At 62.8% G+C, this 57,671-nt stretch carries 41 protein-coding genes (1 of these 41 only partly in view); 21 read left to right on the top strand and 20 right to left on the bottom strand.

From position 1 onward, the window contains the following. From ACLIRY_RS12585 to ACLIRY_RS12570, 4 genes are all read left to right on the top strand, one after another. Positions 1 to 620, top strand: partial view of a YncE family protein gene (locus tag ACLIRY_RS12585; protein WP_413205775.1) — the 3' portion only. 373 nt of this gene lie to the left of the window's left edge; 620 of the gene's 993 nt are visible here — the last part of the coding sequence; its start codon lies off the left edge, out of view; the stop codon is at positions 618 to 620. Between the two features lie 4 nt (positions 621 to 624). Continuing rightward, entirely contained in the window at positions 625 to 1,098 is a 474-nt protein-coding gene (locus ACLIRY_RS12580; RefSeq protein WP_413205738.1) for a c-type cytochrome, read from the top strand. A 199-nt stretch (positions 1,099 to 1,297) separates the two neighbouring features. Continuing rightward, positions 1,298 to 5,221: a CHAT domain-containing protein gene (locus tag ACLIRY_RS12575; protein ID WP_413205737.1), complete on the top strand. Its 3,924-nt coding sequence runs from the start codon at positions 1,298 to 1,300 to the stop codon at positions 5,219 to 5,221. Then, entirely contained in the window at positions 5,218 to 5,589 is a 372-nt protein-coding gene (locus ACLIRY_RS12570) for a hypothetical protein (RefSeq protein ID WP_413205736.1), read from the top strand. Before ACLIRY_RS12575 ends, ACLIRY_RS12570 begins: the two co-directional genes overlap by 4 nt. Before the next feature lie 226 nt (positions 5,590 to 5,815). Here the strand turns inward: ACLIRY_RS12570 and ACLIRY_RS12565 are convergent, their stop codons facing one another. Genes ACLIRY_RS12565 through ACLIRY_RS12550 form a run of 4 tightly spaced genes read right to left on the bottom strand, consistent with a single transcriptional unit; the run spans position 5,816 to position 10,060 of the window. After that, positions 5,816 to 7,294, bottom strand: coding sequence for an isochorismate synthase (locus tag ACLIRY_RS12565; RefSeq protein WP_413205735.1), 1,479 nt, complete (start codon positions 7,292 to 7,294; stop codon positions 5,816 to 5,818). Continuing rightward, positions 7,291 to 7,596, bottom strand: a complete 306-nt coding sequence (locus tag ACLIRY_RS12560; RefSeq protein ID WP_413205734.1) for an isochorismate lyase — start codon at positions 7,594 to 7,596, stop codon at positions 7,291 to 7,293. Before ACLIRY_RS12560 ends, ACLIRY_RS12565 begins: the two co-directional genes overlap by 4 nt. After that, on the bottom strand, positions 7,593 to 8,429 hold the full coding sequence (locus tag ACLIRY_RS12555) for a thioesterase II family protein (RefSeq protein WP_413205733.1): 837 nt from the start codon (positions 8,427 to 8,429) through the stop codon (positions 7,593 to 7,595). The genes ACLIRY_RS12560 and ACLIRY_RS12555 overlap by 4 nt, the downstream gene beginning before the upstream one ends. Further along, a complete protein-coding gene (locus ACLIRY_RS12550) occupies positions 8,426 to 10,060 on the bottom strand; it encodes a (2,3-dihydroxybenzoyl)adenylate synthase (protein ID WP_413205732.1) in 1,635 nt (544 codons plus the stop codon). Before ACLIRY_RS12550 ends, ACLIRY_RS12555 begins: the two co-directional genes overlap by 4 nt. Before the next feature lie 365 nt (positions 10,061 to 10,425). Here ACLIRY_RS12550 and ACLIRY_RS12545 point away from each other — a divergent pair, with 365 nt between their 5' ends. The 11 genes from ACLIRY_RS12545 (at position 10,426) to ACLIRY_RS12495 (ending at position 31,966) form a co-directional block, all read left to right on the top strand. Beyond that, positions 10,426 to 11,316 (top strand): helix-turn-helix transcriptional regulator, encoded by an 891-nt coding sequence (locus tag ACLIRY_RS12545; protein ID WP_413205731.1) that lies wholly within the window; start codon positions 10,426 to 10,428, stop codon positions 11,314 to 11,316. Between the two features lie 185 nt (positions 11,317 to 11,501). Further along, entirely contained in the window at positions 11,502 to 15,869 is a 4,368-nt protein-coding gene (locus ACLIRY_RS12540) for an amino acid adenylation domain-containing protein (RefSeq protein WP_413205730.1), read from the top strand. Continuing rightward, positions 15,866 to 21,355: an amino acid adenylation domain-containing protein gene (locus ACLIRY_RS12535; RefSeq protein ID WP_413205729.1), complete on the top strand. Its 5,490-nt coding sequence runs from the start codon at positions 15,866 to 15,868 to the stop codon at positions 21,353 to 21,355. The genes ACLIRY_RS12540 and ACLIRY_RS12535 overlap by 4 nt, the downstream gene beginning before the upstream one ends. Next, positions 21,352 to 22,401, top strand: coding sequence for a Gfo/Idh/MocA family oxidoreductase (locus ACLIRY_RS12530; protein WP_413205728.1), 1,050 nt, complete (start codon positions 21,352 to 21,354; stop codon positions 22,399 to 22,401). The genes ACLIRY_RS12535 and ACLIRY_RS12530 overlap by 4 nt, the downstream gene beginning before the upstream one ends. Further along, complete coding sequence (locus ACLIRY_RS12525) at positions 22,398 to 24,131, top strand: ABC transporter ATP-binding protein (protein ID WP_413205727.1); 1,734 nt, start codon at positions 22,398 to 22,400, stop codon at positions 24,129 to 24,131. Before ACLIRY_RS12530 ends, ACLIRY_RS12525 begins: the two co-directional genes overlap by 4 nt. Next, on the top strand, positions 24,128 to 25,909 hold the full coding sequence (locus ACLIRY_RS12520) for an ABC transporter ATP-binding protein (RefSeq protein WP_413205726.1): 1,782 nt from the start codon (positions 24,128 to 24,130) through the stop codon (positions 25,907 to 25,909). The genes ACLIRY_RS12525 and ACLIRY_RS12520 overlap by 4 nt, the downstream gene beginning before the upstream one ends. A 36-nt stretch (positions 25,910 to 25,945) precedes the next feature. Beyond that, a complete protein-coding gene (locus tag ACLIRY_RS12515; protein ID WP_413205725.1) occupies positions 25,946 to 28,171 on the top strand; it encodes a TonB-dependent siderophore receptor in 2,226 nt (741 codons plus the stop codon). After that, positions 28,171 to 28,470, top strand: coding sequence for a hypothetical protein (locus ACLIRY_RS12510; RefSeq protein WP_413205724.1), 300 nt, complete (start codon positions 28,171 to 28,173; stop codon positions 28,468 to 28,470). The genes ACLIRY_RS12515 and ACLIRY_RS12510 overlap by 1 nt, the downstream gene beginning before the upstream one ends. Then, on the top strand, positions 28,471 to 30,018 hold the full coding sequence (locus ACLIRY_RS12505; protein ID WP_413205723.1) for a PepSY-associated TM helix domain-containing protein: 1,548 nt from the start codon (positions 28,471 to 28,473) through the stop codon (positions 30,016 to 30,018). It abuts the gene before it with no gap. Continuing rightward, positions 30,011 to 31,255: a RhtX/FptX family siderophore transporter gene (locus tag ACLIRY_RS12500; protein ID WP_413205722.1), complete on the top strand. Its 1,245-nt coding sequence runs from the start codon at positions 30,011 to 30,013 to the stop codon at positions 31,253 to 31,255. Before ACLIRY_RS12505 ends, ACLIRY_RS12500 begins: the two co-directional genes overlap by 8 nt. Before the next feature lie 165 nt (positions 31,256 to 31,420). Further along, positions 31,421 to 31,966 carry a transposase gene (locus ACLIRY_RS12495; RefSeq protein WP_413205721.1) on the top strand — a complete coding sequence of 182 codons (546 nt, stop codon included), beginning with the start codon at positions 31,421 to 31,423 and terminating at the stop codon, positions 31,964 to 31,966. Between the two features lie 314 nt (positions 31,967 to 32,280). Here ACLIRY_RS12495 and ACLIRY_RS12490 read toward each other — a convergent pair whose 3' ends face one another. The 3 genes from ACLIRY_RS12490 to ACLIRY_RS12480 form a co-directional block, all read right to left on the bottom strand. After that, positions 32,281 to 33,024: a hypothetical protein gene (locus ACLIRY_RS12490; RefSeq protein WP_413205720.1), complete on the bottom strand. Its 744-nt coding sequence runs from the start codon at positions 33,022 to 33,024 to the stop codon at positions 32,281 to 32,283. A gap of 605 nt (positions 33,025 to 33,629) precedes the next feature. After that, on the bottom strand, positions 33,630 to 34,262 hold the full coding sequence (locus ACLIRY_RS12485) for a glutathione S-transferase family protein (RefSeq protein ID WP_413205719.1): 633 nt from the start codon (positions 34,260 to 34,262) through the stop codon (positions 33,630 to 33,632). A 239-nt stretch (positions 34,263 to 34,501) separates the two neighbouring features. Next, positions 34,502 to 34,780 (bottom strand): DUF1127 domain-containing protein, encoded by a 279-nt coding sequence (locus ACLIRY_RS12480; RefSeq protein ID WP_413205718.1) that lies wholly within the window; start codon positions 34,778 to 34,780, stop codon positions 34,502 to 34,504. Positions 34,781 to 34,979: 199 nt separating this feature from the next. On the opposite strand from ACLIRY_RS12480, the gene gcvA (ACLIRY_RS12475) reads away from it, so the two are divergent. From gcvA (ACLIRY_RS12475) to ACLIRY_RS12450, 6 genes are all read left to right on the top strand, one after another. Next, on the top strand, positions 34,980 to 35,933 hold the full coding sequence (gcvA, locus tag ACLIRY_RS12475; RefSeq protein ID WP_413205717.1) for a transcriptional regulator GcvA: 954 nt from the start codon (positions 34,980 to 34,982) through the stop codon (positions 35,931 to 35,933). Then, a complete protein-coding gene (gcvA, locus tag ACLIRY_RS12470; protein WP_413205716.1) occupies positions 35,930 to 36,859 on the top strand; it encodes a transcriptional regulator GcvA in 930 nt (309 codons plus the stop codon). Before gcvA (ACLIRY_RS12475) ends, gcvA (ACLIRY_RS12470) begins: the two co-directional genes overlap by 4 nt. Positions 36,860 to 37,063: 204 nt before the next feature. Next, complete coding sequence (locus ACLIRY_RS12465) at positions 37,064 to 39,187, top strand: sulfotransferase (protein ID WP_413205715.1); 2,124 nt, start codon at positions 37,064 to 37,066, stop codon at positions 39,185 to 39,187. 217 nt (positions 39,188 to 39,404) lie between these two features. Continuing rightward, complete coding sequence (locus ACLIRY_RS12460) at positions 39,405 to 40,454, top strand: porin (RefSeq protein WP_413205714.1); 1,050 nt, start codon at positions 39,405 to 39,407, stop codon at positions 40,452 to 40,454. 145 nt (positions 40,455 to 40,599) lie between these two features. Beyond that, entirely contained in the window at positions 40,600 to 41,241 is a 642-nt protein-coding gene (locus ACLIRY_RS12455; protein WP_413205713.1) for a histidine phosphatase family protein, read from the top strand. 144 nt (positions 41,242 to 41,385) lie between these two features. Then, a complete protein-coding gene (locus ACLIRY_RS12450; RefSeq protein WP_413205712.1) occupies positions 41,386 to 45,075 on the top strand; it encodes an AsmA family protein in 3,690 nt (1,229 codons plus the stop codon). A gap of 314 nt (positions 45,076 to 45,389) precedes the next feature. Here ACLIRY_RS12450 and ACLIRY_RS12445 read toward each other — a convergent pair whose 3' ends face one another. The 13 genes from ACLIRY_RS12445 to rpsP form a co-directional block, all read right to left on the bottom strand. Then, complete coding sequence (locus tag ACLIRY_RS12445) at positions 45,390 to 45,638, bottom strand: ribbon-helix-helix domain-containing protein (protein WP_413205711.1); 249 nt, start codon at positions 45,636 to 45,638, stop codon at positions 45,390 to 45,392. A 431-nt stretch (positions 45,639 to 46,069) separates the two neighbouring features. Further along, positions 46,070 to 46,735 (bottom strand): alpha/beta family hydrolase, encoded by a 666-nt coding sequence (locus ACLIRY_RS12440; RefSeq protein WP_413205710.1) that lies wholly within the window; start codon positions 46,733 to 46,735, stop codon positions 46,070 to 46,072. Between the two features lie 427 nt (positions 46,736 to 47,162). Then, positions 47,163 to 48,200: an aspartate-semialdehyde dehydrogenase gene (locus ACLIRY_RS12435; RefSeq protein WP_413205709.1), complete on the bottom strand. Its 1,038-nt coding sequence runs from the start codon at positions 48,198 to 48,200 to the stop codon at positions 47,163 to 47,165. 97 nt (positions 48,201 to 48,297) lie between these two features. Beyond that, on the bottom strand, positions 48,298 to 48,945 hold the full coding sequence (locus ACLIRY_RS12430; protein ID WP_413205708.1) for a cell wall hydrolase: 648 nt from the start codon (positions 48,943 to 48,945) through the stop codon (positions 48,298 to 48,300). Positions 48,946 to 50,015: 1,070 nt separating this feature from the next. After that, positions 50,016 to 51,125, bottom strand: a complete 1,110-nt coding sequence (gene leuB / locus ACLIRY_RS12425) for a 3-isopropylmalate dehydrogenase (protein ID WP_413205707.1) — start codon at positions 51,123 to 51,125, stop codon at positions 50,016 to 50,018. A 162-nt stretch (positions 51,126 to 51,287) separates the two neighbouring features. Next, the gene (gene leuD, locus ACLIRY_RS12420) at positions 51,288 to 51,911 is read right to left on the bottom strand and encodes a 3-isopropylmalate dehydratase small subunit (protein WP_413205706.1); all 624 of its coding nucleotides are present in this window, start codon (positions 51,909 to 51,911) and stop codon (positions 51,288 to 51,290) included. Positions 51,912 to 51,917: 6 nt separating this feature from the next. Further along, the gene (locus ACLIRY_RS12415) at positions 51,918 to 52,484 is read right to left on the bottom strand and encodes a DUF4276 family protein (protein WP_413205705.1); all 567 of its coding nucleotides are present in this window, start codon (positions 52,482 to 52,484) and stop codon (positions 51,918 to 51,920) included. After that, positions 52,481 to 53,665, bottom strand: a complete 1,185-nt coding sequence (locus tag ACLIRY_RS12410; RefSeq protein WP_413205704.1) for an AAA family ATPase — start codon at positions 53,663 to 53,665, stop codon at positions 52,481 to 52,483. The genes ACLIRY_RS12415 and ACLIRY_RS12410 overlap by 4 nt, the downstream gene beginning before the upstream one ends. A gap of 50 nt (positions 53,666 to 53,715) precedes the next feature. After that, positions 53,716 to 55,122: a 3-isopropylmalate dehydratase large subunit gene (leuC, locus tag ACLIRY_RS12405; protein ID WP_413205703.1), complete on the bottom strand. Its 1,407-nt coding sequence runs from the start codon at positions 55,120 to 55,122 to the stop codon at positions 53,716 to 53,718. A 274-nt stretch (positions 55,123 to 55,396) separates the two neighbouring features. Further along, the gene (rplS, locus tag ACLIRY_RS12400; protein WP_413205702.1) at positions 55,397 to 55,876 is read right to left on the bottom strand and encodes a 50S ribosomal protein L19; all 480 of its coding nucleotides are present in this window, start codon (positions 55,874 to 55,876) and stop codon (positions 55,397 to 55,399) included. Then, positions 55,873 to 56,592, bottom strand: a complete 720-nt coding sequence (gene trmD / locus ACLIRY_RS12395) for a tRNA (guanosine(37)-N1)-methyltransferase TrmD (protein WP_413205701.1) — start codon at positions 56,590 to 56,592, stop codon at positions 55,873 to 55,875. Before trmD ends, rplS begins: the two co-directional genes overlap by 4 nt. Next, positions 56,589 to 57,164 (bottom strand): ribosome maturation factor RimM, encoded by a 576-nt coding sequence (gene rimM, locus ACLIRY_RS12390; RefSeq protein ID WP_413205700.1) that lies wholly within the window; start codon positions 57,162 to 57,164, stop codon positions 56,589 to 56,591. Before rimM ends, trmD begins: the two co-directional genes overlap by 4 nt. Before the next feature lie 71 nt (positions 57,165 to 57,235). Continuing rightward, the gene (gene rpsP / locus ACLIRY_RS12385) at positions 57,236 to 57,634 is read right to left on the bottom strand and encodes a 30S ribosomal protein S16 (protein ID WP_413205699.1); all 399 of its coding nucleotides are present in this window, start codon (positions 57,632 to 57,634) and stop codon (positions 57,236 to 57,238) included. Between the last annotated feature and the right edge of the window lie 37 nt (positions 57,635 to 57,671).

The following is a 57,671-nucleotide window of genomic DNA, read 5'->3' as shown; positions in this document are numbered from 1 at the left end:
CCAGCGGTCGGGTGGAGCACATTCCCGTGGGGCAGTCACCCTCGGCCATCGTCCTGGACCGGGCGTGGGCGCGGGGGCCTGGACCCGGATTCGGACCCGGTTTGGCCTATGTTGTGAACCGGGAAAGCAATGATCTGTCCGTGGTCGATCTGGGGCGCTTGGTGGTTGTGGCGCGGATTCCGGTTGGCCGAGCCCCCTTCGCCGCGGCTCTGTCGCCCGATGGGGCGTGGCTCTATGTCGCCAATGTCCAAGGCGGTGATCTGTCGGTGGTCGATACGATGGCGCGGAAGGAGGTGGGCCGGGTCGACCTTGGGGGGATGCCCTATGGCGTGGCCGTCGATCCCACGGGCGACCGGGTTTTCGTCACCGACCAGCAGATCGGGCGTCTGTCGATCATTGACCGGCAAACCCTGACCGTGAGCGGAACCCTTGCCGTTGGAGAGTATCCGGAGGGGGTTGTTTTCCTTCCGGGGACTCTTCCGGGACCGGGCTTGGCCGTGGTGGCCAATTGGTTCTCGGACAGCCTGTCGATCCTCGATTTTGAAACCGGAGCCGCGCGGCTCGTCCCCGTTGGTGCCGGACCGCGCATGATGACCGCTGTTTTTCCTATTTCGGAGTAGACCGATGAGAATCCGCTTGCTGTTTTTGTTCAATCTTTTGGCCAGCTTGCTCCTTGGTGCTGGTTTCGCTGCGGCAGACACTGTGGTTGAAACCCGGCAAAAGCTGATGGTGGAGTTGATCAAGGCAACAAAGATTCCCCGCGCCATGGTTCAACAGGGTGCTCCCTTCGACGGGGCTGCGGTGCGCGCTGCGGTCGACCGGGTGCTGGCCGTGACACCGCAGTTGCCAAGCCTGTTCCCGGATGGATCGACCACCGGATCCGCGACACGCCCGGCCCTGTTCGAGAACCGGGCCGATTTTGAAGCCCGCTTGGGTGCCCTTGAAACGGCGGCCCGGGCCATGGCCGAGGCTGCCGGGCAGGGCGCGGAGGCCCTCCCATCGGCCTATGGGGCCTATGCGGCTGTTTGTGACAGTTGCCACGAAGTCTATCGGATGCCGGAGGAAAAGGACGCCCATCGAGGCCCTCCGAAAGAGTGAGGAGGTCCCGGATAAGGGGGACCGGTTATGTTGTGCGGTACCGGGACCGAACGTCGTCCATAGCGGGCAAACAACACCATAAGGGCGATTGTTTATCGGTCTTCCTCCTTTCGGCTGTTCCCGATCGGAAAACCCCTTTAGGATAGCTCCATAATGATAGCCCGGGCAGGCCTGGGGTATCTCTGTTGGGGGACTGGGCATGGCGGATTTGCGTATCGGGCTAAGCGGCGGCGACCTCGTCTGTACGGACGCCGCGCCGGGAGGGGGGACGGTTCGCAAGCCCCTCGGTCCGGAGGGTGTCGCCCGCCTTGACGCCTGGGCCCGGGCCTATGAGGCGGCGGTGCGGACGCGCCAGCCCGATACCCTGTCGTCCCTTGGCCGGGAGATCGCCGATTTTCTGAACGGGGGCGACCTCTGGCTGGACCGCTGCATCCAGCGCAGCGTCGGGCCCATCGCTCTGGAGATCCGCGCCTCGGGTCGACCGGACGGGGGCGCACGGGCCCTGCTGGATGTGCCCTGGGAGGTGCTGGCCCCCGATGGACTGTTGCTGGCGGAGGACGCGCGGCGTCCCTTCCTCGTTGCCCGCCGTCTCGGCGGGACGACCGAGGCCGAGGCGCCGGTTCACGGCGATATCGCCGCCCTGTTCATGGCCGCCGAGGTGGAGGGACAACATGTCCTCGACCACGAACGGGAGGAAATCGCCTTCCTCGACGCCACCCATGGCCTGGGCGCCCATCTTGCGGTCGAGGAGAGCGGCAGTCTCGACGGCTTGCGGCTGCGCTTGAAGCAATCCTCCCGCTGGGACGTGCTGCACCTGACCGGGCATGGCGACCTGGACAAGCGGGGACCCTTCCTGGCCCTGGAGACCCCCGAGGGCGGGCTCGACCGGGTGGACGCCGATCGGCTGTGCGAGGCGCTGGGGGATCAGGGGCACCTGCCGGGGCTGGTTTTCCTGTCGGCCTGCCGGACGGCGGAACAGGCCGATGGCGACGCGGGCTCCCTCGTCCAGGCGATGGTCCAGTCCGGGGTGCCCAATGTCCTGGGCTGGGACGGGTCGGTCCAGGACGATACGGCGATCCGCTTTGCCGCAGAGTTCTATGGGGAACTGGCGGGGGGGCGGAGCGTGGTCCATGCCGCGGCGACGGCCCGGCGGGCTGTCCTGGCCGACCACCGGGCCAACCCCGAGCGGGGGGGCCACTGGCATCTGGCGCGGGTCTGGCTGGGGCCGGGCGGCGGCGGGGCCCTCTGTGATCCTTCCTGTCCGACCCGCCCCTTCCGGCCCCGGCGGGATCGGGTCTATCTGGACAAACTGGGCGAGCGGGTCCCCGTGGCCCCGCCCGAGCGGTTCGTAGGCCGCCGGCGGTCGATCCAGGCGGCGCTGCGGGCCTGGGCCGGGGGAGCGGCTGGGGTGCTTCTCCAGGGTATGGGAAACCTGGGCAAGTCCAGTTTGGCCGAACGCATCGCCAACCGGCTGGACGGCCACGACGTCGTGGTGGTGTTCGACCGCTACGATGCCCATTCGGTGTTCCTGGGGCTGGTCGACGCCCTGCCCGAGGGGGTGCAACAGGCCGCCCTGGAGGCGCACGAGAAGGCGATCCTCGACGATCCCTCCGCCCTGAAGCGGGTGCTTCAGGAGATGGTGAAGGGGGCCTTCTCGGGCCACGGCGGGACCCGGCCCCTTCTGCTGATCGTCGACGATCTGGAGCGGTGTCTGGCCGAGCCCCGGCGGGGGGAGGCGGCGACACCCTTTAAAACACCGGAGGACGCGGCGGTGATGGCGTCCATTGTCGGCGCCTTCCGGGATGCCGGGGGCGCCACGAAATCGCGCCTGCTGATCACCAGCCGCTATGTTTTCGCCCTGAGCGATGCGCGGGGCCATGACCTCGCCGCCTGTCTGGCGGTGGTGGCGCTGCCGCCCATGGACGAGGCCCAACGGACCAAGCAGATGCGCACGGCGGCCCGCCTGAGCGGACGGGAACGGGCCCCCGGCGATGACCCGGAGCTGGACCGGCTGGAAGGGCGGATCCGGGCGGCCGCCGGGGGCAATCCGGGCCTGCAGGAAATCCTGACCCGCCCCCTTCTGGAGATCGCCGACCGGGCGACGGCCCTGGCCGCGGCCGAGGGAGCGGTGCGGGCGGTGGAAGGCTACCTGGAGAGCGGGGAGGTGCCGGAGGAGGAAAGCGCCGCTCAGGAGTTTTTCCGGCGGGTGTCCCTGCGCGCCTTCCGGGAGAGGGTGACCCCGACGGAGGCCCGCCTGTTCCAGGCGGCGACGCTGTTTTCCCTGCCGGTGCCGGAGGCGGTCCTGGAGGCCGCGGGCCGGGCGGCCAGCGTCGGCGAGGCGGGGCGCGCGCTCTCCCGGCTCCTGGGCCTGGGGCTGCTGGATCGCCATGGGGGTGTACAGGGGGGCATGGACACGGGCGTCAATCCCCTGGCGCGGCCCCTGGCCGAGGCGCTGTCGCCGGAGGACCGGGTGCATCTGGCGAAGGCGGTGGTGGGGCCGCTCTATTCGGCTTGGTCCGATGGGGAGGGCGATCTCCCCGCCCATCCCCGCGCCGTCGAACTGGCCCGCCTGGCGCTGCTCGCCGGTGGCCCGCCGGAGATCGTCAACGCGGCGGCGGGCGCGGGCAGTGCCTATCTGTACCACCGGGCCCACATGGCCGAGGCGGCCTGGGGCCTGGTCCAGGAGGCGTTGGCGCTGCTGGAGCGCCTGGACAGCCCTCCCGCCCTGTCCCTGTTGCGGACCGGCGCGGCCTGTGCCGGGCGGCTTGGCGATGGGGCCGGGCAGGACGCGCTCCTGGCCCGGGCGGCCTCCCTGGCGGGCGGGGATCCACGCACCGACGCGGCGGTGCTGTTCGATCGGGCGTCCCGGTTGCTCCAGGGGGGCGACCCGGCGGCGGCGGAAGCGCTCCTGCGGGCGGCACTGGAGCGGTTCGACGTGCTGGGAGACGAGTTGTCGCGCGCTGTGACGATGGGGACGATCGCGGACATCCTGACGAGGCGGGGAGAGACGGAGGAGGCGCTTCGCCTTTGGAGGATAGAGATTCTTCCCATCTTTGACCGTCTGGGAGACCTGCGGTCGCGCGCTGTGACGATGGGTCGGATCGCGGACATCCTGACGAGGCGGGGAGAGACGGAGGAGGCGCTTCGGATCCGTCGGGAGGAGGAACTTCCCGTCTACGAGCGTCTGGGAGACCTGCGGGAGCGCGCTGTGACGATGGGGAAGATCGCGGACATCCTGACGATGCGGGGAGAGACGGAGGAGGCGCTTCGGATCCGTCGGGAGGAGGAACTTCCCGTCTACGAGCGTCTGGGAGATGTGCGGTCGCGCGCTGTGACGATGGGGGATATCGCGGACATCCTGACGAGGCGGGGAGAGACGGAGGAGGCGCTTCGGATCCGTCGGGAGGAGCAACTTCCCGTCTACGAGCGTCTGGGAGACCTGCGGTCGCGCGCTGTGACGATGGGGAAGATCGCGGACATCCTGACGACGCGGGGAGAGACGGAGGAGGCCCTTCGGATCTATCGGGAGGAGCAACTTCCCGTCTACGAGCGTCTGGGAGAGGTGCGGTCGCGCGCTGTGACGATGGGGTATATCGCGGACATCCTGACGATGCGGGGAGAGACGGAGGAGGCCCTTCGCCTTTGGAGGACGGAAATTCTTCCCGTCTTTGACCGTCTGGGAGACCTGCGGTCGCGCGTTGCGACGCTGGGGAAGATCGCGGAGATCCTGACGACGCGGGGAGAGACGGAGGAGGCCCTTCGGATCCATCTGGAAGATCGTCTGCCCGTTGCCCAGCATCTGAACGATGCCGACAGCCTGGCCCATATCCGGTATTCCTGCGTGATGATCCGCCTCAAGGGGGACGGGCTGACGGAAGAGACCGCCCAGACAATCCTGGAGGAACTGGGGGAGAGCTTCACCCTGTTCCTGAAACTCGGGCGCGTGGATGCCATTGGCGCCGTCGGGGCGGTATTCGGCCAGGTTTTGGCCGCAGTGGGCGCGACCGAGGAGGCGGCGGGTGTGTTCGACGGGGCGGAGGCGGCTTTCGCCAAGATCGGGGATACCCAAGGCGTCGCCGATGTTCGCGCCCTGCGGGAGGAACTGGGAAGGGGGGCGTCATGACCGCCAGGCTGCATATTTCCGGCCCCCAGGCCGAACGCCTCGCCGCCGATGTCGTGGCGGTCCTGGAAGAGGTGTTGGGTACCCCGCCGGAGCGCTTGCCCCGTCCCGCAAGCGCGGGGATCCGGCGCGGAGACCCCATCGCCATCGCCGCCCTGGTGCTCGCCATCCCGGGGGCCGTCGTCGCCACCCTGGACCTCGCCGCCCGCGCCAAACTGGCCGAGCGGCTCGGTCGACTGCTGACCCGCCTGAGGGAAACCGCCGGGCCCGAGGATCACCTGACCCTCGTCTCCGGAGGGGAGCCGCCCCTGGACCTTTTCACCGCCGATCTGGACCGCATCCTCGATCGGTTGGAGGACAGGCCGCCATGAGCCCGTTTTCCCGGTTCACGGGATATTCTATACACCGTTTCCTCGAACATCGGGAAACAGTGCTTCGCCGTTTCTGGGCTCTGCCCAGACCCGCAAAGGGTCACGGACCCTTTGATCCCAAATGGGGGTCCGGGGCCTTAGGCCCCGGTCTCGCCAAAGAGGGGGGGAGCGGGGCAAAGCCCCGCGTTTTCCGGTTTTTCCAGGAGACAGAGTATACGTATATAATCTAAACGGGCGCCGTCGCGCCGAGGGTGCGCAATGCCATGTCCATGGTTCGGACCTTCATGCGGGTCTCACGGTATTCGTGAGCGGGGTGTGACTCCCCAACCAATCCGCAACCGGCAAACAAGCGCCCTTCTCCTTTACCGACCAAGGCGGACCGCAGGGCGACAAGGAAGTCGCCGTCGCCCGCGCCGTCGAGCCACCCCACGGGTGCCGCATACCAGCCGCGGTCCAGGTTCTCGTGTTGGCGAATGTACTCCATGGCCTCGACGCGTGGATGCCCGCCCACTGCGGGTGTGGGATGCAAGGCTTGAAGAAGGTCCATAAGACCGACGCCATCGAGCGGCCGCCCCCGCACCGTCGTATTCAAATGCTGTACCCGGGGAAGGCGCTTCAAAACCGGTTCCCCCGGGATCTCCAGATCCCTGCACAGGGGGCGCAATGCCGTTCGGACAGCGTCCACGACCAGGGAATGTTCATGCCTGTCCTTGGAGCTGTCGAGCAAGGCCTGACCCAGTTGGGTGTCTTCCGCAGGACTTGTCCCACGGGCGATGGTGCCCGCCAGCGCATGGGTTCTTAAATGGCCGTTCCCGAGACTGGCCAGGCGCTCTGGCGTGGACCCGAGGAAGCAGAAATGTCCGCGACGACAGGCAAACAGATGGGTATCGCCCTGGTGTTGACGCAAATGCCCGATGACGTGCCAGGGGGCGACCTCCCCCGTGGCCTGGACTTGGGCGCGGGCCAGGACCACCTTCTCGAAGTGTCCAGCGCGGATATGCCGGACCGCGTCTTCGACCTTTTCCTCCCAACCCAGGCGGTCCGCGTCTTCCCTGTCTTGGAGGAGGGGCACAGTCTCGCCGGGCGCCCTCTGTTCGGATATGGGAGGCGGTGTCGGGCCTTGGGGCAGGGTCTGGGGCAGGGCCTGGGGCAGGGATCGGGGCAGCCGATGCAGGCGGAGGAGGGTTGCCGTGTAGTGCGCGGCCAGGGCGATCGGGTCATCCGCGTCGGAGACCAGATGTTGACAGAGGATCTGGTGATCCTCCCCTTGGCGGAGGACCGTCACATTGGCCACCATCATGCTGGCATCGTCAAAGGTTTGCCAATGCCCGTCACGGGGGCCACTCGGATCAAAGCGGAACCCCCCGCAGAGGAAAGGGGAGCGGGGGCCCTCGACCACGGCGTCCTCACACAGCGCCCGCCATCTGTCCCCGATCTGGGTAAATCGCTGCTCTCCCCAGGCCTTGAGGTCCAGGGTGCATCCCCAGGCGAGGAAGGTGAGGTCGGGATCCCGGCCCTCCCAATAAAAGAAGGGCGTTTCGCCGTCGTCCCACCCCTCCAGAAGGCGCAAGGGATCCAGGGGATCAATGGCGAAGGAGGCGCTGGCCAGGATGACCCGGTCCTGTTTCCGGGCCCGTTCGATGGCGCGTTCAAATGTTTTTCGCAAAGACAGAAACGGCAGGTGAAAGGGAGAGATCTGATTCATGAGGCGGCCCTTTCCCGTTTCCAATATGCAACCTGTTCGGCGATGTACCATTGGATCAGGCGTGAAAAGAGATCTTCGATGAAGTGAGGGGAGAGGCCGTTTTCCTGGGCCCATCGCGCCCGTTCCGGCAACATCGCGGCGACCCGGTCCGGGGCGGGAATGCTGGCCTGATCCGGTTTGAAGCGCGAGGCCGCTTTGACATAGGCCATGCGTCGGCCCAGGGCGGCGATGATGTCGTGATCGATCTGGTCGATGCCTTCACGGATGTCGAGCAGGTCGAGACAGTCTTCGGGTTTTTTCATCCTGTGAAATCCTGGAATGGGAACAGGGGTGGCGAGACGACCGCAGGGGCCGACCCGAGCGAAGGCGTCTGGGTGGGAGACCCCGGTCCGGCGTCTGTCTGACAGGACGTGAGCAGGGATTCGATAAGCCGGGCGCGCTGCTCAACCAGATAGAAATGGCCTCCGGGGAATCGTTGAATGGAAAGGGGCATGTGGCTGGCGCGTCTCCACCCCTGTGCCTCGGGTTCAGAGACTTCGGTGTCTGTTTCGCCCAGGAGCAGACCGATGGGGCAGCGCAAGGGGATGGTTTCCCGTGGTCGATAGGTCTCGATCACCTGATAATCGGCGCGTGCAATGGGCAGGAACATGGCCCTCATCTCGCTGTCGTCCAACAGCCCATTGCCCGGGCCACCCTGTCGGCGGATGTCCCGCAGCAGCGCGTCATCGTCTCCAAGGTGCAGGGTTCCGCCCCGTTGCAGGTGTGGCGCGGGATGGGCGGAAACGAAGAGCTGCGCAAGGGGAATGCCGCTTCGCTCCAACCGCAGGGCCGTTTCATAGGCCAGCGCCGCGCCGAGACTGTGACCGAACAGGGCAAGGGGCGCGTCGGACAGGTCCCGCACAGCGCGGCTGGCGCCCTCCGCAAGGGACGCCATGTCGGTGAGGCACCCTTCGTTGAAGCGATCCTCGCGACCCGGGTAGCGGACCGCCAACAGGTCGACCTCTGCGGGGAGGGCGTCGAGCCAGGAGCGGAAGAAGCTGGCGCTCCCACCGGCATGGGCGAAGCACACCAAGCGCAAACGGGGCTTGGGGGTCAGGCGATAGGCCCTGGTCCACTGGTCGGCACGGGGTGTCACGCGTGGACCTCCAGGCTTTGCCGGAGGTGCTGGCGAAGGTCCTTTTTGCTGATTTTTCCAATGCCGGTTTGGGGAAAGGCGTCCACCAGTTCGATGCGGTCGGGAACCTTGAATTGAGCCAACCCGTGGTCCAGCAAATAGCGCTTGAGTTTCAGCGCCGAGGGGGCCGGTTGCCGGGGGACGACGAAGGCGCAGACACGCTCGCCGAGCCTGTCGTCGGGCATGGCCACCACGGCGGCGTCATGGACCAGGGGGTGGGCGATCAAAAGGTTTTCGACCTCCTCCGCAGCGACTTTTTCTCCCCCGCGGTTGATTTGATCCTTGTCCCTACCTTCCACCGTCAAATAGCCATTGGCGTCGCGTTTGACGAGATCGCCGGTTCGATAGAACCCCTCTGCGGTGAAGGCCGTCGCGTTGTGTTCGGGCATGCGGTAATACCCGCGGATCGTATAGGGGCCACGCACCTGGAGTTCGCCGACCTCTCCGTCGGCGACCGGGCGCCCCTCCCGATCCGTGATCCGGATTTCATCGTCCGGTGACAGGGGACGCCCCTGGGTATGCAGGATGCGGTCAAGGGGATCGTCCAGGCGGGTGTAACAGACCAATCCCTCGGCCATTCCCAACACCTGTTGCAAGGCGCATCCCAGCACTGGGGCGACGCGCCGGGCGGCATTGCTGCCCAGTTTCGAGCCGCCGACTTGCAGGAGGCGGAGACTGGAAAGGTCCGCCTGACGCTGGGATTGGGCGTCGAGCCAAAGCATGGCCAAGGGAGGCACCAGGGCGGTGTGCGTGACCCTTTCCCGCGCGATCAACGGAAAGCAATGTTCGGGATCGGCGCGTTGGCTGATGACGACGCGGCCACCGGCCAAGAGCGTGCCGATTACCCCAGGGCAGCACAAAGTGAAGTTGTGGGCGATGGGGAGGGCGGTCAGGTAGACGGTCTGCGCGTCAAAGCCGCAGACCTCGATGCTGGCTCTAACATTATAAAGGTATTCCCGGTGTCGCCGAGGGATCAATTTGGGCGTTCCGGTGGTCCCGCCGGACAGCTGAAAGCAGGCGATGTCTGCGGCGTCAGGCACGATTTCCGACAGGGGGGGCGATTGGTACAAGGGGCGGATATCGCGCAAGGGGGCCTCGGCCTCGCCATGGATGAGGGCCATGTCGCATAGGCCGCTCTCTATCAAGTGGTGAGCCATGGGCCGGGGATCGAAGGCGTCCACCTTGTCCGCGCCGATATAGGCTTTGGCCTCTGACGCGCGGCACAGTCCCTCGATCTCGTGACGGCGGTGCGCGGGGAGGGCGAAAACGGGGCGGACGCCCAACTGAAACAGGGCCAAGCAGGTTTCGATGAAGGCGACTCCGTTGGGCAAGTGCAGCACCACGTTGTCCCCCTCTGCCAGTCCGGCTTGGCGCAATCCAGCCGCCAACCGTTGGCTGCGGGACAGCAGCTCCCCATACCGAACTGCGCTGTCATCGGCGTTGAGGGCAACGCGGTCGGCGTGGTGACGGGCCGTCTCCAGGAATGCCTCCGCAAAGCTTTGCCTGCCCCAATACCCCCGCGCGATATAGCGTTCGGCAAAGGGGGCAGGCCACTCCGGCGCGTGCCACTCGGATGGAGAGGATCGGGTCATCGGCTGTTCTCCTGGCTGTTGCCATGCTGCGGTGCATATTCTTTGTTGCAATCGTGCAAACGAGAATTATTATCATTTGAGGCATTGGAGATTGTCCAGGTTCACGGTGTTGGATTGGCGGGCATTTTCTTTTGCTAGACGGACAGGTCCGTTTGTCGCGGACTTAGAGCAAATCCCGAGCAATCTGGAACAGATTGCAACGGGCGGAACGCACGCCGTAGGCGTGACGATTTGCTTCAATATCAGAAACTTAGAGCATGTCGCGTGACTCACATTTCACGCGACATGCTCTAAGGAGGGGCTGATCCCGTGTATCCATGGAGACTGTCGCCGAAGCGGTGGCGCTCAGAGCTTAGGAATGACCCATGAGCATTACCATCATCACACCGTCCAAAACTGAGGTCTCGGTGAGAAAGCCGGAGGCGCAGATGGACGTGTCATGTGTTGACCCTCAGATGAAACTGATGGCGGGGACCTATTATTCTGAAAGTGAGGCGTGGTACGAGGAGCCCCTGGACCGGGGGGTGCGGCTCATTTTGGTGCAGAGCGGGGGGCTGCGCTGCCGGGTTCCGGGGCAGCCGGAGTGCCTGATCGAAGGGCCTATGCTGTGCACCATCGCCAATGCGGGAGAGTTTACCACCGCGCAGGCCTATGACCCGTCCCGCCCGCTTCGCTATACCATGCTGCACCTGTCCGACGACGACCGGGATGACCGCCTCGGTTGGTTGCCGGACGCCTTGCGTCCCCAGCCGGGAGGGGATCCTCGCTTCATCAGTTGTCCGGCAACAAAGGCGGTACAGGCGCTGGCTTCGCAGATTGCCACCTGCCAGATGGAAGGTCCGATCCGGGATTTCTACCTTGGGGGAAAGGCTCTGGAACTGGCGGCGCTGAGTGTTCAGATCCTGTCCGGGGAAAACGCATCGCGGAAAGAGGAGAGCATCACCAGTGCGGAGGTGGACCGCATTCATGCCGCGCGGGGCCTCCTCGTGAACGCTTTGCAGGATCCTCCAACCCTGGACCAACTGGCGTTGAGCGTCGGAATGAACCGGCGCAAGCTCACCGCTGGATTCCGGAAGGTCTTTGGAGCCAGTGTCTTTTGCTACCTTCAGGAATACCGTCTGCGCGAAGCCCATCGCATGCTGTGCAACGAGGAAGCCAGTGTGTCCACCGTCGCCCATTTGGTGGGATATAGCCCGGCCCATTTCGCCACCGCGTTTCGGAAACGCTATGGTGTTTCGCCCCGGGATATACGCTGAGCACTCCCTTTTTTGCACGTCCGAGGCAGGGCCGGGATGCGGTCCTGCGGGCGCGGGGGCCGGGTGTTTTTCACCGAAAGAAATGCTCCGGCGACCGAAAGCCCGATCCGGGCATTTCAATTGATAGTGATTATCATTTCCAATTACCCTGCGCGAACGCTCGATCTTTATATCAGGGAGTTTGCATGGACCAGTCTCTAGATTCTCGTGCCTCGGTACGGTCCTGGTTGGTGGGGCACCTCGCCGATTTGCTTGGTGAGCCATTGGATGAAGTCGCCTCCTTGTCGGACGACGATGACCTGTTGGGATATGGCCTGGATTCGATCCGTTTGATGTATTTGCAGGAACGTCTGCGGGCACAGGGGGTGGTCGTGGCATTCGCCGACCTGTCCGGGCGCGCGAGCCTCGGCGCCTGGTTGGATCTGATACCGCATGTGCCGCGCCGTGATGCCGCAGTGGGGGAGGGGTCGAGTCTCGCAGTCGCCGTTGCCGACGGCTCTCTTGCGCATGAGCGCAACGCCCCCTTTGAGTTGTCGTCCGTGCAGCAGGCCTATTGGCTGGGGCGAAGCGCTGGCGAGGTGCTGGGCAATGTTGCCTGTCACGCCTTTCTGGAATTCCGATGCCGGAACATGGACCCCATTCGGCTTGGGGCCGCCGCAGAACGGGTGCGGAAGCGCCATCCCATGCTGCGCACGCGGTTCTTCGACGGTCGTCAACAGGTGCTGGAGCGCGCCGAGGTTCCCTGTTTTGACCATCAAGATTGGCGGTCCCTCGATGCGACCGATGCGGAGAGGGCTTGGGACGACCTTTGGCGATACAGATCCCATGAATGCCTCGCTGTAGATGACGGACAGGTCTTTATTGTCGGTGTGGCACGGATGCCTGGGGGTGAGGACCGGGTCTGGCTTAGTCTCGATCTGCTAGCCGCAGACGTGGAAAGCCTGCGCCTGCTTCTGGGGGAGCTGGGCGCGGCCTACAGGGCTCCGGAGGGCATGGTGGAGGCGCCGTCTTTCCACTTCGCCGACTATCTGGCCCGACGGGAGGGGCAGCGCGCCGCAGCCCGGGACCGGGCGCGTGGCTATTGGTTGGAGCGCCTGTCCGCGCTTCCCGACGCGCCGCGTCTGCCGCTGGCGGTGGCGCCGGACCGGATTCGCGAGCCGCGCTGGCGGCGGCGGTCCTTCGTCCTGACCGGTGACGAGAGTCGCCGCCTGGACGTGTTGGCGTCCGCCCATGGCGTCACCTTGTCCAGTGTCTTTGGCTGCGCCTTCGCCACCATCCTGGCGCGTTGGAGCGAAACGCCCGAGTTCTTGCTCAATGTGCCCCTGTTCGACCGGCATGATGCAGATCCGCGTATCGCCGAAGTGATCGCGGATTTTACCACGCTGCTGTTGCTGGACTGCCGGATGGACCTGAATTCCGGCTTCGACGAGGCGGTCAAAGCCTTTCAGCGCGCTTTGCATGGCGCCATTGATCACGCGGCTTTTCCGGCCCTCGAGGTGTTGCGTGAAGCCCGACGGCAGGGACACCCCCGCTCCGCTCCGGTGGTCTTCTCCAGCAATTTGAATGAGGGGGGCTTCATCCCCGACACCTTCCGCTCCGTGTTCGGGGAGCTGCACGACATGCTGTCGCAGACGCCCCAGGTCTGGCTCGACCATCAGATCTATCGTGTGGAGGGGGGGATTCTTTTGGCCTGGGACAGCGTTCAGGAGCTGTTTTCAGAGGCCATGCTGGACGACATGTTCAGCGCCTATATCAGCCTGCTTCAAAGGCTCTGTGACGGGGATTGGACCTCGTCTCTGACGGTGCCCTTGCCTTGGCATCAAGGGGCCCGGCGGTCCCAGAGAAATGCCCTGCCTGCGGTGGGGCGGGCGCGTTGTCTGCACCATGATTTCTTCGAACGGGCCGAACGTGATCCCTCGGCCACGGCCCTGTGGCACAGCGAAGGGCGTCTGAGCTTCGGGGAGCTGGCCGATTGGGCCTTGCGGATTGCGGCGGGGTTGCGCGGCCTCGGGATTGGGGTCGGTGATGCGGTGGAGATCAGTCTGCCTCGGGGTCCGCATCAGATCGCCGCCGTTTTCGGTGTGCTCTCTGCGGGGGCCTGTTATGTGCCGCTGGATATCGATCATCCTCCCCTGCGGCGCCAATTGATCGAAACCTCTGCGGGCATCCGTCTGGCCATCGCTGAGACGGGAGATCCCCAGGGAGATCCTCAGGCCGGTCCACCGCGATCGTCAGTCCGGGACCTGCTGGCAACGGCGCCCTTGGGTGCCCCATTGCGGGTGGCGCCTCAGGCGAGCGCTTATGTGATCTATACCTCGGGGTCCACCGGATTGCCGAAGGGCGTGGAGGTCTCCCACGCGGCGGCGATGAACACCATTGATGCCGTTCTCGACCTGCTGGAGGTCACGCCGGACGACCGCCTGCTGGCGATCTCGGCCCTGGACTTTGATCTCTCGGTCTTTGATCTGTTTGGTGGTCTTGGCGCGGGTGCCAGCCTGGTGGTTCCCGGACAGGACCAGGCGCGGGATGCTGCGGCTTGGGCGGACAGCGTGGCGCGACAGGGGGTGACCCTTTGGAACTCGGCTCCGGCTTTGTTGGAGATGGCGCTCAGCCTGCCCGCAGACCAGGCCGATTACCGGAGTCTGCGGGGGGTGCTTTTATCGGGAGATTGGGTCGCTTTGGATCTGCCAGAGCGGTTGCGGACCAGAAGCGCTCCCGGATGTCGTTTGCACGTGCTTGGTGGGGCGACCGAAGCGGGCATCTGGTCGAATTGGCAAACGGTCGACGCGGTGCCGCCGCATTGGCGCTCCATTCCCTATGGGCGTCCCTTGCCGGGGCAGGCCTATCGGGTTGTCGATGACAGGGGGCGGGACGTTCCCGACCATGTCGTCGGTGAACTGTGGATCGGCGGCGTCAGCTTGGCGCGGGGCTACCGCAACGATCCGGTCCTGACGGCGCAACGGTTCGTGCACGATGGCCAGGGGCGGTGGTACCGGACGGGGGATCGGGGATGTTTCTGGAGCGATGGAACCATCGAATTTCTGGGACGGATTGATCAGCAGGTCAAGGTCCGCGGCCAGCGGATCGAACTGGGAGAGATCGAGACCGCGCTGTGTCAAGAGCCGATGGTCGAGGGGGCTTGCGCTGCGGTCTTTGGGGAGGCGTCCCCGGGATTGGGCGCGGCCCTTGTCGTCCGGGCGCCGGAGCGGTGCCAACCGGCGGGGGATCTGCCCGCAGTGGCGCCCTTCGCCGGACTTGATGAGGCCGAAGTGGTGGTGACCCGGTGGCTCCTCGCGCGCCTCTTGGACGCCCCCCTGGATCTGGAAGAGGGCCTGCACCTGCGTTGGCTGGACTGGCTTGCGGGAGCAACTGCCGTATCGACAGGGGATCTGTCGCAGGCCCTGGAGCGCCTGGGTTGGTCGGATGCCACTCTGGAGTTCATGGGTCGGGCCTTGGAGGGCGTCCTTTCGGGAGAGCGGGACCGCGCGGAGGTCCTGTTGGACCCCTGGCTGGCCCCCCAGGCAATGGCCGCGCGCCTGCCGGATGGACAGGCAGCCTTGGCCCGTCTGTTGGATGCCTTGCCGACACCGGAGGGAGACGAGCCGATACGGGTTGCGGTTCTGGACGCGCGTGCGGCCTTTTGGCTCGAGCAAGGGCTGTCCGAGCGCGCTTGTCCGGGCGTGGCGTTCACCCTGTTTGACCGCAGTCGGGCTCTTCTCGACCTGGCCGCCGACCGGTTGCCAGGGGACGTTCGCACGCAGGTGCTGGATGGTGGCCTCCTGCCATCGGCAGACTGGGGGCAGTTCGATCGGGTCATCAGTTTCGCATCCTTGCACAGCTACCCCACCAGCGGCGAAGGGCTGGCCGTGGCCCGGACATTGTTGCGTCCGGACGGACGTCTGCTGCTGGTCGATGTAATGCGGGGCTCCCCCCTGTCGCTGGTAAACGTCGCTTTGCTCGGCGAGGACACACCCCGATTACGCGACCTTCCCGGCCTCATGGAGGATTTTGCCGCCGCCGGGCTGGAGGCTCGGTGTCTGTGGCGGAGTGAGCGCTTCGCGCTGATCGATGCCCATTCGACGGGACCGGTTTTGGATGTTGAAGGGCTGCGTACTGGTCTGACGGCGCGTTTGCCCCAGGCGATGCGACCGGACTCCCTGTGGTGTCTGCCGCGCTTGCCGCTGAACGCCAATGGCAAGGTTGACCGTCGACGCCTCGCCGAAAGCATGGATCGGATGGCGGCACTGCGGGATGACTGTGAGACAGGGCCGGAAGGCCCCCGGAACAAGCGGGAAATGGCCCTCGCCGAGTGCTGGGAGGCGGTTCTCAAACGACCGGTGAGGGAGCGCAGCGTCAGCTTTTTTCGGCTTGGTGGGGACAGCTTGTTGGCGACACGCCTTCTGTCGATCCTCCGGGATCGGTTCGGGGTCCGTCTGGGGATGGCTGATTTCTATCGGCAGCCCACGTTGGAAGGCTTGGCTGGGCGGATTGGCGACCGGCTGGATCAGAGTGCCGACTGCCATGAAACCCCCGTCGAGGAGGGGGTGCTATGAGCTTGATCGAGCTGCTGGAAATCTGCCGGGATCGGAAGATCGACCTGTGGAGCGAGGAAGGAAATTTGCGCTACCGGGCGCCCCAGGGGGCCCTGGATGACGGATTGAAAGCGCGCCTGCGGACCGAGCGGAATGCCCTGCTTGATCATCTGGCCGGTGGGAGCCTTTGGCGCTCCGACCCGACTGCCGCCCATGACCGGTTTCCCCTGACGCCGGTCCAGGCCGCCTATGTTCTCGGGCGGAATGCCGCCTTTGACTACGGCGGAAATGCCTGCCACCTCTATGCCGAATACCGCTGGCCGAAGGACGTTGATCCGCGCCGCCTCGAGGTCGCCTGGAATGGCGTGGTGGGGCGCCATCCCATGCTGCGCGCGGTGATCGAGGACAACGCCTGGCAAAGGGTCTTGGCCGAGGTGCCCTGGCAGGGGCTGACGGTTCACGATCTTCGGAATGCGGGGCAGGCGGCTTTCGATACCCATCTGAAGGAGGTGCGGGGGCGCCTCGACCACGAGACTCCGGCCCTGGACCACTGGCCGGTCCTGCGGCCCGAGGTAAGCCGGGGGCCGGAGGAGTGCATTCTCCATATGTCGGTGGATTTCACCATCATCGACTATGCAAGTCTGCAATTGCTGCTCCAGGAATGGCAACGGCGCTACGCGGATCCGGACTGGGCTCCGGAGCCATTGGATGCGACCTTCCGGGATTACGTGATGGTCGAGCGGACCAAGCACGACTCTCCGGCGTGGCAAGCCGACCGGGACTGGTGGCTGGAGCGCCTGGACGCCCTGCCTGGACGCCCCGATCTTCCCCTCTGCGGACAGCCGGATACCCGGTCCACTCGATTCCGACACCTGCACGCGCAGCTTGACGACGCAAACTGGCTGTCTCTCCGGGAACAGTCCGGGGCCTTGGGCCTCAGTCCGGCGGGCGTAGTTCTGGCGGCCTTCGCCGAGGTGGTGGGGCGATGGAGCCAAAATCCGGCCTTCTGCCTGAACCTGACCGTTCTGAACCGCCCTTCTTTGCATCCCCAATTGGCTTCGGTTCTGGGGGATTTTACCAGCCTCAGTCTGCTGGCCGTGGATGGCCGCGAGGGGACAAGCTTCGCCGACCGCGCGCGCCGGGTCGGGGAGCAGATGTTCGATGACCTCGACCATTCGGCCTTTAGCGCGGTCGATGTGATGCGCGCGCTGTCACGGCATCGCGGCCGGGGTACGGATTTGATGCCGGTGGTGTTCACCAGCGGCATCGGCAGCGTCCAGCGCTTGCTGGATGGGGAGGGAGAGCCGTTGATGGGTCTCCCGATGGCGCCCCAATCCATGATCAGTCAGACGCCCCAGGTCTGGTTGGATTGCCAGGTCACCGACCAGTTCGGCGGCCTGGAGATCGGATGGGACATTCGGGAAGGGCTGTTTCCTGATGGGTTGCCCGAGGCCATGTTCGGGGATTTCACCGATCTCTTGCGACGATTGTCCGAAACCCCGGATCTGTGGAACCGGGATATCCAGACCCTGTTCAACGAGGAGCCCGGGCCATCGCCGGAGCCCTTGCCGGGAACAGCGCGGAGCATCGCCGCCGGGTTCGCCGAGCGGGCCCTGTTCACGCCGGACGCGCCGGTTCTTCACGATGGCGACGGCGCTCATACTTACCGGCGGATCGCCCAATGGGCCACGGCGGTGCGGCGGGAGCTGGAGAGCAAAGGGGTCGGACCCGGGCAACGGGTGGCGGTGATGCTGCCGAAAAGCGCTTGGCAACTGGTCGCTGTCCTGGGGGTGATTCAGGCGGGCGCGGCCTATGTTCCCCTGGATATCCGGCAACCGGTCTCGCGGCGGCGGACGATCCTTGCCAATGCGGAGGTCTCTGCGCTGATCTGCCTGGAGGCGGATCCCTTCGAGGCCGAAGGACCCCGGTTGGCCATCGATGGCCTGACGCCGGACACAGGGTGGCCTCCCCCTCCCGCCGCACCGGTGTCTCCGGACGATTTGGCTTATGTGATCTACACCTCGGGATCGACGGGAACACCCAAGGGGGTGATGCTCAGTCATGGGGCGGTGAGCAATACCCTGCGCGATATCAACGAGCGCTACCGGGTCGGAGCGGATGACCGGCTGCTCGGGCTGGCCGAATTGAGCTTCGATCTGTCCGTCTACGATCTGTTCGGGGCCACAGCTGCGGGCGCTCAGGTGATCCTTCCCGATCCGGCGCGCGGCGGCGATCCGTCCCATTGGGCGGAGTTGATGCAGTGCCATGGCATCACCCTCTGGAACTCGGTACCCGCCCAGGGCCAGATGGTGATCGACTATCTGGACAGCGAACCGGGGGAGGGGCCCTCTGGACCCCGGTGTGTGCTCTGGTCCGGGGATTGGATCCCCCCCAGTCTGCCGACGCGCTGGTGGAAGCGCTGGCCCGACAGCCTCCTGTTCAGCCTGGGAGGCGCTACGGAGGCGGCGATCTGGTCCATTGAACAGCCCATCTTCGCCGACCACGTCGTTTTGCCGAGCATCCCCTACGGTCGGGCTTTGCGTGGCCAGAGTGTGGAGGTGCTCGACACCTTGGGGCGCCGCTGTCCCCCCGGCGTCCGCGGTGAGATTCATATCGGCGGGGTTGGTTTGGCCCTGGGCTATGCCAATGACCCGGACCGCACCGCAGAGCGCTTCATCCACCATCGGGATGGGCGCCGCCTGTATCGGACCGGGGATCTCGGCCGGTATTTCCCCGATGGCACCATTGAATTCCTCGGTCGCGAGGACGACCAAGTGAAGATTCGCGGCCATCGTATCGAATTGGCCGAACTGGATGCCGCCCTGTCCGCCCATCCCAAGGTGAGGGAAGCCGCAACCGTCGTGCTGGGGGAAACGCACCAACGCAGCCTTGCCAGCTTCGTGATTCCGAAGACGGGGGAGGAGGGGGGAGACCTCCCGCAGGAGGAGCTCCGCACAGTTGCCGAGAGGGCGGCCCGGGCCTTGGCACAGGACTGGGGCGATCTGGCCGAGGTTGGCGAGGCTGTCGCAAGCCTTGATGGCGCCTGTCTCGCCTCCCTTGCGGGCTGGCTGTCCACAAGTGGCCTTTTCACGTCTGACGCGCCCCTGGACTTCGCGACCCTCTGTTCCCGGTTGAAGGTTTCAGAGCCCCACCACCGGCTGGTGGCGCACTGGCTGCGGCAACTGGAGGAGGGGGGATACCTGGAGGCGGATGCGCGGGGATGGCGGGGACGGGCTGATCGGGCCAACCTGGATGCCGAGGCGGCTTGGCGGCATTTCGCTGAAAGCGCGCCCGCTCACCTGTGGCCGCCGGACTTGGTGCGCTACCTGCGGGAATGCGCGGGATCCCTGGCCGAACAATTGGCTGGAGAGATCAGTCCTGCGTCGCTGATGTTTCCCCAAGGGTCGGCCCATATCGCCGAGGCCATGTATAGCGACGGGCTGCATGCCCGCGCCCTGCATGACGCCATGGCCGAGGCCGTCGTGGCCATCGTCGAGCGCGAGCCAGACCGACGATGGCGGCTGCTGGAACTGGGGGCCGGGACGGCGGCGGCCAGTCGGGCGGTGATCAGCCGGTTGGCGCCCCTGGTGGAGCGGGGCCTGTCCATCGATTATCTGTTCACCGATGTCTCCAGCTATTTTCTCGCCGCCGCGCGGGAGCGGTTCGCCCCCCATCCCTGGGTCCGTTTCGCCCGGTTCGACATGAATGGCGATCCGCTGGATCAGGATATTGCCCCCCATTCGGTCGACATTCTTGTGAGTTCCGGCGCCCTGAATAATGCGCGGAACACGCCGCAGATGCTCAACGGATTGCGGGATCTGGCCGCCGCCGAGTCCTGGCTGGTTATCCAAGAGCTGACGCGCGAGCACACCGAAATCAGCATCAGTCAAAGTCTGATGATGGAAACGCCTGACGACTGCCGGGGAGAGGATCGCCAGTTGTTCATTCACGCGCGCCAATGGCTGGCCTGGCTGGCCCGGGATCCCGGAGATCTGGCCATCGGCTTGGCGGAACCCGGAAGCGCCCTCGATCTGCTGGGGTACGATGTGCTCTTGGCGCGCTGGAAGACCAACCGCTTGCGCCTTGATCCAGCCGAGGTGATGGCCTTCGCCGAGGACCGTGTTCCCCGGTACATGCTACCGGCGCGGCTCTCCGTGCTCGATCGGTTACCGGTGACCGCCAACGGCAAGGTTGACCGCAAGACCTTGGCTCGATTGGCTTCCCAGTCCCCGTCGGAGGGACCGCGAGAGGGGATCCCGGACAAGCCGGCGGACAGCCTGGAAACGGCGCTGTTGGCGTTGTGGCGGGAAGTGCTCGACAGCCCTGGATTGGGTCTCGACCAGGACTTTTTTGCCGCCGGAGGCGACTCCCTGCTGATTGCCCAGTTGATCGCGCGGGTGCGCACCTGTCTGCCCCAAGCGCGGGACCAATCCTTTGACCGCCTCTTGCGGTGGGCGATGAGCCACCCGACTGCGCGGGGTATGGCGGGATGCCTGAGGGAGGCGGGGACGGACCCGGTGAGATCGGAGGCCCGGCCTGCGCCGACGAGGAGCGACGCCGGGAAACCCAGCGGGGAGAGGGCAGCAGTTGACCACGCGCCGATCCGGGGCCTCGATGTGATCGGGACCCCCCTGGTGCCCCTGGTGGAGGGGGAGGGCCTGCCCCTGGTCCTGGTTCACGAGGGTCTGGGTATGTTGCGTCCCTACCAGCCCTTGCTGGACGCCTTGGGCGGAACGCGCCCCCTGTTGGGGATGGCGGTGCACGATAGTGCTGCGTATCTGGCGATTCCGCCCGGGCATCTCAATGCCTGTCTGGGACGCCGCTATGCCGACGTCCTCTGCGCCCAGGGCCTGGAGGCAGTGGAGGTGCTGGGCTATTGCTCCGGCGGGCTCGTGGCCCTGGAGATGGCGAAAGCCCTGGTCCAGCGCGGCGTGGAGGTGCGGGGCCTCAATATCGTCTCCAGCTACCGCATTCCCTATCGCATTGAGGACGAGCGTCTGCCCCTCTTCAGTTTTGCCGCCACGTTGGGACTGGACACCACCGCCTTGGGCTTCCCCGACACCGGGGCGCTTGCGCGGGCGGTGACCGCTTCCCTGGAGGCGCAGCCGGACCCGCTGTCCGGGGAGGCGCGGCCGGACCACCTGTCCGGTGAAGCATTGGCCCACTTCCCCGGATTGGCCGATGTCGACGCCTTGCGGGAGCGGGTGCTTCGGGCGGCCAGCGGCGGTGCGGATGCGCCGGGTTTCGAGCGGGAGACCCTCTATCGGTTGTTCAAACATTCGGTTGACGCCAGTCAGATCGCCACGGGCGCCCCCTATGTGGGCTCCCTGCGGCTGTTCGTTCCGCGCGAGGGCAATCCCTTGGTGCCGGCCTATCGATCCGCTTTGGAACGCTATTGGGGCTCGGCTGTGGTCGGTGCCTGTGACGTTCAGGACATCCCCGGAGGGCATTTCGGATGCCTGGGGGCTGACCTTGCCGAATACCTGCGAAGGGAGATGTCCGCATGAGTCGGTCCGTTGTGGTCGCCGGATCCCGGTTCGGCCAGTTTTACGCCGCCGGGATCGCCGCCGATCCCCGTTTCGATCTGAAGGGGATCCTTGGCCGGGGCAGTCGTCGGTCCCAAGCCCTGGCGCGCCACCTGGGCGTGGAGGTCTGGCGCGAGGTCGCGGAGATCCCGGAAGAGGTGCGTCTGGCCTGCGTTGCCGTTGGCGGCGCGGCCCGGGGCGAACGGGGACCTGAGCTGGCGACGGCTTTGATGGAGCGTGGGATGGATGTGGTCATCGAGCATCCGTTGCTGCCGCGCGAGTGGGAGGATCTGTTGCGCGCAGCGTCACGGCTGGGGCGGCGCTGCCTGCTGAATACGTTTTATGTGACGCTGCCAGCCGTCCAACGCTTCATCACCTTGGGGCGGGAGCTCCGGCGTCGGCGGGGTATCCGGCATGTCGACATGGTCTGTGGCGTGCAAGTGGGGTTCGCCTCCCTGGATATCCTGGCTGCTGTCCTCGAAGGTGTCGGCCCCTGGTCGGTGGACCCGCAAGCGGGTGACCTGTCGGCCATGCGCGATCTGTCCCTGGTGATGGCGGAAACGCCGGTCAGTCTCAGGGTCCTCAACGAATTGGCTCCCGGTGACGATGGGCGCATGACCCTGCTGTCGCGGATCGATCTGACCACCGATCACGGCACATTGAGCCTGCTTGGTCCCCATGGTCCGCTGATGTGGATGCCTGCGGTGGTGGTTCCAACCGAGAATGAGGATGGACTGTTCCCGCTGTTTGGCGAGGGGGACGCCGTGGCGGCTTCCTTGCCGTCCACACAATTCTGGTATGACGAGCCGATGACATGGAGCGACATCCACTGCCGCCTTTGGCCCAGGGCGGCGGCGGAGGCTCTGGCGGTGCTGGACACTGTTGGTGAGCTGCGGAGCCGCAATCAGCGGTGCCTTGAATTGGCGGGGTTGTGGCAGCGGATTGGCGAGGTGATCGGATTTCCCGAAACACCCCCCACCAGCCTGAGCCCGGCGTCTTTAGAGCAGGCCTTGGAGGCCGTGTCATGACGCCGGTGTTATGGGAGGTGTTGACGCCCTATCGGGGGCGCATGGCTTTGGCCATGGGATTACAGGCCGTGGCAGGCTTGGGGTCGCTGTTGCCCTGGCTGTTTTTGTCCTGGTGGGCCGGCCCCTTGGTGGACGCCAGGTCCGGGGCCGAGTGGAGGCCAATGGGGTGGGGTCTGGGACTGGTGGCGGCGACACTGGTCGTCTGGCTGGTCAGTCAGGCCGTCGCGGCCCATGTGGCGCACGGCGTGGATGCCGACCTTTGTGGGGATCTGCGCCGACGACTACTGGACCATCTGGGGCGGGTTCCGTTGGATTGGTTTTCCCATCAGGGCCAGGACGGTGTTGCCCGTCTGGCCGATCAGGACGTGCGGGCCTTGCATCAGCTCGTCGCCCATGCGCCCAACGATTTGAGCAATCTGTTGGTGGTCCCTTTGGCCGCGCTGTTCTGCCTGGCTTGGCTCCAGCCCGTCCTGCTGGTCTTCTGCCTGCTGCCCCTGGCTTTGGCTGCGGGGGGATTTGCCTTGATGCGCTCGGCGGTCTATCGGGAGGACGTGGCCCGACGCAACGCCGCACTCGAGCAGCTGTCCGCAGACTATGGAGAATTCGCGCATAACCTGCCTTTGGCGCGGCAGTACCCCGGAGCCGGTGTGCAAGGCGGCGTCGAGGTCGCCGCCGACGGGTTCGAGACTGCCTTTTCCGCCTGGGTGAGGCGGGTTGGCTCTGTGGGGGCCTTGATTCAGCTTGTGCTTGGAACTCCCTGGCTCACGGCCTGGGTTCTGCTTGGGGCGACGGCTCTGGCGGCGTTTGGAGCGCCGCTGGCCGTCGGACCGATGTGCGCTTTTCTTCTTTTGGTGCGCGCGATGGCCGCGCCGGTGCAGGCCCTGGGCCATGGCGCCGACGCCCTGATGGCCGCGCGGGCTGCGGCGGAGCGGTTGCAAGCCGTTTTCGATCTCATGCCCCTGCCCGAGGGGCAATCAACCCGGAGTCCAAGCAATGGCTCCGTTGAAGTCCGGGGTCTGTGTTTTTCCTTTCCGGACAGGGAGGGTCTCAAGGACATCGATCTGGAGCTGGCCGAAGGGAGCCTCACTGCGGTGGTGGGGCCGTCTGGCTCGGGGAAAAGCACGCTGCTGCATCTGCTCGCCCGGCATATGGATCCCCAATCCGGTGCCATTGTCGTCGGGGGAGTGGCCTTGAAGGACCTGCCCGAGGCGGTCCGTCACCGACATATCGTCCTGCTGACGCAGCAGGCCGTGGCCTTGGACATTTCCCTGAGGGAGAACATCGCGCTTCTGCGGCCCGAGGCCAGTCTCGACGAGATCCGTCACGCGGCGCGGGCCGCTCACCTGGACGACGACATCATGGCGCTGCCGTTGGGCTACGACAGTCTGTCCGGCCAGGACGTGAAGCTGTCAGGGGGAGAATTGCAGCGCCTCGCCCTGGCCCGTGCCCTGCTTTCGTCGGCGCGCCTTTTTCTGCTGGATGAACCGACCTCGGCGACGGATCCGCAAACGGCTCTGGCCCTTCATGGGGCCATGCGCGACCGCTTGGCCGGTCGGACCCGTCTGGTCGTCTCCCATCGCCTGTCGGAGGTGAGCGAAGCCGACCAGATTCTTGTGCTCGATCAGGGGCAAATCGTGGACCGGGGGACCCATGCCCACTTGCTGTCGTCGGGCGGGCTCTATGCCGACCTCTGGCGGGAACAACACCGGGACGAGGGAGAGGCGGCATGACGAGGACGGCTATGGAGCGGTTTCGGTCCTTACCGGTCGATTGCCGCCGGGAGCTTCGACAGGCCGCCCTCTGGGCGGGTGGGGCGGCTGTGTTGGACGCTGCCTGTGGCCTGCTGCTGGTGCCCTTGCTGGGAACCTGGTTCTCTGAAGGCGAAGTGCCATGGTCGTGGGTGATGGTCCTTTTCTCGGCGACCCTGCTGCAGGGCCTGGTGCTGTATCTGGCCTCGCGACGCGGATATCTGGCCGGGGGACGGTTGGCCTTCGCCCTGGTGCGCCATTTGGTCCAGCATCTGCCCCGGCTCGCTCCTCCGGCCCTGCGCAAGATCGCCGCGCCCGAGGGACTTCTGCGGGGGCCGGTGCTGCACAGCATGGCCATACCGGCGCACCTGTTGGGTCCTCTGGTGAGTGCCGTGGCGACACCGGCATGCGTGGTTCTGGGCTTGTTCTTCCTGGATGGACGTGTCGCTGGCGGATTGGTTTTGGCCGGCCTTGTGCTGGCGGCATTGATGCGCTGGACCGGGCAGCACACGCTGGAGGCAGAGACCGCTCGCAGCCGCGCCGAACGCGGTTTTGCGGAGCAGATTCAGATCTTTGCGGAACATCAGGCCCTGTTGAGGGCCTCTGGCCGCTCCGGTCCCGCGCAGCGGACTCTGGGGCAGGGGCTGGAGGCGCTTCAGAAGAGCACAAGCCGCCTTTTGGCGCGGGGCTTGCCGGTTGGCTTGACCTTCTCCCTGGCGGTGCAGGCGATCTGCCTTCTGGGCCTGCTGGGAGGCACCTGGGCCGTGGCCCAGCAGACGTTTGATGGCGCCCGTCTGGTGGCCCTGTTGGTCTTGCTGGCGCGGTTCATCGAACCCTTGACCCAGCTCACCCATTTGGATCAGGCCCTGCGGGGTGCCTCGCGGGCGCTTGATACGCTGGTCCAGATCTTGACCTTGCCGCCTTTGGAGAGTCCGGAGCAGGGAGAGCAGCCCCGGGATTCCGGTTTGCGCGCCAAGGCCCTGGGATGGAACGCGGACGATGGCCGGGCCTTGCTCACCGACATCACCTTGACCCTGGAGCCGGGAAGCTTGTCCGTGATCGTCGGGCCAACCGGCGCGGGCAAAAGCAGCTTGCTGGCCTTGCTTGGCCGTCTCCATGATCCTGACCAAGGCGCGGTGGCCCTGGGCGGAGTCGACGTCCGGAGGCTCGACGAGAGGACGTTGGCGAGCAGCCGCACCTTTGTCTTCCAGGAGGGTGGCCTGTTTCGCGGGACCGTCGCTTGGAACCTGCGCATGGCCAAGATCAATGCCGACGAAGAGGACCTTCGCCGCGCCGCTGAGGCGGCTGGTTTGTTGGCGGATATTGAGGCTTTGCCACAGGGCTGGGAAACAGACGTCGGACCCGCAGGGGCCTTTTTGTCGGGTGGTCAAAGGCGGCGTCTCTGTCTTGCCCGCGCCTTCCTGTCCCCTGCCCCCCTGGTGTTGCTTGATGAGCCGACCGCCGGTCTGGATGCCCTGTCGGAAAGCCGGGTGATCCAGAGTTTGACGGCATTGCGCGGCACCCGGACGGTTGTGTCTGTGACCCATACGCCGGCTTTGGCTGAGCGGGCCGATCAGGTGCTGGTTCTGGAGCGGGGATGTCTCCGTTTGCGGGGGTGCCATGAGGCCTTGTGCCGCCAGGATGCCTGGTATGCTCGGTTTGCTGGCTGTGAGGAGCCCAGCACCGGTGGGACAGCTCGAAAAGACACGGGATCGTTAAACGAAGTTCCGCCATCGAAAGCGGCCCAGCACAGTATGTGATATTGAGACGCAATAGCGTTTAGGAGGGAAAGTGACGTGATAAAGCACATGCCAAAGGCAAAGCTTCTCAATATCAACATAAAGGGCGCCTGCATTCGGTTGTTCATGGTGGGCTGCGGGGTGATGCCGGGGTCCTTCGCCATGGCGGCCGAGGATGGCGCATCAGAGGTCACCAACGCGGGGAGCGACACCAATGCAGTGGTCTTAGGCGCAGACCAGGATGCCGTGGAGACGCTTTCACCTGTTCTCGTGCAGGGAACAGCAAATAAATACTCCTACGGGGATCAATCTCTGAGAGGGGCGACACTGTCGAAAATGCCCCTTGAGAGTCGGGAGATTCCCCAGTCCGTGAGCGTGATCGACCGCGAACGGATGGACCAACAGGGCTTGACGGATCTGAATGACGTCATGGAACAGGCCACGGGGGTGACCGTGCAGCCCTATCAGCAATTGACGACGCAGTATTATGTTCGCGGGTTTCAGGCCGATTCCTTCGAGGTTGACGGATCGCCGGTGGGGATCGGCGGTCAGGCTTCTTCGCCCCAGGACATGGCGATCTATGACCGGGCGGAGATTCTGCGTGGGTCGAACGGTTTGCTGCATGGGTCGGGGAATCCGGCGGCGACGGTCAATCTCGTGCGGAAGAAGCCCGGCGATACCTTCCAATCCCGTGTCGACCTGAGCGGGGGCAGTTGGGGCACCTACCGCGGACAAGCCGATCTTGGGGGGCCGCTTTTGGAAAATGGCGCGGTGCGCGGTCGGTTCGTGGGAGTTTACGAGAACAAGGGGTTTTCTTACGACGAGGGCGAACAGAAAACGGGTTTGGCCTATGGCGTGATCGAGGCTGATTTGAGTGATGACACTCTGCTGACGTTCGGCGGGTCCTATCAGAATACGGATTCTGTTCCCGATATCGCGGGCATCCCGATGGCTGGGGACGGGTCGGATCTTGGGCTCTCGCGGTCAACCTATTTGAATACGGACTGGAGCCAATTCGATTGGGAGACCTTCCGCGCCTTCGGCTCGCTGGAGCATGAATGGGCGGGCGGGTGGCAGTCCAAGTTGAGTGTGGAATATGAAAAATCCTACTCTGATTTGAAATATGGCGCTGTCTTCGGATCCAATGTCGACCCAGACACCGGAAACGGGGCGCTGTTGATGGGGGGCGCGTATAAGTTCGAAGACGAGTCCCGGAGCGTTGACTTGCATACGACTGGGCCGTTCCAACTCTTCGGCCAGACTCACGACGCGTTGGTCGGTCTCAATTACAGCAGGCGCCTTCATCGGGTCGAAACCGGCACCTTTGCAACGAACATTACACAGCCTGTCAATGTCTATACCTGGGATCCGTCCAGCGTCGCCGAACCCGCCATCGCCAGCTACGATACGACAAGTGACAGCGACACAACGGAAATGGGCCTCTATACGATGGGTCGTTTCCACATCATCGAGCCCGTGACCCTGGTTCTGGGATCGCGCTTCAGCGGCTGGAAACAGGAAACGCTGACGTCCTCCTACAGCACCGGTTTTCAGTGGATTCCCTATGCTGGATTGATTTGGGATTTCGCGGACGATTGGTCGGCTTATGCGGGGTATTCAAGTGTGTTTCAGCCCCAAACGTCTCTGACGTACGATGGGAGCGTTCTGGATCCCGTCGAAGGCAGGAGCTATGAGGTGGGGGTGAAGGGAGCCCTTTTGGCCAACCGCTTGAATGTTTCGGCCGCCCTGTTCCGGATCGAGCAAAGCAATCGCGCGGTGGAGGACCCCGACCACCCGAGTGTCGGGCGGACCACCTATTATGTGAACGGTGGAAAGGTCCGGAGTCAGGGTCTGGAACTGGAAGTCAACGGCAAGGTGATGCCGGACTGGGATGTCTCCGCTGGCTATACCTTCACGGATACGAAGTATCTGGAGGATCCCGACAACGAGGGGGCGGAATTTTCGACGACGACGCCCCATCACATGTTCAAGCTCTGGACGAATTACACCCTGCCTTGGCAGGAAAAGCGCTGGAGCGTTGGCGCGGGCGTCAATGCCCAAAGCGGAATTTCCAAGACCTCCAACGGTATCAAGATGAAACAGGGTCCTGTTGTCACCGCCGATTTGCGGCTGGCCTACCGCATTCTGCCGTCCCTGACCGCATCTCTAAACGTCAAAAACATCTCCAATGAAAAGCACTATCAGGAGCTGTTCAGTCCGAATTGGAGCAATCGGTACAATGAGCCGCGCAGCTTCACGTTTGGTGTCCGGGGCACCTTTTAATGGGCAGGCGAACAGGTGGTCGGCGGACCACCGGACGCTGGGGGTGGAGAGCACCCCTGGCGTTGACGGGGAGCTTGGTTGCTTCCGTCCAGGTCGCGTGGCTGGTGGCCGGGTTGGAATCCCTGGGCGATCCCCTGGAGCGGGTCTACGCGGGACTCTTTGTTGGCGTTGTGGTTGGCCTGGGTCTGCTCCTGGCGAGCCTTTTGGCGCCCGATTTCCGGCATGTGCTGGGGCGCCTCGCGGTTTGCCTGATTCCGCTGACGTCGCTTTTTGCGGTGTCCCTGGGGAGTGGAGGCTGAATGAAACCGACAGTTCGGCGCCTTTTGGCGGAATTGCATGGCGGTGCGGGCGCTTTGTTCGGCGTGATCCTGTTCGTGGTCTTGTTCAGCGGATGCTGGAGCCTGGGGGTCGAGGCTCTGCAAGTCTGGGCGAGGCCGCCGCTACCGGATAGGACGGGCACGGCCCTGTCCATCGAAGAGATATTGGAAAAGGCCCGGGATCGGGGCGTCGCCCTGGATAACGTGAGTCTGATTCTGCCGACTTCGGGGCAGGGGGGACTCCGTATCTGTGAAGGTCGGCAACCCTGCCGCCTGACCCTTGACCCGATCTCCGGCCACCCCCTGTTGGACAGGCCATCCCTGGCCCTTCTCAAGGATCTGCATAAGACCGCGTTCATCGGTTTTCCTGGTCGGATCCTGATCAGTCTGTTCGGTATTGCGCTGTTTGTTCTCTGCGTGGGCGGGCTTCTGCTACTCGGGCGTCGGTGGCGTGCGCCCTGGCACTGGCGACGGAACCGGGGAGGCCCGGGGCGAAGGGAAGGGCCTGGAAGGACGGCGGCGGTTGTCTTTGACCTGCATGGGGTAATCGGAAGCTGGATCTTCCCCTGGTTGATGCTGTTCGCGCTGACCGGTGCGCTCAGTGGTCTCGGTGCCCTGGGAACCGTGATGCTGTCCCAGGTCGCCTACCCGGAGCAACCCCAGCAGGTTTTCACCGATCTGCTCGGGCCTTCGCCTCCTCCGGCTTCGGGGCTCCCCCTGGAGCACCACGTCGATCTGGATCGGCTTCTCAAGGCGGATGCGCGCCAGTTTCCGGGGTTCACGGCCCAGCGTTTGACGATAAACCATGGGGACGACGCGGCGGGGACCGTCGAGATCGGCGGGATTCAACGGGGCCTCCTCAGTACGTCGCATTTCGAAGCGCATGTGTACCGGTTCGCCGATGGTGCCCTGATTGCGGAAAAGAGCGCGACCGATCATGGGCCCTGGACACGGACCTTCATCGCCGTTCAGCCGCTCCATTTCGCCGATTACTCCTGGTTGGGACGCGATTGGGCGTCCTGGCTTCGGGGGGTGCATCTCACGGCGGGGCTGCTTGCCTGTCTGCTCTGCGCCAGTGGTCTGCATCTTTGGGGCCTGCGCCGTCACAGGGCCAAGACATGGTCTGCGGTTGTCCTGCCGCGTCTGGTCGAAGGAGTCTGCGGCGGTTTGGTCGCCGCCGCCGCCGTGTTGTTGCTCAGCGTGCAGGCGATGCCCTTGAGGGGGGCGGGGGATCGGGGGCTGGCATGGGTGTTCTGGTGCGTCTGGGGTGCAGGGGTGCTGCTCTCCCTCTGCCTTCCCCGTCGATGGTCCCTTTTCCCCCTGTATCTCGGCCTGGCTGGCGGCGCTTGTCTGCTCGCCGTTGGTTTGCATGTCGAGGCATGGCTCGGTGCCGGGGCTTGGCCCCCCTTGGCGGTGGACATGACCCTGCTGTCCTGTGGCGCGGTGTTGTTCCGTTTCTTTCTCGGAGTGGCGCGAAAGGCTTCCTCCCCTCATCCGATCCCCGGTCGCATTGGAGACCAGAATGCTTGATTTGTTTCGCCATCGTCGTTTGGTCGCTACCCTGGCCCTGTTGTATCTGTCCCAGGGGATTCCCATTGGGATCGCCATGGATGCCCTGCCGACATTATTGAGGCATGACGGTGCATCCCTGCGGGCCCTTGCCTTCCTGCCCTTGGTGGGGTTGCCTTGGGTGATCAAGTTCCTTTGGGCCTCTTGGGTCGACAACCATTGGACCCCGCGTCTGGGGCGGCGGCGCAGCTGGATCCTTCCGATGCAGCTGCTGGTTCTGCTCTGCTTGCTGAGTCTTGCCCTGGTCGGTATCACCGTGGATACGGTCGGATGGGTGGTCGGGTTGATGGGGGTGGCTTCCCTGGCCAGCGCCACGCAGGATATCGCGACAGACGGCATGGCCGCCGAGCATTTTCAAGGGGACTTGCTGACCAAAGTCAATGCGATCCAGGTGGCGGGGGTGATGATCGGCTTCTTCGCTGGCGGCGCGGGAAGTTTGATGCTCGCCGGCACCTTCGGGCAAACCGTCGCCTTCCTGACCTTGCTTGGTGTTCCCTTGCTGAGCCTGGGCTTCGTGGTTCTGTTGCCACGGGATGAACCAAGCGCCGGGCACGGCGTTTCGTCCGCTGGAGGAGCCAGCTTGTTGGGTTTCATTCGTCGCCCACTGGCCCCCTCTCTCTTGCTGCTCGCCTTGCTTTCGGCGATGACCGCTGTGTCCGGCTTCGGGTTGTCCAAGCTGTATCTCAGCGATGCGGGATGGGCGCTTGAGGATATTGGTCGGCTCGGCATCACGGGCGGTGTGATCACGATCTTTCTGGGGTGTGGTGGCGGCGCCTGGCTTGTCAAAAGGATTGGACTCTGGCGGGGATTTGGGGTCGGGGTCTTCTTCGCGGGTGTATCGGGGTTTCTTTGGTTTGTTCAGGCGGTTCACTGGGTGCCCTTGAACGAAGGGCTGGTTTGGGCCTGTATCGTGCTTGGCTCCCTGTCCACCGGTATTACGTCTGTTGCGATTTTGACTGAAGCGATGCGCGTCGCCAGTCAAGGCGATCAGGCGGGCACCGACATCACCGCCGTTCAGAGCACCCGGGATCTTGGAGAGTTGCTGGCTTCGTCCTCGCTGGTTGCCTTGACCGCACGGCTCGGATACGGCGGCGCCTTTCTGGGGGGCTGTCTGCTTGCTGTTCTGGCGTTGTCTGTTGCCCTGCGTCTGAGGCGTCGGGAACAGCGGCCCGAGATTGCGGTGGCTTCGGGTCTTTGACGAGACCTGCCTGGAGAGGGCAGAGGTTTGGACAGGTGCTTGTCCGCCATCACCCCTTTTGGGGGTGATAATTAATCTAATGTCCTGAATAATATGGACATTTTTTGGTTTGAAAAGCCCTCTTCGCGGCTGTATGAGAGTCGGTCGGAGAAGGCGATTTTGAGCATGACCCGGCGGCCCACACTACACGACAGGGCGCATTTTAGTGTGGCGGTGGATGGTGAGATCGATTCTCCTCTGGGCGGAAAAACTGCCCATAGGAGCATCCGAGCCCGGCTGCCCGAGCGGCAAGGACACCCCGCTCTGGACCTTCACTTTTCCGCCAAGCGGATCAGGGGAAGCGAGGGGATCATCATTATTGCCAGCACCGAACCCGGCCTTGGGCCGCTCAAGCTCTATCGGAAACGATGGGCCATCGAATGTTTGTTCGGCGACACCAAAACGCGCGGTCTGAACCTGGAGGACACCAGACTGACAATCTCCTCAAGGTTGTCCCTGCTGATGGCCATCGTGACCCTGGCCATCGCCTGGGCCTGTCGCACGGCATCCGACATCATGGTGCGCGCTGCACCGCCCCGAAAAGCACATGGATATTACGCCAAGTCCTGGTTCCGCGTCGGACTCGACGAACTGAGACGACGCATGAGAACCAATCACAACACGGCAACCGCTCCCCTCATCAAAGCCCTCAAATCAAGGAGAGTCGTGTAGTGTGGGCGATGCCCCCAAACCCCCATTTTTCTTTTATAAATTAATGCCCGGGGTCTGGGGCCTTTCGGCCCCAGTTGGGGACGGGGCAAAGCCCCGTGACGGGAAAACATCCCTAACCATATGATTTATACCCAGGTGCGGTGAGTTTGCCTCACCGCACCTTGGAAGCGGCCAAGTGGCCGCCGCGCCTTATGGCGCGTAAAAGCCCGCCTGGCGTTTGAACGCAAGAAAAGCGGCGTGGGTTTCAACCCGCGCCGCTTGGTATTAGAACACGTTTATGAAGTTCGGTCGATCAGAGTTCATTCCATCGTGATCTAATGGCGAACCGGAATTTCCGCGCCGCTTCTGTCCCCCACGGGAGGCATGGAGACGCGTAAGGGAGTGTTGTTCTCTCCGGCTCGGCTGGCGCGGTTGGGGACGGGGGGGGTAAAGGGCAAGCGCGGGGGCATGCTGCGCAGCATCCTGGCTTCCTCCTCCAGGCCCATGCTTTGGGCCAGATCGGCCAAGGCGCGTGGGTTGGTCAATCGGGTCTGGGCAAAGGTACGAATGCTCTGTGCCACGTCCGCCTCCAGGGTTCTTAGGGTGTTGGCCAGGGATGAAAACTCCCGCTCGAGTCGCTCCCGTTCCGCTTCCACGGCGAGGGCCGCATCGGCCAGGACATCCATCTGATGGCGGACCTCCTGGGCTTCGCGGACTTCCTGGGCGATGCGCGCGGGCAGCAGGGCGGGGGAGGGGAGTCCCGAGTCCCGGGCCTCGTCCTCGAGCGCGCGGGCGTAGGAGGACACCCGGGCCGCGACGGCCTGGAAGAACAGGGGCAGGGACCCCTGATCGGGAAGCAATCCCATGGTACGGAGTGTGCCCGTCCGCTGGTCATCCCTGGAAAGGTGGCCAAGCAGGACGGGCAGATCGCAAAGGATCGTCGAATCAGGAATATCCCCACAGAGAACCATCCATTCGGACAGGGAATCGGCGGTTTGCCCATCCCCCAGGAAAACCTCTGCCTCCATGGCTTGGAGAAGACGGGAGTCCAATATCCGTTTTGGATCGGGAGCGGTCATCTGTCGGGAAACTCCTGTTGCGGGTCAATCCGGAAGCCCTCCCGGTTTACCCTTCCAGGGTTGCCGACCGGTTAACGTCGACAGTGAACGCAGCGGTATAACATCCCGCGTTGCAGGCGATTTTCGTCTTTAGAGTATGTCGCGTGAAATGCGATTCCACGGTACACGACAGTCCGTACTTTTCCGTCACGGGGCTTTGCCTCGTCCCCCCCCCGCCCCGCTGGGGCCGAAAGGCCCCAGATCCCAGGCATCTTCTGGCCGAAAGGCCCCAGATCCCAGGCTGTTATTTTTAAAAGAAAAATGGGGGTTTGGGGGCATCGCCCCCAAATGGGTTTGGGCTATCGCCCAAAAAAGACGAAACACTGTCGTGTCCTGTGATGTGATTCACGCGACATGCTCTAGATCACGATGAAATCAGGTCTGTCCGACCTGATTTCATAAACGTGATCTAAATCATATATTTAGAGCGGAATGAGACGGAAAACCGCACACACTTTTCCTCATTCCGCTCTAAGCCTCTGACATTGAAGCGAATCGTCACGCCTACGGCTTGCGGTCTGCTCCAGGGTCAAGCTGCGGTGAGTCGCAGGGATCACAGCTTGGTCTTACGGAGTCGCCCGGCTGGTGATGGCGACGTGGTGGGGGAGGGCCTCCATGCGGGCGATCCAGGAGAGGATGGCCGGGGTGCGGGTCAGGTCGAAGCCCCCTTCCGGCGCGACATGGGTATAGGCGAACAGCGAGATGTCGGCGATGGTCGGCCCGGTGCCCACGAACCAGTCATTCTGGGACAGGTGCTTTTCCATGACGTTCAGGGCGACATAGCCCTTGGGTAACTTTTCGGTCTCCAGCAGGGCTGTTCGCTCCGGTGTCATGTCCTGGAAATGGCGCATGAAGCGGGCCACGGCGATGTAGGGCTCGTGGCTGTATTGCTCGAAGAACTGCCATTGCAGCACCCTTGCCCGGGCCAGTCGGTCGGTGGGCAGATAGGGTGTTCCCTCGGCCAGATAATTCAGGATGGCGTTGCTTTCCCACAGCACCGGTCCTGGGGAGACCGGGTCGTCGTCAAGCTCCAGGGCGGGGATGCGGCCATTGGGGTTTTTGCTGGATAGGAACTCCGGGGTGCGGGTCGCTCCCTTCAGGATATCGTGCTCCACCAGGGTGAAGGGTTGCTGGAGCCAATGAAGGAGCAGGCGAACCTTGTAGCCATTTCCGCTTTCCAGGAAGTCATGAAGGATCATGGGGGCGCTCTCCATGTCGAGTGAAGGGAAGAGAGTGGGGGAGACTGTCGGAGGGGCAAAGAAGAAAAGGCGAGCGGGCAAGGTGTGCTGCCTGTGAGTTTGGAGCATGTCACGTGACGTGCTCCAAACCCACACAAAAAGGGCGGGGTTCCGTTCTGGAACCCCGCCCCCTGTTGGGCGTCAGTGGTGGTGGGGAGTGGGGGTGACGCCCATGGGTCCTGAGTCTGTGGGTTTTCTGATTACCGCCCGTAAATATCCGGGTGGCGGATCAGATCGACCGGCGAATGGCGCTCCAGTCCATGGACCTGTCCGGGGTTGAGGCCGAGGTCACGCAGCATCCGGTCGTCCAAGGCCGCAAGTTGCCGCAACTGGCGGCGGTACTCGATGAAGGTCCAGGCTTTGTCGACGATGGTCTCCACCAAAGTGGTCAGGCGGAGGGTTAGGGAAGTGGGGCGCTCGTCCGTCCGGATGACGGACGCGGCATCCGCGGAAGCGATATCGCACGTCCGTGAGGTCATGGCGTGATCTCCTGTCTCGGTTTGATCCCGGGGGCGATCCCCGGTGGTGTCTGGTGCTTGTTGGTGTCTGGTGCCCGGTGGCATCCGCTGACAAAGGGAAGATGCGCCCCTTGACCTTTTTCGACAAACGAGGCTTTCTCGGTGGATGGATTAGGAAATCTTGGCCTTCTTCCCCGTGTCACATAAAGGAGAGTTTGTGGTGCGCCGCCTGCCTCCCCTGAATGCCCTGCGCGCCTTCGAAGCGGCCGCCCGCCACGGGGGATTCACCGGCGCGGCCAAGGAGTTGCATGTGACTCCGGCGGCTGTGAGCCATCAGGTCAAGGGGCTGGAGGAATTTCTCGGTCAACCCCTGTTCCATCGGCTCCCCAGGGGGCTGGAGTTGACCGAGGCGGGCCGGTCCTATCTGCCCGAGTTGACAGCGGGATTCGACCAACTGGCCCGGGCAGCGGACTGCCTTCGGGGCGGAGATCTGGCGGGACGGTTGGTGGTCTCGGTCCTGCCCAGTTTTTGCGCCGGGTGGCTCGCCCCTCGGATTGGTGATTTCAATGCCCGCTATCCGGAGATTCGCCTGGAGCTCCTCTCCCAGAACCGCAATACGGACTTCGAGACGGAGGACGTGGACATGGGCCTGCGCTATGGGCGGGGCGTCTATCCGGGGTTGGAGGTGGTGCGGGTGCTGGAGGAGGAGGTTTTTCCCATCTGCTCCCCAGCCCTGATGACCGGTGCCTTGCCGTTGCGCGGCTTCGAGGATCTGCGTCATCATGTGCTGTTGCACGATCCGGCGTCCCTGCCGGACGAACCGTGGAATCAGTGGAACACGTGGTTGGATTGGGCCGGGGTTGACGGGCCGGACCTGGACCGGGGCCATGGGTTTACCGATACCACCGCCATGATTTCCGCCTGTGTGGCAGGGCTGGGCGTGGGAATCGGGCGGTCGGCCTTGGTTCGGGGGCATCTGCGCGCGGGTCGTCTGGTTCGGCCCTTTACGGTCTCGCGCCCGGCTGATTATGCCTATTGGGCGGCTTTCCTCCCCAAAACCCGGGAGAATCCGAAGGCCATGGCTTTCCTTGACTGGGTGCTGTCTGTCTCCGGTATGGGGTCCACCCCCAGCTCTTCCCGTGATGGGCAAAAGGAAGGAAAAGATCCCTTATGAGCCGCCGTCTTCCTCCGTTGAATGCCCTGCGTGCTTTCGAGACTGCGGCGCGCCATGGCGGATTCACCAAAGCCGCCATTGAGATGGGGGTGACCCCGGCGGCGGTGAGCCATCAGGTCAAGGCCTTGGAGGATATCCTGGGTGTTCCCCTGTTTCGCCGTCTGTCCCGGGGACTCGACCTGACCGATGCGGGACGGGCTTATCTTCCTGCCCTGACCCGGGGGTTCGATCGCCTCGCCCGGGCGGGGGAGCGTCTGCGGGAAGGGGGGCTGGCCGGGCGGCTGACAGTTTCGGTCCTGCCCAGCTTCTGCGCAGGTTGGCTGGCCCCCCGGCTGGTGGATTTCCAGGCTCTCTGCCCGGAAGTGGGGTTGAGTCTGGTGTCCGATCCCGGGCTGGTCAGCTTCGGTCAGGGGGAGGTGGATATGGCCATCCGCTATGGCCGGGGGATCTATCCGGGGCTGCGGTCGATTCGGATCCTGTCGGAGGAGATCTTCCCCGTTTGCGCGCCCACTCTGCTCAATGGGGAGCGCCCCCTGCGGACGCTGGCGGATTTGCGGTACCACACGATCTTGCGAAACGTGGATGTCCTGTCGGGCGAGGCTTGGCTCTATTGGAGCAATTGGCTGGTGGTGGCCGGAGTGGAAGACGTGGATCCCGAAAGCGGTTTGGGTTTCACCGAGGGCTCGGCCATGTATGCCGCCTGTTTGGCCGGGGCGGGAGTGGCTATCGGTCGGGCGGCTCTGGTGGAATCCGACCTGAGAAGCGGACGTCTGGTCCGTCCCTTCGCCGGTTTGACCCGACCTGCGGATTTCTCCTATTTCGCCGTCATGCCCTCGGCCAACCTGGAAAACCCACGGGTGGCGGCCTTCGTCGACTGGCTGCGTGTTGCGGGAGGGGTGGAGGAGGACAGCGGGGAGGGGTCCTAGGGGGAAACGGGATCTGCTTGACTCAAGCTGGCCCCGTTTTCCGTTGATTCTATAAGGTTTAGAGTATTTCGAGATCAAGTCGGGCCGCTTCCCGAGCCAACGTGATCTCGGAATACTTTAGGGGTGCGGAGTGAGTTGACGGACAGGGTTCCGGGCGCCGAATATGGTCTCCTCACAGAAATCATGCCAAGGAACTCGACTGTCATGCCCCGTTGGCCCAAGCCCGGCCCGCCCAGCGTCACGCAACCTGTTCAAGGGTCCGAAGCCCAGTTGGTTCAAGCCCGTGCGTTCCATGGGCAAGGAAAACTCCGTGAAGCGGAAATGCTTTTTCGCCAGATCATGGCGGCCCGACCCACTCTGGTTGAACCCTATCTTGCCTTGGCCGATATTGTGGGGCGCAGTGGCAACCATGCCATGGCCGCAGCTCTGCTGACCAAGGCCACGGAACTCGATCCCCGCAATGCCCAGGCGTTTCTGTTCCTTGCCAGTAATCGGATGACAGTCCGTGATTTCGGTCAGGCCCGCACGGCTGTGGCGCGGGCCCTTAGCCTGAAACCCCGATATCCGGAGGCCTTTCTTCTGTCCGGTCTGGTTGAACAGGAAGAGGGCAACCCGGAAGCCGCAGTCGAATGGTTTCGTAAAGCGGTCAAGGCGCGGAAAGACTATGCCGAAGCCCATTTGAATCTTGGAAGTACCTTGATTGCCCTCGGGGATGTCGATGACGCAATCAAACACTTTCGAAAGACGGTGTCCCTTCAGCCGCGTTGGCCATTGGCGCGTTTCAACCTTGCACTGTCGCTGTTCACTGCGGGGCGGATGATGGACGCCAAGGCAGAATGCCAGAAGGCTTTGGACTGCGATTCAAGCTTCTATCCTGCCATGACGCTGATACCCAAAATATTGGATGCACTGGAGGATTATCCGCAGGCGCGGGACGCATGGGAAAAGGCGGTCGCGCGCTACCCCCGTGATGCGGGGGTCGCCAATGACGCGGGATTGTTCATGATGCTGGAGGGGGACGTTGGCCGGTCCGAGGCCTTGGCGAGGCAGGCCACCACCCTGGCGCCGGAAAACGTTGGATTTCGCAAGAACTTGATCCGCTTGCTGTTGAATACCGGTCAGGTGACCGAGGCAGAGGACGCCGCGCGGTCCTGGATGGAGCAATTCGGCGAGCATCCAGAGATCCTCCGGTCACTGGCCGATATCGTCGCACGAGACGGAGATTTCGAATCCGCCACCCCGCTGTACCTGAAAGCCTGGGATCAACGGCCAGCGGAAGATGTGATTGCCTATTCCCTCGCATCAACAGGCAAAATGCGGGACGGGAACGCCTCGGGGGACCGGATCCTCGCCGCCTATGGGGTCCGTTTGGAGGACGGGCGGCTCACCTCGGACTTGGCCTATGCGGCGGGTAAGGTTTGGGATGATCGCAAACAGTGGGATCGAGCCTTTGACGCCTATGCGAAGGCGAACCATTTGCAAAAGATGGAGTGCTCCTTTGACATTGACCGGCATGAGGCCCTGGTGGATGCCCTCTGTCGGCTGTTTCAAAGGGGCTATTGGGACGCACAGGCGGACTTGGGAGATCCAACCGAAGTTCCGGTCCTGGTCGTTGGTTTGCCCCGATCAGGGACCACTTTGACCGAACGGATTATCGCCAGTCACCCCAAAGCGGCCGGCGCGGGAGAACTCCTTCACTTCGGGCGTCTCGAGAAATCCCTGCGTTGGATCGTCGACCCAACGGGCAAGACGCCCTATCCCAATTGCGTGCCAGACATCACGCGCGAGATGGTACGGGACTTTGTGGACAGCTATAAGGCCGAATTGACGCGGGTTGATGGCCGGGCCAGCCGCGTCGTGGATAAAATGCCGCAAAATTTCCTGCGTTTGGGGTTGTTCACCCTGCTGTTTCCCCATGGCCGAATTGTTCATTGTTCCCGGGACGTCATGGATACCTGTGTATCCATCTTCTTTCAAAACTTCTCCCGGGGGCATGCCTACAAAAATGACCTCGAAATTCTGGGGCGATACGCGCGCTCCTATTTGACCCTGATGGACCATTGGCGGGCCGTGCTGCCCAAGCCCCTGGTGGAGGTGGATTACGCCACCCTCGTCGGAGATCAGGAGGGGGAGAGTCGTGCTTTGATTTCCGCCTTGGGCCTGGACTGGGACGACGCGGTCCTGGGGTTCCATGAAAGCAAAGGGGCCGTCGCAACCGTCAGCCGGTGGCAGGTGCGTCAACCCATTTACACGGATTCCCTGGCCCGCTGGAAACGCTATGACGCCCATTTGGCGCCGCTGAAACGGGGACTGGGGGAGGCTTCGTGATGCCTTCTCCCCACTCTTTGCCTGAGGGGGGGGAGAAGGGGCTGTCGGTGCTCCGGGATCGGATGTGTGTTTTTTACGCCACAGTGTCTGGCGAATGTCACGCTCCCCTTTCGGGGCCGATTGACCCGCAGCAGGAATAGTGGCTAATTCCTACCTGTCTTGAGCCCACAGCGGTGTTCACGCCGCGAGAGAAACTCGTTAATAAAGGAATAAGCATATGAAAAAGGTTCTGTTCGGAACCACCACCCTGGTGGCAGCGGGCCTGATCTCCAGCACCGCTTTCGCTGGCGACGTGACCTCCAAGGACAACCTGCAGCTGTCCATCGGTGGTAAGATGGAGCAGTACTTCGGTGGCGTTGGTAGCTTCGGTGATGGCGGTCGTGAAGACGGCATGGGCATCAACACCGACACCGAAGTCTACGTGAACGGCATGACCACCCTGGACAACGGCATCACCGTGAAGGCCGTCATCCAGCTGGAAGCCCAGACCAACAGCACCATCAACGCCGACGAGCAGTACGTTGAGCTGTCCGGTTCCTTCGGTCGTATCCAGGCCGGTCAGAAGGAAGACGCTGCTTCCCAGCTGGCCGTGACCGCCCCGACCGTGGGTTATGTCAGCATCAACGACACCTACACCTGGTTGGGTGCTCCGGTGAACGGCGGTACCTTCGCCGGCGGCGACACCACCTGGTCCTCCGATGATGCCACCGTGTCCTACTTCACGCCGTCCTTCTACGGCTTCACCGGTGCGGTGTCCTACACCCCGAACCCCGGTGGCGCCCTGGTCCCGGGCCGTGGCAGAGGTCGTGATCATGTCTTCATGAGCGTCGGGTATTCCAACGAGTTCTCCGGCGTTGGCATCGACGCTGATGTTGGTTCCCGCATCGATACCTCCCAGAACGCTTGGGGCATCCGGTCCGGCTTGAACCTGTCCTACGCTGGGTTCACTGTCGGTGGTTCCTTCATGGGTATTGCTGGTGACGACACGAGCGAGACCTACGTGTGGGATGCCGGTCTGTCCTACGCCGTTGGCCCCTACGCCGTTGGGTTCACCTACGGTCAGAACGATGGCGCGCAGCAGGATGGCGGCGCTACCGGCGTTGGCCACGAGGCTTCCTACATGGTGGGTGGTTCCTACAACATGGGCCCCGGTATCAGCCTGGTGGGCAACGTGTTCTACGCCACCATGGATGGCGAAAAGGCCGCCGGAAACAACGACACACGTGATGGCGTCGGCGCCGTTGCCGGTGTTGTTCTGGCCTTCTAATTCAACCGTCTTCGGACGATTGGATCAGGGTAAGGGGTGGCCTTCGGGCCGCCCCTTTTCCGTTTGGCCTATCCGTGAAGACACATCTCTTTTCGGGGAATGGGGAATGGGACCGCCCGTCTTGTCAAAAAGGGGTGTCATCTCCATGCTGGGCGGTTACCTTGCTTGGGTGATTCAGTGGATTGGTGCCCTTCCCATGACCCTCAACTCTTCCTTTGGCCCTGTCGGGTCCCTGTTTCAGCGGCCTTTTTTGTTTCTCCGCCATGGGGAAAGCACCACCAATCGGGCTGGTGTCATCGCTGGATGGCGGGATCCAGAGTTGACTGATCTCGGGTGCGAACAGGCCCGCCGTGCCGCTGAAATCCTGAAGGACTTGCCCCTGACCGCGATCTTTTCCAGTCCTCTCCAACGCGCCTGGGATACGGCAGCCCCCATTGCCAAGGTCCTGGACATGCCGGTCCATGCGGTGGATGGGCTGAAAGAACGCAATTGGGGGGCTTTGGAGGGGCGGCCCCTTGCGGAAAGACCCCATATGTATATTGACCCCGAGGGGGGAGAAACCTGGGACGATTTTGGAACCCGGGTTTGGACTACCTTGGAGGGCTTAGAGCCATACCCTGGACTCCCCTTGATCGTAGCCCATTCCGGTGTGATGCGTGTCATTCGCCATCGATTGGGTTTATCCGCAAGGGCGGAGCGTGTCGCCAATGGTGTACCCATCCGACTGGAGCCCCCAGACCGGAGTGGAACCCATTGGACAGAAACGCCATATGCGCAAAGGCGATGAGGGCATGCCTTGGGATGGTCCCGGTCCGCGAGCTGTTGTAGGATGTCGCTTGGTTCCCTCCCCCTATGGCAGGGCGCGCCCCGGATGAGGGACGCCAAGGCCGCCCTTCAATCAGTTTGAGTCCGAACCCCGGAGACCGATGGCATGCGGAATTTTTTGATCGGATTGGGTCTATCCCTGGTGATTTTGGTGGCGGCGGTGCTGATCGTGCCCTCCTTCATCGATTGGAACCAATACCGTGACCAATTGACCGCTCAGGTCCAAGCGGCTACGGGGCGGGCCCTCACCATCGAGGGGGACCTGTCCCTTTCGGTTCTGCCGACGCCGGCCCTGGCTGCCGATGGGGTGACACTGGCCAATATGGAGGGTGGATCCGAACCTGTCATGGCCCAGATCAAGGCCGTGCGGGTCAATGTGGCCATCGCTCCCCTGCTGCGTGGCAATCTGGTCGTCACTTCCGTCGATATTATCTCGCCGAATATTCTCTTGGAACGACTCGCCGATGGGCGGGCCAACTGGGAAATGACAGCGGGAGCCTCCGGTCAAGGGGAAGCGGAAGGGACCTTGCCCCCCAAGGCGGGTGACCGCCCGTCCGAGGATCAGGGCCCTGGCGGGGGCTTGTCCATTTCCGTGGACGAGGTCAATATTGTTGACGGAACCCTGCGCTATCGCGATTCCCAGTCCGGTCAGTCGGAGGATGTGAGGGCCATCAATCTGGTCCTGACGGCGGATAGTCTATCGGGGCCCTTTACCGCTCGGGGACGTTTGTCACCCCGAGGTGTCCCCCTGTCGCTTCAAGCCGCGATGGGGGCGATCTCGCGGGAGAAGGCAAGTTCACTGGCTCTGCGTCTGTCCCAGGGAGAGGGGGAGCAGGCCCCCGCCGCCATCGAGTTCAACGGCTTGCTTTCGGACCTGTTCAGCCTGCCTGTCCTACGGGGGGAGCTGGCGGTGACCGTTGATGACCCCGCTGGCTTGGTCGCCTCCCTGGAACCGGCCTTGGGCACCATCGCCCCTCCCACCGGTCCATTGGCCCGTCCCATGTCCCTCAAGGGAAAGCTTCAGGCGTCTCCCTCCAGCGGATCCTTGCGGGATCTGATCGTCACAGGAGCAGGTACGGAAGCGACGGGAGCTGCGACCCTGGATTTGGGCGCTGTTCCCCGGTTGGATCTGTCCCTCGCTTTTACCCGGATTGACTTGGATGGATGGGTCCAGGCCTCCTTGGCCCCTCCTTCGGTCCATCCAACTGAGCCGCTGATTCGGAAGGCCTCTCTCCAGGGCCTCCTGATTTCACCGGCCCATGCCCAGGCGGCCGCGGATTCGGCTCCAAATGGCGGAATGGCCGCTTTTACCCTGCCGAGCGGTGTGGATATGTCCTTGGACCTGTCCGCAGATGCTGCCACCTTCAACGGCTCTGCTCTCCGGGATTTACGTGTGAATGCCAGCCTGTCCGGGGGGGAGCTGACCATTAATGAGTTGTCCTCCCGACTACCCGGTGCATCGGATCTTTCCGCCTTCGGTTTCCTGCGCAACGGCGAGACCGGTCCTGCTCTGGATATGACGGTCAACGCCAATTCCGGTGATCTCCGGGCGCTTTTGGATTGGCTGAAGGTCGACGTGGGGGGGGTGCCGGGAGATCGTTTGCGGGCTCTGAAAGCGCAGGCAAATCTGTCTGGTTCGGCGGCGCTGGTAAAGGTGACCGGCGTCGATGTGACGCTGGATACAACCCATGTGAAAGGGGCTTTTACCCTGCGCCCCGGCGACCGGCTTGGAATCGGCGCAACCCTGCGGGTGGGCTCGCTGAGTCTGGATGCCTACCTTCCCCAAAAGACCGCGTCCACCGGGGTTGGAACCGGGGCCGGGGCCGCCGATGGGGCCGTGGATCCAACTGCCAAGGCACCCGCCGGGGAACCCGCCCTCTTTGAGGGGCTTGAGGCCTTGAATGGCTTCGATGCGAGTTTTGATCTGGCCGTCGATCGCCTGACCCTGAAAGGCGAGGAGTATACCGGGATTGCCGCCAAGGGGACCTTGGTCAATGGCCTTCTGACAATTAGCGAAGGGGGGCTTGGGCAAGGCTTCGGCGGTTTGCGCGCATCCGTATCGGGCGGTGTGACTGGGTTCGGCGGTGTCCCAGACCTCAGGGATTTCTCTTATGACTTGCGGATGGCCGATCCTGGACGTGTGGCGCGGGCGCTTCAGCTGACTCTGCCTATCCCTGCGGAGCAATTGGGCTCGGTTGCTCTTCTGGGGACGCTGGCGGGAACCCCCAATGCCTTGACCATCGATAGCCGTGTGATTGCTGCCCAAGCGGATATCCAAGCGAAGGGTTCGGTGGACGGTGCCGTTTCGGGACTGCCGAAGGTGGACCTGGACACGGCACTGCGCCATCCCGATTTTGTGACCCTGGTCCGTTTGGTCAAACCGGATTATAGGCCGAAGGGCAATCCCGGACCCGTGGATGTCGTCGCCCATGTGAGCGGTGGCCTGGATCAGATGACCCTGTCGAACCTGGGAGGGACCCTGGGCAAGACAGCCCTTGGCGGGACGGTCACGGTGACACCGGGGTTGGGCGTTCCCAAGGTCGTGGCGGATCTGGATCTGGGGAATTTGGTCCTGGATGATTACCTGCCCGCCGAACAGGCAGCCTCCCTAAGAGACGAAAGGAGGCTCCCGATCCGTGAAGCTGCGGCCCGGGGAAGAGGCCTTCGACCGGGGCCGAGTGAATTGTTCCAGCGGGCTGCTGCCGTGGTCCTGGCGCCCAATGGGATCGAGCGGCGCCGACTGGAGACAGAACTGGCTTCAGCCCCCTGGAGTTCCGATCCGATTGATCTGTCTGTCTTGGATGCACTCGACGCCGATGTGACGCTGAAAGCCGATAGCCTGACCCACGACGGTTGGAGCTTGCAGAATGCCGATATCAAGGCTGTGGCCCGTGAAGGCGTTCTGGATCTATCGCGGTTGAATGGGCAGATGTTCGGCGGTGCCTTAGCCGGTAAAGGGAGGGTGGTCGGAGGCGCCGCACCGACCTATGACCTGGATTTGAATCTGAAGGACTTGCAGGTGGCTCAGTATTTGAGCCTGTTCGGGGGGGCTGCGGGCGCGCAGGGGGTAGGGGATCTGTCCCTGGCCGCCAAATCCCAGGGAGCAACCCTGCTCGATATCGTGCGGGCATTGGCGGGGAATGGTGGCATCGACCTGAAAGGCGTGGATCTGCGGGCGGGAAGCCTCAAGGGACAGGGGCTTGGGGGGATATTGGAGCTGGTCGGTCTGCTCAATGATGCGACCAGTTTGGGGATGAAGAATGGGGGACTGGCCGATCTGAAAGGGACTTTTGAGATCGCCGATGGCGTGGTTTCCTTCTCTCCCTTCTCGCTGATTTCTCAGCTATACCAAGGGGCGATTTCGGGCAAGGTTGACTTGGCGAATTGGACCATCGACGCCGATGGCAGCGCCGAAATTGCCCAATCGGCTTTGAGCAATCTGCTCGGCAAGGCCATCAAACTACCCGACAAGATTCCCTTTAGCCTGAAGGGAAATATGGATAACCCGGTGATCAAGGTGGCCACGGCCAGTCTGTCTGGTGCCGGTGTTGGAGGGGGCGCCGGGGGGGCGGTCCTGGATCAGGTTGCGCCCGGTGCGGGCAAGGCTCTCGACAAGGTTTTGCCGGGGGCGGGGTCTTTGCTCAATGGGGTTCTCGGGGGAGGATCCGGCCAGCCGGAGACTCCTTCCGCAGAAGGGGCGGATGGGACATCCACAGCGGGTGACGCGCCTCAAAAGCCCAAGGAAAAGCCCGCAGATCAACTGATTCGCGGGCTCCTCAAGGGTTTCGGAGGCTAGATCATATGCTTCGAGGGAAACGGGTCCAGCTTGCATCAAGCTGGACTCGTTTCCCTCTCGTTATATAGATTTTAGAGTGCTTCCCATCACAGTACACGACAGTGTCTCGTGTTTTTTGGGCGATTGCCCAAGGTCATTTGGGAGCCAATGCCCCCACCCCTCCTTTTTTTCTCTTACAATTAAGAGCTTGGGGTCTGGGGCCTTTCGGCCCCGGTGGGGGACGGGGCAAAGCCCCGTGACGGGAAAACATCCCCCGTTCTGTACCGTGGACTCCCATTCTACGCGTCATGCTCTAGGGTTTCTCGAGTGGTGAGCTACGCCGAGACATTAAATGGGGCCATGCCGCGATAGGTGTCCAGGACATAAATGCGAATGGCGCTGGACAGGTTTCCAGACCGACCGGTGTCGATTTCCGTGACGAGATCGTTGACGGATTTGCCATTCAGACGGGCCAGATCCTTAAGGGCATCCCAGAAAGGCTCCTCCAGGGAAACACTTGTCCGGTGTCCGGCGATGGTGACCGATCTTTTGCGCACGACGGGCGCTTGTATAATTTGGTCCATGGGTTCGGTGACTCCTCAAACTCTTAGAAAAAAGGACTGGGTCGCTCTTTGGCGACCCTTGGCCCTGGATCTTCACCCCCAAACCGTCACGGTCAATGTACCAGCGTCTTTTGTAAGATCTGTTTGGCACATCGTGGGACAGGTGTCTCTGACCGATGAACGGAAGCGTGCCCTGATTGTTTCAAGTCTTTATGGATGGTCAATCGTGTGCTGGGACAGAATACTGTCCGTTCAGCAACCATGATGTGTCAGGCGCGCGGGGCTTCGAGCCTGACTGAATCCATATACCGTGGGTGTTCCGAACTGGCTAGAGATTACTCGGATAAGAGCATGGTTTTTTAGACGAGCCGCTGGCTGTTGGTGTGCGGAATCGGGGAATGACAAGTACTAAGAGGGTGTTTTTCACTTAAATGATGCAAGAAATGTGGATTTTATCGGTCTCTATTAATTTCGATATTGCAAAGAAATCGGTGGCTCTGCGCAAGGGCGTTCGCATGGTTTTCGGCTTCTGTCAGGCCACTGGCCTTGCGCGGTTTCAGGGAATGATCGCCATCTTCCAGCCAGTGCACCTGTATCGCAGAAGAGAGGGGAAGAGCCGCGATAGACTCCCGGCTTCCCAGGCTGTCGCGGGTGCCTTGGCAGATCAGTGTGGGCGTCGTCAACTGGGCCAGATGGGCGCAGCGGTCGACGGCCTTTTCAGGCTTTCCCGGCGCATGGAAGGGAAAGCCAAGTCCCAACAATCCGGCGACACCTAATTCGTCGGCCACCAATGAGGCCATGCGTCCCCCCATGGATTTGCCACCAATGACCAGCGAGCGCTGGCCATTGGTGCGAGATTCTTCGCCGACGATGGCTTTCCAGGTTTCCAGAAGCTTGGGTTGCCTGTCGGGTGGGGCTTTCACCCCCTCGGCTCGGCGCCGGGCCATGTAGGGGAATTCGAAGCGGACCACGTGCCAGCCGTATGCGCTAAGCCCCTGGGCGAAGACCTCCATGAAAGGGCTGTCCATGGGCGCTCCTGCCCCATGGGCAAGGATAACAGTCAGTGGAGCGTCCTTGGGTCCGTTGCGGAGGATTGGAAGGGTGACGTCGGAGGACATGGGATGCTCCTTGAAAACGGGCCGTTCTTTTTTTGGCGATTGCCCAAACCCATTTGGGGGCCAATGCCCCCAAGCCCCCCTCTCTTTATGGCCTGGGGTCTGGGGCCTTCCGGCTTCAGCTTCGCCAAAGAGGGGGGGCGGGGCAAAGCCCGGTGACGGAAAAGGGCGAGATGCTCTAAAGGTGCATCGCTGTTTCCGTTTCTCTCTAACTATCGTGAAGGTGGCTTCGGGCATGCTGAAGCGGGTGCAAAGTATGAGCTCAGTCCTCTGGCGCCGCCCGCCCTAAACAGGCTGTCACAGGGCTTCACCCTTTGCCCCACCAAGGGAAGACCCCGGGCCAACCCGAGGTCTTTCCAAACAGGTCAATCGAAGGCGTTCTCTTAGAGTGAAACTGGACCAGCGTCAGTCAAGCTGGCCTCGGAGCACTCTAGTTCAGGTAATCGCGGGCCAGGACCTCGGCAATCTGAACGGCGTTCAAGGCCGCACCCTTGCGCAGGTTATCGGACACACACCAGAAGGACAGGCCATTTTCGACCGTCAGATCCTTGCGAATGCGGGACACGTAGACCGGATCCTCACCGGAGCACTCCACGGGGGTCACGTAGCCCTCGTTGGCGCGGTGATCAACCACCACGATCCCCTCAGCCTTGCTCAGGACGGCCCGGGCGGTCTTGTCGGTGATCGGCTTCTCGGTCTCGATGTTCACGTATTCCGCATGTCCCACCATGACCGGAACGCGGCAGCAATTGGCGTGCACAGCGATGTCCGGATCAAGAATCTTGCGCGTCTCCGCCATCATCTTCCACTCTTCCTTGGTGGCCCCGTCGTCCATGAAGACGTCGATATGGGGGATGACGTTGAAGGCAATCTGCTTGGTGAACTTTTGTTGGAAGTCCGAAGCGGGTTGGTTCACATAGATGCCCTTCGTCTGGTTGAAGAGCTCATCCATGGCGTCCTTGCCACCACCGGAAACCGATTGATAGGTGCTGACCACCACCCGCTTGATCCCGAAGGCCTCGTGTAGGGGCTTCAGGGCCACAACCATCTGAATGGTCGAGCAATTGGGGTTGGCGATGATGCCGCTCTTCTGGTAGCCCGCAATGGCTTGGGGGTTCACTTCTGGAACCACAAGGGGGACGTCCTTATCCATACGGAACTGGCTGGTGTTATCGATCACAACGCACCCCGCCGCCGCTGCGCGGGGGCTATGTACGGACGACACTTTTGCTCCGGGCGAGCTGAGGGCGATATCCACACCGGTAAAGTCGAACTTATCCAGGTCCTGGACGGTTAGGATTTCCTCTTCGCCAAAGGACACCTGCCGTCCCGCAGAGCGTGCGGACGCAAGCGCAATGACTTCCTTGACCGGAAACTCCCGTTCAGCCAGCAGGGACAGAATCTCCCGTCCCACGTTCCCCGTGGCGCCGATCACTGCCACGCGGTATCCACCGTCTCTATATGCCATGTTCGTTATAATCCCTGATGTCGCGGGCGGGCGATAAAGCCCCGAAGGGGGTGGAAGCTACCCCCTGTCGCCCACGTTATCAAGGGAAGCCGCTGCGCTACTGCCCCGCCACCTGCTCGTCGGTTGCCGAAATATCAGAACCGTCGACGAAGGAGGTCGGGACATTGGTCGTCCCGGTTTTGGTTTTGCTGTCCCTGTCCACGCGTTTCGCAGTCAGGGTCGAGGGGCGCTCGGCCGCCTCATCCGTATAAAAGATGTGGGTTCCAATTCGCGCGGTCTTTTCCAGGCGACGCGCCCAACCGGGCGTCACGCTGGTGTTGTGATACCACAAGGCCCCATCTGTCGGATCATTGATGGTGTTATCCCGGCGCAACACAGACATGGCCAGTAGGATGGAGGAACGCCAAGCGTCCTTTTCTACCGGTTTGTCCGCCTTTCCATCGCAATACCAGGAGAACTGGCAGCCCTTCTTGCCGCGAGTCCGGTTTTCCTGGACGACATCGCAAATGGTGCCGGGGAAACGGGGGTCCCGGGCGCGATTCATGACCACCTGGGCCACAGCAACGCGGCCCCGGAGTGTCTCGCCCCGGGCTTCCCAATAGTCGTTCAACGCCAGACAAAGCATGTCCTGTTTGGACACTGTTAGCGTACCCGCGCCAACGCGGATATCCTTGGGAAGCTCTATCGCTCCCGCAACCGTGGCGCTGGCGATTAACATCGCCAGAGCGGTCAGGATAAGTCTCATCGGCTGTTTCTTATCCGCGCGATCAAGCAGCCGCCCTGTTCTGGGCGTCCGTGCCTTCGGCGCGGCCCTTTCGTTTCTATCCGAGGGGCCTTCCTGCCCGGACATCCGCGCTACTCCGGATGTCACGAACACAAAAACCGTCGCTCTCGCGATCGCCCCAACCATCGTCAAGGTTGGGCCAATCTCCTTTTCCCGTGAACTGTTCCCAGCAAACGATCTCGGAGGGCCCTTCGCAAGGGGGCCGTCACTCCGAGCCAATGCGGATCGGAGTACCAGGAAGTTTATTGCGCTGCAACATTAATCGTATCGCATCAAAATCCACGCTGCAGACCTATTCGGTTTGCATGGCGATGCTGTGTAAGAAATACGGCAAACCAGGGGCAGTTAACAATCCCATGCGGGGTGGTGGGATACTGTTCCCTTAAACCCTGTGGCGTGAAAGCCACAATGTCAATGACAAAATGGCATTGTTTTGAAGTTAAAACTAATTAAACGTCTTCAGCGCTCGACCTTGCGAATTATCAATGCTTAGGAGAGGTAATGGGATTAGACCTGATCCAGAGCCAAACGACCGGTCATTCTATCCCCCGACAGTCGCTTGGCCGACCATACCAGTTCCTCATGTGGTCCACTCTCATGGGCGTCGCTCTGTCGGCGCCCATTTTTTTCGATATCAATGGGTTAAGCGTGGGTTGTGGTTATGCGACGATGATGTGGCACCGTCTCACGCCCGGTTATCCCTTCAGGTCGAATCGCAGATATGGTTCAGAGGACGGCATAAGGACCTGAAAAAGTGAGGTTCTTCTTTCTTTTGGATGTGTTCACGCGGAGTCGGATCCACCGAAAATGTGCAAAGGCTTATTGTGATTAAACTGAAATGAAATGCCGTTTTCCCATGGGTCAGCCTCCCCATTCCGTTGGTCGCCCCACAAAAAGGGCGCGCCAGAGGTCTCCTCGGCGCGCCTTTTAAGCCCTATCGAAAGGGCGGATTCATTTTTTTGAGAAAGTGCTTAGAGTGCCTTTGAGATCAAGTTGGGCCAAGAAATGGCCCAACTTGATCTCGGAGCACTCTAGGACCGCTTTTCCATTGCGGCAATCAGGGCATCGCCCATGCCGGTGGTGCCCACCAGGGTCATGCCCGGCTGCATGATATCCCCGGTGCGGACCCCGTCGTTGAGCACGTCCTTGACGGCATCGTCCACCAGATCGGCCTCTGCTGCCATGTCGAAGCTATAGCGCAGCATCATGGAGAAGCTGAGCAGGGTTGCCAGCGGGTTGGCTTTGTCCTGACCGGCAATGTCGGGAGCGGACCCGTGAACCGGTTCGTACATGGCCTTCCGAATACCCGTGGCATCTGCGGCGCCAAGGCTGGCCGAGGGCAACATGCCCAGGGAACCGGTCAACATCGCGGCGCAATCGGACAGCAGGTCACCGAACAGATTATCGGTAACGATCACGTCGAATTGCTTGGGGGCCCGCACCAATTGCATGGCGCAGTTATCAGCGTACATGTGGGACAGTTCAATATCCGGATATTTGGCAGAGATCCGCGTCACTTCTTCCCGCCAGAGCAGGCCGCTTTCCATCACGTTGGCTTTTTCGACACTGCACAGACGTTTCCCGCGCTTGCCTGCAAGATCGAAGGCCACCTCGGACACCCGCACGATCTCGTAAGTCTCGTAGACCTGGGTGTTGACCCCCCGGCGCTCGCCGTTGGTCAGCTCGGTGATGCCCCGGGGTTCGCCGAAATAGACACCGCCCGTCAGTTCGCGGACAATCATGATATCCAGTCCGGCAACCAAATCGGTCTTCAGGCTGGAGGCTTCGGCCAAGGCGTCGAAAACCAGGGCTGGACGCAGGTTGGCGAACAGCTCCATTTCCTTGCGCAGGCGCAGCAGGCCGCGCTCGGGCTTCAGCTCGAAGGGCAGTTCCGCATCCCACTTGGGACCACCGACGGCGCCCAGCATCACCGCGTCAGCCTCAAGCGCCAGCTTCATCGTGTCATCGTGCAGGGGCGTGCCATGGGCGTCATAGGCGCAGCCGCCAACCAGACCCTCTTCCACTTCGAAGGAGGCTCGACCTTCCTTTGCCAACCAATCCATCACGCGACGGACCTGGCCCATTACCTCGGGGCCGATGCCGTCACCGGCCAGGAACAGAATCTTTTTCGTCTCGGGCATCGGATGCTTCCTCTTCGTGGTGTAGATGGTCTTCGGCCAGCGGGCTCCCGCCCGCAACCCGGCTGGAGGCAATGCCTCCAGACCTCCATTTTTTCTTCACGGGAGTCGGGGAGCCCCAGGCTCCCCGGTCAGGGGGCTTTGGGGGCGCGTGCCCCCGGCTCATCAGGCGGACTTGGCGTTGACCATCCAGGGGGCCTGGGTCTCGCGGGTCTTTTCGAAGTCCTCAATCTTATCGGCCTTCTGGAGGGACAGACCGATGTCGTCCAGACCGTTCAACAGGCAATGTTTGCGAAAGGGATCCACATTGAACGCAACCTCACCGCCGTCCGGACCGGTAATGACCTGCTTTTCCAGGTCAATGGTCACGGTGGCGTTCGCGCCCCGCTCAGCGTCTTCCATCAGCTTGTCCACGTCTTCCTGGGGCAGGACGATGGGGAGAATGCCGTTCTTGAAGCAGTTGTTGTAGAAGATATCAGCGAAGCTGGTAGAGATCACGCAGCGGATGCCGAAATCCAGCAGGGCCCAAGGCGCATGCTCGCGGGAGGATCCGCAGCCAAAGTTGTCTCCGGCAACGAGGATCTTGGATTTCCGCCAAGCGGCCTTGTTGAGGACGAAATCCGGGTTCTCCGACCCGTCCTCGTTGAAGCGCATCTCGTCGAACAGGTTCTTGCCCAGGCCGGTCCGTTTGATGGTTTTCAGGAACTGCTTGGGGATGATCATGTCGGTGTCGATGTTGATCAGCGGCATGGGGGCCGCGACACCGGTCAGCGTGGTGAACTTTTCCATTTTTTCCTACCCTCGTTCGTTCGCGAGACGCCGGATGCCGTCCACGAAAACCTGAAAACTCCTGGACTGATTGCGGCCCACATCAAGATGCGGTCCAATCGCACCAGCGCCGGAAAGTGGCTTGTAGACTTTGACCAGAGTTTTCATTTCCTGCTTCGCATTGGCCAAACGGTCGGGATCACGGTATTTGGCCTTCCGCTGGTCCCTCTCGAACCGACTGCCGGGAACCAGTCCCGACCGATCAATGGTGAGAAGATCGCCTAAATACCACGACTCGAGTTCCTGACAAACGATCCGAACCACCGTATGGCTCCGCTTGCTCTCGGGACAGAGCTTTGTCAAACGCTCCTTGAGCGCAAGACAGTCACCGCCGTCATTGTCCCGCAGGATCATGAACCGTGTTCCCGGCGGCCATGCGGCCTTGAGCTTGCGGGGAATGGACTTTTCCAAATCGGATTTTCCCTGATGGGGGATCACCCGAAAGGGCCGATCCCCCAAGATGCCCGGCAAAATATGGTCCCTGAGAAGCAGGGCGATGGACGGCTCTTCCACCAAAACGACCACCAGCGTCATTGTCGGCCCAGCCCCCCGAAAAGCCCTTGGCGCCAGAGATATCCGGGAAGATCCCCCTCGCGAACCAGGGACTCCAGAATGGCGTCCTCTGATGCCCTGGCTACCTCTGTGAATCCGTCGCGCTTTTCCATCACCCAGATGCTTTCAAGCGGCACGGCATTCAGAAAATCCGGGGAGTGGGTCGACACGAAAACCTGCCCACCCCGTTCGGCGTATTCCTCAAACTCCTCGGCAAGTTCCCCCAGAAGTGTGGGGTAAAGCTGATTTTCCGGCTCCTCCACGCATAACAGGGGGTGGGGCGCAGGGTCATGCAGCAGCACGAGATAGGCGAACATCTTGATCGTACCATCGGAAACAAAGCGTCCAATGAAGGGGGTGTTGAAGGTGCCATCGGAAAAACGGAGCGACACACGCCCGTCGTCCATCTGGTGGGCCTCGACCCCATCCACGCCCGGTACCCGGCGCCGCATTTTATCCAACAACCTGATGAACAGATCCGGATGCTGCTCGAACATGTATTGAGTGACCAGAGCCAGATTGTCACCGTCGACCGACAGGCTTTCGGCGACACCGGCGTCTTTCACCTCCCGCGCCGCAGTAATATGAAAGTCTGAGAGATGCCACCCTTCGATCAGGGAACGGACCGCGTTGGCGGCTTTGAACTTGCGGAAGACACCAAGGCCTTTGATGGCGAGTTCGTTATCGTCCAGCGCCTGGTCTTCTCGGTCCAAGTGCTCGTCGCTTTTGTCGAAATCTTCCTCGTTGGAAATCGCATATCCCTTCCCCCGCGTGAAATCAAGGAAATGGTAGGGCCGCCCATGGGCGGCCCTTTTGTACTTCAGGATCTCCCGGACAATGTGGGGTCGTCGGCCCTCGACCCCCAATTCGACGGAATAGGTGACAAGACGGTCTTTGCCGGACAACTCCATGCGAAAGGCCAACTCCAGGAAAATGGTCTCCCCTTCGCTTCCCCTCGACACCACCTCGTGAAAGCCACCCCGCCGCATAAAAGCCGAACGGACATCGCTCGCCAGGGAATCCCGCAGGAAACCGAAAACCTCGAACAGGGTGGTTTTGCCAACGCCGTTCTGACCGACAACCACGCAAAAGGGGGGGATCTCCTCCATGGAGACATCCCTCAGGGATTTGAAATTTTTAACCCGAAGTCGCTCGAGCTTCATGACTCCCGCCCCTCTCCCCTACTGCTGTCCAGTCCGACTCATCGAAGGGTTCACTGGAACTCGCGCGGATCGGCCAGCGTGCCCTTGATGGCGGACGCGGCGGCCATTTCCGGGCTCACCAGATGGGTGCGCCCCCCCCGGCCCTGACGGCCCTCGAAGTTGCGGTTGGAGGTCGACGCGCAGCGCTCGCCCGCCGACAGCTTGTCGGCATTCATGGCCAAGCACATGGAGCACCCGGGTTCGCGCCATTCGAAACCGGCCTCGATGAAAATCTTGTCCAGACCTTCTTCCTCGGCCTGTTCCTTCACCAATCCAGACCCCGGAACGACCATGGCGTTGACGGTCTCGGCGACCTTGTGGCCTTTGGCGATGGAGGCGGCGGCGCGCAGATCTTCGATCCGGCCATTGGTGCAGGAGCCGATAAAGACCCGATCGATCTTGACCTCGGTCAGGGGTGTGCCCGCTTCCAGACCCATGTAAGCCAACGCCCGCTCCATGGCCGTCCGGCGCCCCGCATCGGCCACATCGGCGGGGTTGGGAACGGACCCGGTGATCGGTGCCACGTTTTCCGGGCTGGTGCCCCAGGTTACCTGTGGGATGATGGTCGAAGCGTCGATTTCCACCACCTTATCGAAAGTGGCGCCCTCGTCGGTCTTCAGGGTCTTCCAATAGGACACAGCGGCGTCCCAGGTCGCGCCCTTGGGCGATCCCGGACGACCCTTCAGGTATTCGAAGGTCGTTTCGTCCGGCGCAATCAGACCGGCGCGTGCGCCCGCCTCGATGGTCATGTTACAGACCGTCATACGGCCTTCCATAGACAGCCGACGGATCGCCTCGCCTGCGTATTCGATCACATAGCCGGTGCCGCCCGCCGTACCGATCTGCCCGATAATGGCCAGCACAATGTCTTTGGCGGTTGTGCCCGGGGGCAGGTCTCCATCCACCTTGACCAGCATGTCCTTTGCCGGAGACTGGCGCAGGGTCTGGGTGGCCAGCACATGCTCCACCTCTGAGGTGCCGATACCAAACGCCAGGGCGCCGAAGGCCCCATGGGTCGAGGTGTGGCTGTCACCGCAGACGATGGTGGCACCGGGCAGGGTGAACCCCTGTTCGGGGCCAACGATGTGCACAATCCCCTGACGGATATCATCCATGGCGAGATAGGGGACACCGAATTCCTTGGTGTTGGCTTCCAGGGCTTCCACCTGGATACGGCTTTCCTCGTCCTCGATCCCCTTGGACCGGTCGGTGGTCGGCACGTTGTGATCGGCCACGGCCAAAGTCGCTTCCGGGCGACGGACCTGACGACCGGTCATGCGCAGGCCTTCAAAGGCCTGGGGACTGGTCACTTCGTGCACCAGATGGCGGTCAATGTAAATCAGGCAGGTCCCATCGTCCTGCTGGTCCACGAGGTGGCTTTGCCAGATCTTGTTGAACAGGGTCGTGGGCTTACCCATACCGTGACGCTCCCTTGCCTACGCCCCGTCGAGGGGCCCTTTGTTGGTTTCGACGACATGTCGAAGCCGGATCCTAAGGGGTTCGCGCGGGAAATGGCAGATGGAATGTTATCGCCATGGTGCGCGCGAAACATGAAAATCGAACACCAGTCCGGACAGGCCGAAACCGCCTAACCCGCCACCTCCTTTTCGGAGATGGCGGGCGGAGGGCGGACGGTCGTCGCCGGAAGGAAGCCCCCGAACCAGGAGGAGGCTTCCAAAAACCCGAAGGAGTCTACTTCTTCCCCTTGGGCTTGGCCTTGCCGTCGGGCTTGCCCGCAGGCTTGTCTTCGGCCTTGGCGTTCAGTTTACGCTCCTGGGTGATGGCCCGCTCGTTGGCCAGGGCCTTCTGGGTCGAGGTGATATTCTCGACGATACGGGCGGAACGGCCCTGACGGCCACGCAGGTAGTACAGCTTCGCGCGGCGAACCTGACCGCGACGCACGACCTCGATCCGGTCGATGGTCGGGGCATAGAGCGGGAAGACACGCTCCACGCCTTCACCGAAGGAGATCTTGCGCACGGTGAAGGAGCTGTTCAGGGCCGCGTTCCGACGGGCGATGCACACGCCCTCGTAGACCTGCACGCGCTGGCGGGTGCCTTCGACCACCTTCACGTGGACCTTGACGGTATCGCCGGGGGAGAACTCGGGAACGCCCCGGGTCTCCAGGAGCTTTTCCATCTGCTCCTTCTCAAGCTGCTGAATGATGTTCATTGTCCGCATCCTCTGTTCAAGTCACCTCGGCCCGCAAGATACCGATCCCATAGGTCCGGTCGCCGCGTCCGAGTGATGTCCTCCGCCTGGGCCAATCGCCAAGCGGCCACATTGCCATGGTGCCCAGAGGTCAAAACCTCTGGCACCGTCCTACCCCGCCAATCGGCGGGACGCGTATACTGGGGATACTCCAGGAGCCCCCGCTCGAAACTCTCGTCTTCCAAGGATTCCGTCTTGCCGACCACACCGGGCAGCAGACGCACGACGGCATCCAGCACCAATTGGGCAGCCGCCTCTCCCCCAGACAGGACGAAATCGCCGACACTGATCTCCAGCATCTCGCGTTCGTCCAAAACCCGCTGGTCCACCCCTTCGTATCTCCCGCAGAGCAGGGTCAAAGAAGGTTGGCGGGACAGGTCCCAGGCCATGGCCTGATCCAGCACCTTTCCCCGGGGGGTCAGGTAAACCAGGGGGCCATCCTTGGGCCAGGAGGCCTCGATGGCCGCATCCACGACGTCGGGGCGCATGACCATGCCAGCCCCGCCACCGAAGGGTGTATCGTCCACCGTGCGGTGCTTATCCGTGGCAAATCCCCGGATATCCACCGTTTCCAGGCTCCAGGTCCCGCTTTCGAGGCCCTTCCCCGCGAGGGAATGGCCAAGGGGTCCGGGAAACATCTCCGGGAAGAGGGTCAAGACGACGGCGCGCAAGCTCACGGGGACACCTCCCCTTGGTCTTGAACAGATTCCGGCGCCTTCTCGTCCGCCTCGCCCCCGTCAAGGAGGCCCGGCGGAGGATCGGCCACGAGACGGCCCGCCTTGATATCCACCACCGGCACGCAGGCCTGGGTAAAGGGCAGGAACACGACCTTGGAGGCATCTTCCGACAGGGCGACCTCCAACATGTCGCCCGCGCCGAAGTCATGGACCGCACGCACCACCCCGAGGTTGCCCCCGTCAGCCCGTTCGATCGGTAATCCGATCAAATCGGCGTGGTAGTACTCGTCCTCCTCCAACGCGTCCTTGGGCAGGGCGGACCGGTCCATATAGAGCCGTGTGCCCTTCAATGCCAAGGCAGCGTCACGGTCATCGATCCCCTTGAGCGCACAGAGAACCACGCCCTTTGCCAGGTTTTTGAAAACCAGGTCAAAGGAACGGCTTCCGCCTTCGTCCGTCAGCGGCCCATAGGAGCACAGGGCCGCTTCGTCCTGGGTGAAGCTTTTCACCCGGAGAAGACCCCGTACGCCATGGGTGCCCACGATCACGCCCACGAGCAATCGCTCCGTCATCACATCCTAGTCCCGTAATCCGGGGACCCGAGCCGAGGGTCCAGACGGAAACCTTGGAAAAACCGAGGGCCTTAGCCCTCGGCCGGAGCAGCGGCTTCAGCTTCGGCCGCAGCGGCGGCTTCGGCGGCGGCCTTGGCGGCTTCCTCGGCTTCGCGCAGACGCTCCTTGGCCTTGGCACCAGGCTCGGCCTTGGTGGTCTGATTGGGGATGGCGCGCTCGCCGGTCAGGCCCGCAGTCGCCAGGAAGCGATGGACGCGGTCGGTCGGGGTGGCGCCCACGCCCAGCCAGTATTTGATCCGCTCGTCTTTAAGGACGATGCGGTTCTCGTTGTCACGGGGCAGCATGGGGTCGTAGATGCCGACCTTTTCGATGAACTTGCCATCGCGCGGGCAGCGTGAGTCGGCGATCACAATGCGGTAAAAGGGGCGCTTCTTGGCGCCACCACGGGCGAGCCGAATTCGCAGGGACATTGTCGTCTTACTCCTGGTTCTTGAACTTAGACTTGTT

The sequence above is a fragment of the Rhodospirillum sp. A1_3_36 genome, assembly GCF_047263945.1.
In the GTDB taxonomy this organism is placed as follows: domain Bacteria; phylum Pseudomonadota; class Alphaproteobacteria; order Rhodospirillales; family Rhodospirillaceae; genus Rhodospirillum.
Note: the sequence above shows the minus strand (reverse complement) of the source record. Positions and strands in the feature narration are given on the sequence as shown.

Excerpts from the sequence above, each read along its gene's own strand:
- ACLIRY_RS12580 (WP_413205738.1), top strand. The coding sequence starts at position 625 with ATGAGAATCCGCTTGCTGTTTTTGTTCAATCTTTTGGCCAGCTTGCTC.
- ACLIRY_RS12575 (WP_413205737.1), top strand. The coding sequence starts at position 1,298 with ATGGCGGATTTGCGTATCGGGCTAAGCGGCGGCGACCTCGTCTGTACG.
- ACLIRY_RS12570 (WP_413205736.1), top strand. The coding sequence starts at position 5,218 with ATGACCGCCAGGCTGCATATTTCCGGCCCCCAGGCCGAACGCCTCGCC.
- ACLIRY_RS12565 (WP_413205735.1), bottom strand. The coding sequence starts at position 7,294 with ATGAATCAGATCTCTCCCTTTCACCTGCCGTTTCTGTCTTTGCGAAAA.
- ACLIRY_RS12560 (WP_413205734.1), bottom strand. The coding sequence starts at position 7,596 with ATGAAAAAACCCGAAGACTGTCTCGACCTGCTCGACATCCGTGAAGGC.
- ACLIRY_RS12550 (WP_413205732.1), bottom strand. The coding sequence starts at position 10,060 with ATGACCCGATCCTCTCCATCCGAGTGGCACGCGCCGGAGTGGCCTGCC.
- ACLIRY_RS12545 (WP_413205731.1), top strand. The coding sequence starts at position 10,426 with ATGAGCATTACCATCATCACACCGTCCAAAACTGAGGTCTCGGTGAGA.
- ACLIRY_RS12540 (WP_413205730.1), top strand. The coding sequence starts at position 11,502 with ATGGACCAGTCTCTAGATTCTCGTGCCTCGGTACGGTCCTGGTTGGTG.
- ACLIRY_RS12535 (WP_413205729.1), top strand. The coding sequence starts at position 15,866 with ATGAGCTTGATCGAGCTGCTGGAAATCTGCCGGGATCGGAAGATCGAC.
- ACLIRY_RS12530 (WP_413205728.1), top strand. The coding sequence starts at position 21,352 with ATGAGTCGGTCCGTTGTGGTCGCCGGATCCCGGTTCGGCCAGTTTTAC.
- ACLIRY_RS12525 (WP_413205727.1), top strand. The coding sequence starts at position 22,398 with ATGACGCCGGTGTTATGGGAGGTGTTGACGCCCTATCGGGGGCGCATG.
- ACLIRY_RS12520 (WP_413205726.1), top strand. The coding sequence starts at position 24,128 with ATGACGAGGACGGCTATGGAGCGGTTTCGGTCCTTACCGGTCGATTGC.
- ACLIRY_RS12510 (WP_413205724.1), top strand. The coding sequence starts at position 28,171 with ATGGGCAGGCGAACAGGTGGTCGGCGGACCACCGGACGCTGGGGGTGG.
- ACLIRY_RS12505 (WP_413205723.1), top strand. The coding sequence starts at position 28,471 with ATGAAACCGACAGTTCGGCGCCTTTTGGCGGAATTGCATGGCGGTGCG.
- ACLIRY_RS12500 (WP_413205722.1), top strand. The coding sequence starts at position 30,011 with ATGCTTGATTTGTTTCGCCATCGTCGTTTGGTCGCTACCCTGGCCCTG.
- ACLIRY_RS12495 (WP_413205721.1), top strand. The coding sequence starts at position 31,421 with ATGACCCGGCGGCCCACACTACACGACAGGGCGCATTTTAGTGTGGCG.
- ACLIRY_RS12490 (WP_413205720.1), bottom strand. The coding sequence starts at position 33,024 with ATGACCGCTCCCGATCCAAAACGGATATTGGACTCCCGTCTTCTCCAA.
- ACLIRY_RS12485 (WP_413205719.1), bottom strand. The coding sequence starts at position 34,262 with ATGATCCTTCATGACTTCCTGGAAAGCGGAAATGGCTACAAGGTTCGC.
- ACLIRY_RS12480 (WP_413205718.1), bottom strand. The coding sequence starts at position 34,780 with ATGACCTCACGGACGTGCGATATCGCTTCCGCGGATGCCGCGTCCGTC.
- gcvA (WP_413205716.1), top strand. The coding sequence starts at position 35,930 with ATGAGCCGCCGTCTTCCTCCGTTGAATGCCCTGCGTGCTTTCGAGACT.
- ACLIRY_RS12465 (WP_413205715.1), top strand. The coding sequence starts at position 37,064 with ATGCCCCGTTGGCCCAAGCCCGGCCCGCCCAGCGTCACGCAACCTGTT.
- ACLIRY_RS12460 (WP_413205714.1), top strand. The coding sequence starts at position 39,405 with ATGAAAAAGGTTCTGTTCGGAACCACCACCCTGGTGGCAGCGGGCCTG.
- ACLIRY_RS12455 (WP_413205713.1), top strand. The coding sequence starts at position 40,600 with ATGCTGGGCGGTTACCTTGCTTGGGTGATTCAGTGGATTGGTGCCCTT.
- ACLIRY_RS12450 (WP_413205712.1), top strand. The coding sequence starts at position 41,386 with ATGCGGAATTTTTTGATCGGATTGGGTCTATCCCTGGTGATTTTGGTG.
- ACLIRY_RS12445 (WP_413205711.1), bottom strand. The coding sequence starts at position 45,638 with ATGGACCAAATTATACAAGCGCCCGTCGTGCGCAAAAGATCGGTCACC.
- ACLIRY_RS12440 (WP_413205710.1), bottom strand. The coding sequence starts at position 46,735 with ATGTCCTCCGACGTCACCCTTCCAATCCTCCGCAACGGACCCAAGGAC.
- ACLIRY_RS12435 (WP_413205709.1), bottom strand. The coding sequence starts at position 48,200 with ATGGCATATAGAGACGGTGGATACCGCGTGGCAGTGATCGGCGCCACG.
- ACLIRY_RS12430 (WP_413205708.1), bottom strand. The coding sequence starts at position 48,945 with ATGAGACTTATCCTGACCGCTCTGGCGATGTTAATCGCCAGCGCCACG.
- leuB (WP_413205707.1), bottom strand. The coding sequence starts at position 51,125 with ATGCCCGAGACGAAAAAGATTCTGTTCCTGGCCGGTGACGGCATCGGC.
- leuD (WP_413205706.1), bottom strand. The coding sequence starts at position 51,911 with ATGGAAAAGTTCACCACGCTGACCGGTGTCGCGGCCCCCATGCCGCTG.
- ACLIRY_RS12415 (WP_413205705.1), bottom strand. The coding sequence starts at position 52,484 with ATGACGCTGGTGGTCGTTTTGGTGGAAGAGCCGTCCATCGCCCTGCTT.
- ACLIRY_RS12410 (WP_413205704.1), bottom strand. The coding sequence starts at position 53,665 with ATGAAGCTCGAGCGACTTCGGGTTAAAAATTTCAAATCCCTGAGGGAT.
- leuC (WP_413205703.1), bottom strand. The coding sequence starts at position 55,122 with ATGGGTAAGCCCACGACCCTGTTCAACAAGATCTGGCAAAGCCACCTC.
- rplS (WP_413205702.1), bottom strand. The coding sequence starts at position 55,876 with ATGAACATCATTCAGCAGCTTGAGAAGGAGCAGATGGAAAAGCTCCTG.
- rimM (WP_413205700.1), bottom strand. The coding sequence starts at position 57,164 with ATGACGGAGCGATTGCTCGTGGGCGTGATCGTGGGCACCCATGGCGTA.
- rpsP (WP_413205699.1), bottom strand. The coding sequence starts at position 57,634 with ATGTCCCTGCGAATTCGGCTCGCCCGTGGTGGCGCCAAGAAGCGCCCC.